At 61.7% G+C, this 53,863-nt stretch carries 59 protein-coding genes, 4 tRNA genes and 1 pseudogene (1 of these 64 cut by a window edge); 47 read left to right on the forward strand and 17 right to left on the reverse strand.

Features of this window, described 5'->3' with window-relative positions; translation table 11 throughout:
* The 4 genes and pseudogenes from AC0L3O_RS28325 to AC0L3O_RS28340 all read right to left on the reverse strand — a co-directional run.
* Window positions 1-362 (reverse strand): annotated as a pseudogene (locus AC0L3O_RS28325) (hypothetical protein); the annotation flags it as partial.
* 731 nt (window positions 363-1,093) lie between these two features.
* Window positions 1,094-1,351 carry a recombinase family protein gene (locus AC0L3O_RS28330; RefSeq protein ID WP_353817448.1) on the reverse strand — a complete coding sequence of 86 codons (258 nt, stop codon included), beginning with the start codon at window positions 1,349-1,351 and terminating at the stop codon, window positions 1,094-1,096.
* A 39-nt stretch (window positions 1,352-1,390) separates the two neighbouring features.
* Window positions 1,391-1,777, reverse strand: coding sequence for a recombinase family protein (locus tag AC0L3O_RS28335; RefSeq protein WP_473536082.1), 387 nt, complete (start codon window positions 1,775-1,777; stop codon window positions 1,391-1,393).
* Window positions 1,778-2,241: 464 nt separating this feature from the next.
* Window positions 2,242-2,349, reverse strand: a complete 108-nt coding sequence (locus tag AC0L3O_RS28340) for a recombinase family protein (RefSeq protein ID WP_473536156.1) — start codon at window positions 2,347-2,349, stop codon at window positions 2,242-2,244.
* Window positions 2,350-3,606: 1,257 nt separating this feature from the next.
* Between AC0L3O_RS28340 and AC0L3O_RS28345 the strand changes: the two genes are divergently transcribed.
* The gene (locus AC0L3O_RS28345) at window positions 3,607-4,092 is read left to right on the forward strand and encodes a hypothetical protein (protein WP_128248476.1); all 486 of its coding nucleotides are present in this window, start codon (window positions 3,607-3,609) and stop codon (window positions 4,090-4,092) included.
* A 404-nt stretch (window positions 4,093-4,496) separates the two neighbouring features.
* Here AC0L3O_RS28345 and AC0L3O_RS28350 read toward each other — a convergent pair whose 3' ends face one another.
* Window positions 4,497-4,724, reverse strand: a complete 228-nt coding sequence (locus AC0L3O_RS28350; RefSeq protein ID WP_128248475.1) for a hypothetical protein — start codon at window positions 4,722-4,724, stop codon at window positions 4,497-4,499.
* 319 nt (window positions 4,725-5,043) lie between these two features.
* Between AC0L3O_RS28350 and AC0L3O_RS28355 the strand changes: the two genes are divergently transcribed.
* From AC0L3O_RS28355 to AC0L3O_RS28380, 6 genes are all read left to right on the forward strand, one after another.
* Window positions 5,044-5,586, forward strand: coding sequence for a hypothetical protein (locus AC0L3O_RS28355; RefSeq protein ID WP_287240907.1), 543 nt, complete (start codon window positions 5,044-5,046; stop codon window positions 5,584-5,586).
* Window positions 5,576-5,971 carry a phage holin family protein gene (locus AC0L3O_RS28360; protein WP_023803797.1) on the forward strand — a complete coding sequence of 132 codons (396 nt, stop codon included), beginning with the start codon at window positions 5,576-5,578 and terminating at the stop codon, window positions 5,969-5,971. The genes AC0L3O_RS28355 and AC0L3O_RS28360 overlap by 11 nt, the downstream gene beginning before the upstream one ends.
* Complete coding sequence (locus AC0L3O_RS28365; RefSeq protein WP_473536084.1) at window positions 5,968-6,882, forward strand: hypothetical protein; 915 nt, start codon at window positions 5,968-5,970, stop codon at window positions 6,880-6,882. Before AC0L3O_RS28360 ends, AC0L3O_RS28365 begins: the two co-directional genes overlap by 4 nt.
* Complete coding sequence (locus AC0L3O_RS28370) at window positions 6,882-7,625, forward strand: hypothetical protein (RefSeq protein ID WP_128248472.1); 744 nt, start codon at window positions 6,882-6,884, stop codon at window positions 7,623-7,625. Before AC0L3O_RS28365 ends, AC0L3O_RS28370 begins: the two co-directional genes overlap by 1 nt.
* Before the next feature lie 99 nt (window positions 7,626-7,724).
* Window positions 7,725-8,432 (forward strand): SGNH/GDSL hydrolase family protein, encoded by a 708-nt coding sequence (locus tag AC0L3O_RS28375; protein ID WP_287240902.1) that lies wholly within the window; start codon window positions 7,725-7,727, stop codon window positions 8,430-8,432.
* 532 nt (window positions 8,433-8,964) lie between these two features.
* A complete protein-coding gene (locus AC0L3O_RS28380) occupies window positions 8,965-9,525 on the forward strand; it encodes a DUF1003 domain-containing protein (protein ID WP_128248471.1) in 561 nt (186 codons plus the stop codon).
* Here AC0L3O_RS28380 and AC0L3O_RS28385 read toward each other — a convergent pair.
* Window positions 9,440-9,997 carry a hypothetical protein gene (locus AC0L3O_RS28385; RefSeq protein WP_473536085.1) on the reverse strand — a complete coding sequence of 186 codons (558 nt, stop codon included), beginning with the start codon at window positions 9,995-9,997 and terminating at the stop codon, window positions 9,440-9,442. The two genes, AC0L3O_RS28380 and AC0L3O_RS28385, sit on opposite strands and share 86 nt — an antisense overlap.
* A 179-nt stretch (window positions 9,998-10,176) precedes the next feature.
* Here AC0L3O_RS28385 and AC0L3O_RS28390 point away from each other — a divergent pair, with 179 nt between their 5' ends.
* Window positions 10,177-10,455: a hypothetical protein gene (locus tag AC0L3O_RS28390; protein ID WP_128248469.1), complete on the forward strand. Its 279-nt coding sequence runs from the start codon at window positions 10,177-10,179 to the stop codon at window positions 10,453-10,455.
* 155 nt (window positions 10,456-10,610) lie between these two features.
* Here the strand turns inward: AC0L3O_RS28390 and AC0L3O_RS28395 are convergent, their stop codons facing one another.
* The 3 genes from AC0L3O_RS28395 to AC0L3O_RS28405 form a co-directional block, all read right to left on the reverse strand.
* Entirely contained in the window at window positions 10,611-11,093 is a 483-nt protein-coding gene (locus AC0L3O_RS28395) for a DUF992 domain-containing protein (RefSeq protein ID WP_128248468.1), read from the reverse strand.
* 514 nt (window positions 11,094-11,607) lie between these two features.
* Window positions 11,608-11,901 (reverse strand): hypothetical protein, encoded by a 294-nt coding sequence (locus AC0L3O_RS28400; RefSeq protein ID WP_128245078.1) that lies wholly within the window; start codon window positions 11,899-11,901, stop codon window positions 11,608-11,610.
* 870 nt (window positions 11,902-12,771) lie between these two features.
* Window positions 12,772-12,847: transfer RNA gene (locus AC0L3O_RS28405), tRNA-Thr, on the reverse strand.
* A gap of 146 nt (window positions 12,848-12,993) precedes the next feature.
* Between AC0L3O_RS28405 and AC0L3O_RS28410 the strand changes: the two genes are divergently transcribed.
* The 3 genes from AC0L3O_RS28410 to AC0L3O_RS28420 all read left to right on the forward strand — a co-directional run bounded on the left by AC0L3O_RS28410 (window position 12,994) and on the right by AC0L3O_RS28420 (window position 14,192).
* Window positions 12,994-13,161: a hypothetical protein gene (locus AC0L3O_RS28410; protein WP_128245079.1), complete on the forward strand. Its 168-nt coding sequence runs from the start codon at window positions 12,994-12,996 to the stop codon at window positions 13,159-13,161.
* 198 nt (window positions 13,162-13,359) lie between these two features.
* The gene (locus tag AC0L3O_RS28415; protein ID WP_287242507.1) at window positions 13,360-13,668 is read left to right on the forward strand and encodes a BA14K family protein; all 309 of its coding nucleotides are present in this window, start codon (window positions 13,360-13,362) and stop codon (window positions 13,666-13,668) included.
* A gap of 167 nt (window positions 13,669-13,835) precedes the next feature.
* A complete protein-coding gene (locus AC0L3O_RS28420; protein WP_095489666.1) occupies window positions 13,836-14,192 on the forward strand; it encodes a hypothetical protein in 357 nt (118 codons plus the stop codon).
* Here AC0L3O_RS28420 and AC0L3O_RS28425 read toward each other — a convergent pair.
* Both AC0L3O_RS28425 and bhcR read right to left on the reverse strand, forming a co-directional pair.
* Window positions 14,160-14,654, reverse strand: a complete 495-nt coding sequence (locus AC0L3O_RS28425) for a YbaK/EbsC family protein (protein WP_128245081.1) — start codon at window positions 14,652-14,654, stop codon at window positions 14,160-14,162. The genes AC0L3O_RS28420 and AC0L3O_RS28425 overlap by 33 nt on opposite strands.
* 61 nt (window positions 14,655-14,715) lie before the next feature.
* Window positions 14,716-15,600, reverse strand: coding sequence for an HTH-type transcriptional regulator BhcR (gene bhcR, locus AC0L3O_RS28430; protein ID WP_473617283.1), 885 nt, complete (start codon window positions 15,598-15,600; stop codon window positions 14,716-14,718).
* Window positions 15,601-15,802: 202 nt separating this feature from the next.
* Here bhcR and gcl point away from each other — a divergent pair, with 202 nt between their 5' ends.
* From gcl to AC0L3O_RS28445, 3 genes are all read left to right on the forward strand, one after another.
* On the forward strand, window positions 15,803-17,584 hold the full coding sequence (gcl, locus tag AC0L3O_RS28435; protein ID WP_287242512.1) for a glyoxylate carboligase: 1,782 nt from the start codon (window positions 15,803-15,805) through the stop codon (window positions 17,582-17,584).
* A gap of 170 nt (window positions 17,585-17,754) precedes the next feature.
* Window positions 17,755-18,546 carry a hydroxypyruvate isomerase gene (gene hyi, locus AC0L3O_RS28440; protein ID WP_128245084.1) on the forward strand — a complete coding sequence of 264 codons (792 nt, stop codon included), beginning with the start codon at window positions 17,755-17,757 and terminating at the stop codon, window positions 18,544-18,546.
* Between the two features lie 102 nt (window positions 18,547-18,648).
* Entirely contained in the window at window positions 18,649-19,665 is a 1,017-nt protein-coding gene (locus AC0L3O_RS28445) for a 2-hydroxy-3-oxopropionate reductase (protein WP_473617304.1), read from the forward strand.
* 126 nt (window positions 19,666-19,791) lie between these two features.
* Here the strand turns inward: AC0L3O_RS28445 and AC0L3O_RS28450 are convergent, their stop codons facing one another.
* The gene (locus AC0L3O_RS28450) at window positions 19,792-20,643 is read right to left on the reverse strand and encodes a TrmH family RNA methyltransferase (RefSeq protein ID WP_473617285.1); all 852 of its coding nucleotides are present in this window, start codon (window positions 20,641-20,643) and stop codon (window positions 19,792-19,794) included.
* A gap of 200 nt (window positions 20,644-20,843) precedes the next feature.
* Between AC0L3O_RS28450 and AC0L3O_RS28455 the strand changes: the two genes are divergently transcribed.
* Both AC0L3O_RS28455 and AC0L3O_RS28460 read left to right on the forward strand, forming a co-directional pair.
* Window positions 20,844-20,928: transfer RNA gene (locus tag AC0L3O_RS28455), tRNA-Tyr, on the forward strand.
* Between the two features lie 70 nt (window positions 20,929-20,998).
* Window positions 20,999-21,072: transfer RNA gene (locus AC0L3O_RS28460), tRNA-Gly, on the forward strand.
* 101 nt (window positions 21,073-21,173) lie between these two features.
* Here the strand turns inward: AC0L3O_RS28460 and AC0L3O_RS28465 are convergent.
* Window positions 21,174-21,578, reverse strand: coding sequence for a GFA family protein (locus AC0L3O_RS28465; protein ID WP_473617306.1), 405 nt, complete (start codon window positions 21,576-21,578; stop codon window positions 21,174-21,176).
* 104 nt (window positions 21,579-21,682) lie between these two features.
* Window positions 21,683-22,570, reverse strand: a complete 888-nt coding sequence (locus AC0L3O_RS28470; protein ID WP_287248050.1) for a DMT family transporter — start codon at window positions 22,568-22,570, stop codon at window positions 21,683-21,685.
* Between the two features lie 306 nt (window positions 22,571-22,876).
* Between AC0L3O_RS28470 and tuf (AC0L3O_RS28475) the strand changes: the two genes are divergently transcribed.
* From tuf (AC0L3O_RS28475) to rpoC, 13 genes are all read left to right on the forward strand, one after another.
* Window positions 22,877-24,052: an elongation factor Tu gene (gene tuf, locus AC0L3O_RS28475; RefSeq protein ID WP_091591201.1), complete on the forward strand. Its 1,176-nt coding sequence runs from the start codon at window positions 22,877-22,879 to the stop codon at window positions 24,050-24,052.
* 239 nt (window positions 24,053-24,291) lie between these two features.
* Window positions 24,292-25,941 carry a COG3904 family protein gene (locus tag AC0L3O_RS28480; RefSeq protein ID WP_473536088.1) on the forward strand — a complete coding sequence of 550 codons (1,650 nt, stop codon included), beginning with the start codon at window positions 24,292-24,294 and terminating at the stop codon, window positions 25,939-25,941.
* Window positions 25,942-26,118: 177 nt separating this feature from the next.
* Window positions 26,119-27,780: a COG3904 family protein gene (locus AC0L3O_RS28485; protein ID WP_473617286.1), complete on the forward strand. Its 1,662-nt coding sequence runs from the start codon at window positions 26,119-26,121 to the stop codon at window positions 27,778-27,780.
* Window positions 27,781-27,892: 112 nt separating this feature from the next.
* Window positions 27,893-28,402, forward strand: coding sequence for a metal-dependent hydrolase (locus AC0L3O_RS28490; RefSeq protein WP_473536158.1), 510 nt, complete (start codon window positions 27,893-27,895; stop codon window positions 28,400-28,402).
* A gap of 35 nt (window positions 28,403-28,437) precedes the next feature.
* Window positions 28,438-28,513, forward strand: a tRNA-Trp gene (locus AC0L3O_RS28495).
* Window positions 28,514-28,886: 373 nt separating this feature from the next.
* Complete coding sequence (gene secE, locus AC0L3O_RS28500) at window positions 28,887-29,090, forward strand: preprotein translocase subunit SecE (protein WP_013531408.1); 204 nt, start codon at window positions 28,887-28,889, stop codon at window positions 29,088-29,090.
* A 27-nt stretch (window positions 29,091-29,117) separates the two neighbouring features.
* Window positions 29,118-29,645 carry a transcription termination/antitermination protein NusG gene (nusG, locus tag AC0L3O_RS28505; RefSeq protein WP_006333333.1) on the forward strand — a complete coding sequence of 176 codons (528 nt, stop codon included), beginning with the start codon at window positions 29,118-29,120 and terminating at the stop codon, window positions 29,643-29,645.
* Between the two features lie 170 nt (window positions 29,646-29,815).
* Window positions 29,816-30,244 (forward strand): 50S ribosomal protein L11, encoded by a 429-nt coding sequence (gene rplK / locus AC0L3O_RS28510; RefSeq protein WP_023798121.1) that lies wholly within the window; start codon window positions 29,816-29,818, stop codon window positions 30,242-30,244.
* 4 nt (window positions 30,245-30,248) lie between these two features.
* Window positions 30,249-30,947, forward strand: coding sequence for a 50S ribosomal protein L1 (gene rplA, locus AC0L3O_RS28515; protein WP_027155818.1), 699 nt, complete (start codon window positions 30,249-30,251; stop codon window positions 30,945-30,947).
* A 413-nt stretch (window positions 30,948-31,360) separates the two neighbouring features.
* Window positions 31,361-31,879, forward strand: a complete 519-nt coding sequence (gene rplJ, locus AC0L3O_RS28520) for a 50S ribosomal protein L10 (protein WP_023798119.1) — start codon at window positions 31,361-31,363, stop codon at window positions 31,877-31,879.
* A 54-nt stretch (window positions 31,880-31,933) separates the two neighbouring features.
* Entirely contained in the window at window positions 31,934-32,311 is a 378-nt protein-coding gene (rplL, locus tag AC0L3O_RS28525; protein WP_023680442.1) for a 50S ribosomal protein L7/L12, read from the forward strand.
* 253 nt (window positions 32,312-32,564) lie between these two features.
* Window positions 32,565-36,701: a DNA-directed RNA polymerase subunit beta gene (rpoB, locus tag AC0L3O_RS28530; RefSeq protein WP_023798118.1), complete on the forward strand. Its 4,137-nt coding sequence runs from the start codon at window positions 32,565-32,567 to the stop codon at window positions 36,699-36,701.
* 135 nt (window positions 36,702-36,836) lie between these two features.
* Window positions 36,837-41,033, forward strand: a complete 4,197-nt coding sequence (rpoC, locus tag AC0L3O_RS28535; protein ID WP_091591775.1) for a DNA-directed RNA polymerase subunit beta' — start codon at window positions 36,837-36,839, stop codon at window positions 41,031-41,033.
* Window positions 41,034-41,167: 134 nt separating this feature from the next.
* On the opposite strand, the gene AC0L3O_RS28540 is transcribed toward rpoC, so the two are convergent.
* From AC0L3O_RS28540 to AC0L3O_RS28550, 3 genes are all read right to left on the reverse strand, one after another.
* Complete coding sequence (locus AC0L3O_RS28540) at window positions 41,168-41,410, reverse strand: hypothetical protein (RefSeq protein WP_473536164.1); 243 nt, start codon at window positions 41,408-41,410, stop codon at window positions 41,168-41,170.
* A complete protein-coding gene (locus AC0L3O_RS28545; RefSeq protein ID WP_473617287.1) occupies window positions 41,385-42,320 on the reverse strand; it encodes a Gfo/Idh/MocA family protein in 936 nt (311 codons plus the stop codon). Before AC0L3O_RS28545 ends, AC0L3O_RS28540 begins: the two co-directional genes overlap by 26 nt.
* 126 nt (window positions 42,321-42,446) lie before the next feature.
* On the reverse strand, window positions 42,447-42,728 hold the full coding sequence (locus AC0L3O_RS28550; RefSeq protein ID WP_023798115.1) for a hypothetical protein: 282 nt from the start codon (window positions 42,726-42,728) through the stop codon (window positions 42,447-42,449).
* A gap of 462 nt (window positions 42,729-43,190) precedes the next feature.
* Here AC0L3O_RS28550 and rpsL point away from each other — a divergent pair, with 462 nt between their 5' ends.
* The 18 genes from rpsL to rplE all read left to right on the forward strand — a co-directional run.
* The gene (gene rpsL / locus AC0L3O_RS28555) at window positions 43,191-43,562 is read left to right on the forward strand and encodes a 30S ribosomal protein S12 (protein WP_006333356.1); all 372 of its coding nucleotides are present in this window, start codon (window positions 43,191-43,193) and stop codon (window positions 43,560-43,562) included.
* Between the two features lie 85 nt (window positions 43,563-43,647).
* Window positions 43,648-44,118 carry a 30S ribosomal protein S7 gene (rpsG, locus tag AC0L3O_RS28560; protein ID WP_008875664.1) on the forward strand — a complete coding sequence of 157 codons (471 nt, stop codon included), beginning with the start codon at window positions 43,648-43,650 and terminating at the stop codon, window positions 44,116-44,118.
* Window positions 44,119-44,148: 30 nt separating this feature from the next.
* The gene (gene fusA, locus AC0L3O_RS28565) at window positions 44,149-46,239 is read left to right on the forward strand and encodes an elongation factor G (protein ID WP_023798114.1); all 2,091 of its coding nucleotides are present in this window, start codon (window positions 44,149-44,151) and stop codon (window positions 46,237-46,239) included.
* A gap of 66 nt (window positions 46,240-46,305) precedes the next feature.
* The gene (tuf, locus tag AC0L3O_RS28570; protein WP_091591201.1) at window positions 46,306-47,481 is read left to right on the forward strand and encodes an elongation factor Tu; all 1,176 of its coding nucleotides are present in this window, start codon (window positions 46,306-46,308) and stop codon (window positions 47,479-47,481) included.
* A gap of 63 nt (window positions 47,482-47,544) precedes the next feature.
* The gene (gene rpsJ / locus AC0L3O_RS28575; protein ID WP_006205468.1) at window positions 47,545-47,853 is read left to right on the forward strand and encodes a 30S ribosomal protein S10; all 309 of its coding nucleotides are present in this window, start codon (window positions 47,545-47,547) and stop codon (window positions 47,851-47,853) included.
* Window positions 47,854-47,993: 140 nt separating this feature from the next.
* The gene (gene rplC, locus AC0L3O_RS28580) at window positions 47,994-48,740 is read left to right on the forward strand and encodes a 50S ribosomal protein L3 (protein ID WP_027154043.1); all 747 of its coding nucleotides are present in this window, start codon (window positions 47,994-47,996) and stop codon (window positions 48,738-48,740) included.
* On the forward strand, window positions 48,740-49,360 hold the full coding sequence (rplD, locus tag AC0L3O_RS28585) for a 50S ribosomal protein L4 (RefSeq protein ID WP_027154042.1): 621 nt from the start codon (window positions 48,740-48,742) through the stop codon (window positions 49,358-49,360). Before rplC ends, rplD begins: the two co-directional genes overlap by 1 nt.
* Window positions 49,357-49,650, forward strand: coding sequence for a 50S ribosomal protein L23 (locus AC0L3O_RS28590; RefSeq protein WP_010909275.1), 294 nt, complete (start codon window positions 49,357-49,359; stop codon window positions 49,648-49,650). Before rplD ends, AC0L3O_RS28590 begins: the two co-directional genes overlap by 4 nt.
* Window positions 49,651-49,673: 23 nt before the next feature.
* Window positions 49,674-50,507, forward strand: a complete 834-nt coding sequence (gene rplB, locus AC0L3O_RS28595; RefSeq protein ID WP_027154041.1) for a 50S ribosomal protein L2 — start codon at window positions 49,674-49,676, stop codon at window positions 50,505-50,507.
* Window positions 50,508-50,523: 16 nt separating this feature from the next.
* Entirely contained in the window at window positions 50,524-50,802 is a 279-nt protein-coding gene (gene rpsS / locus AC0L3O_RS28600; protein WP_006205463.1) for a 30S ribosomal protein S19, read from the forward strand.
* Window positions 50,803-50,804: 2 nt separating this feature from the next.
* Window positions 50,805-51,194, forward strand: a complete 390-nt coding sequence (gene rplV, locus AC0L3O_RS28605; RefSeq protein WP_023799292.1) for a 50S ribosomal protein L22 — start codon at window positions 50,805-50,807, stop codon at window positions 51,192-51,194.
* Window positions 51,194-51,919 carry a 30S ribosomal protein S3 gene (rpsC, locus tag AC0L3O_RS28610; protein ID WP_023799291.1) on the forward strand — a complete coding sequence of 242 codons (726 nt, stop codon included), beginning with the start codon at window positions 51,194-51,196 and terminating at the stop codon, window positions 51,917-51,919. The genes rplV and rpsC overlap by 1 nt, the downstream gene beginning before the upstream one ends.
* Window positions 51,920-51,946: 27 nt before the next feature.
* Window positions 51,947-52,360 (forward strand): 50S ribosomal protein L16, encoded by a 414-nt coding sequence (gene rplP / locus AC0L3O_RS28615; RefSeq protein ID WP_023799290.1) that lies wholly within the window; start codon window positions 51,947-51,949, stop codon window positions 52,358-52,360.
* Window positions 52,361-52,373: 13 nt separating this feature from the next.
* Window positions 52,374-52,574, forward strand: a complete 201-nt coding sequence (rpmC, locus tag AC0L3O_RS28620) for a 50S ribosomal protein L29 (protein WP_023799289.1) — start codon at window positions 52,374-52,376, stop codon at window positions 52,572-52,574.
* Between the two features lie 11 nt (window positions 52,575-52,585).
* Window positions 52,586-52,825: a 30S ribosomal protein S17 gene (gene rpsQ / locus AC0L3O_RS28625; RefSeq protein ID WP_023799288.1), complete on the forward strand. Its 240-nt coding sequence runs from the start codon at window positions 52,586-52,588 to the stop codon at window positions 52,823-52,825.
* A 71-nt stretch (window positions 52,826-52,896) separates the two neighbouring features.
* Window positions 52,897-53,265, forward strand: coding sequence for a 50S ribosomal protein L14 (gene rplN / locus AC0L3O_RS28630; RefSeq protein ID WP_006205457.1), 369 nt, complete (start codon window positions 52,897-52,899; stop codon window positions 53,263-53,265).
* Window positions 53,266-53,277: 12 nt separating this feature from the next.
* Window positions 53,278-53,592 carry a 50S ribosomal protein L24 gene (rplX, locus tag AC0L3O_RS28635; RefSeq protein ID WP_013531428.1) on the forward strand — a complete coding sequence of 105 codons (315 nt, stop codon included), beginning with the start codon at window positions 53,278-53,280 and terminating at the stop codon, window positions 53,590-53,592.
* Window positions 53,585-53,863, forward strand: partial view of a 50S ribosomal protein L5 gene (gene rplE, locus AC0L3O_RS28640; protein WP_023799287.1) — the start only. It continues 300 nt past the right edge of the window; only the first 279 of its 579 coding nucleotides appear in the window; the start codon lies at window positions 53,585-53,587; its stop codon lies off the right edge, out of view. Before rplX ends, rplE begins: the two co-directional genes overlap by 8 nt.

Raw genomic sequence — 53,863 nt, forward strand, 5'->3', positions numbered from 1 at the left:
TCCCAACTTGCCCAGGGAATGCCATGTAGTTCCCGAAGGGCGGTCTTCGAATAGGGCGTCCGAATGCGCAGATCGTCAGCAACCTCGAGATAGGGGCTGGAGATCGGGTCGAACGCATAGGCGTCACGTCCCTTGCTATCGGCGTGAATCGCCAGCAACTCGGCCTCACGCGCCAGCCAACGATCGATCCGTCGGGCTGCCGTCTTGCCTGGTACAAACCAGCTCCTGCGCTCGTCGCTCCACCTCGCTCGAGGAAATGCCTCCCGAAATCGTTCGACAGTCATTCGGTCATAAGGAAAATTCGCCAAGGCACCGGGCGTGTCTTGTTTCTGCAGCGCAGGCTGAATCTTGGATTCCTCCACGGTCGTGCCGTCAATAGTATTGGATTCGCAGAGAAACGCCCCGCCGGGCCTAATGGTTCACTCGCGAGTCACAACGCGAGTGGCCGAGCTGTCGCCCGGCAGCGGGCAAGCATTCATTTACCTTCCTTCGACGGAGTTAAGGCAAAAGTCTCGAAAACTCCCGCACCTGGAAATGTACACGCCTACATTGCTAGACGGTACGCCTTCGTTCCGACAAAACTGCGAATCGCGGGGCCACTGGCAATCCGCAGGTCGGCGGGTTCAGGCAATGCTCATTGAAAGATGAGCCGCCGACTTTCCTTTTGGCTGTAAAGCTCCGCGGGTAGTCGCTCTCAGTTGTCGTCTCAAATTAATCGGCGGGGAGTGGCGACGCGGATGGCTGTAACACACTACCATTTGGACGCACCAACATTGTCGGCGCCTCGCTTTTGTGTCGGAAAAGAAGACTTGCCTTTGGGTGATCACCTGTCATGACCAGGGAAGAAGCAGAACAGGGTGTTCGCTACTTTTGCACAAAATGGAGCTGAAGAGCGCGGGCTTCCTCATCAACCAGAGGACCCAAGATTTTCCAATTTCTTTTCTTGGCTTGAGCAGAAGTCGCCCGGCCACTTGAAATTCCGAAGCAGTACTTCGGAGTTGCCGTAGCCCTGGAACGAGAACCGTGCAGCCACATCCTACGCGGCCGCAGGCCTGCTGCTTCGATGGGGACATGCTGGTCAGCAAATTCCCGCCTATAAAAGCAAGTTCGCAGAAGCTTGCCGCCCCAAAATGTTACGCACGTTAGAGACCTGCCATTGGCCGTTGCGCGCTGTTCGAACGCCGCGGTTGTTCAGGGCGATTGCCAGGCCACGCAGGCTGGTGATGCCCGACCGCTGAATGGAAGCGATGATCGGCAGCACGGTCTGGGCAAACCGGTCGGCTTCTTCGATCGACATCTTCCGACCCTTCGCTGCAGCTTCGGCGGTGTTGGTCGGATTGCCGAGCTTCATTCCAGTGGTCTTGCGGGAGGCGAGGCGGCTTTGGTCCGTTCAGAGATCAGCCGCCGCTCTTTCTCGGCGAGCGCGGCGTAGAGGTGCAACATGAACGGATCGGCATCGGCGCCAAATTCCGCAACTATGAAGGGAATGAACCATCAGGCCAGCAGTAAAGGCGACGTCACGCGAGAGTCGGTCTAGCTTCGCCACAACGACTGGGCATTTGAGCTGCCGGGCAAGGGCGAGGGCAGCAGTCAGATGCGGACGTCGATCAAGAGCATCTGCTCTCTTTCCGGTTTCGACCTCGGTGGGCTCCTGGAGGATGATCATCCGCTCGGCCTCGGCAAAGCGTGCGACCGCGGCACGCTGGGCCTCGATGCCCAAGCCTGAACGTCCTTGCCGCTGTGTGGAAACCCGATAATAGGCGACTGCGGTCGGCATGTTGCTATTCCCCGGGTGTGCAAACTGCAAACCACCGTTTGCAGTGTGCTCACAGGCGAATGAGAAGCAACTTCTAAGTGGTTGATTATGCAATTCTTCCTATCACCGGCGAGCGTAGCATGGCGCACCAGCCGGTTTTCTCCATCAGACGCACTCCCGACTAGGCGACCGGGATGAGAAGCCATCACAAGCGTTCTACGACGCAAATTGACCCAAGTCGGCCATTCCGGGAGGCAAGCTCGAGTGTCTCGAAACTGCGGAAATGGACTTAGGCTAAGGCTAGGCCATGCGCCGCTTCGCCACCCACCGATTCGTTGAGGCTGCGTTCAACGACGGTCCTCACATTGCAAACGACTTGCCGGGGGTACACGAACAATCGGGCTCACATGGGCATCCACACCGAGGGACTGCCTGCGGCGTTCAGTAGAATTGTTGGATGAACGCGGGTTCCCCTGAAGCCCCGCTTATAAAAGAGTAGTGGATTGCCGCGCGAGAACGTTGCGCACGTTCGACACCTGCCATTGGCCATTGCGAGCTGTGCGAACGCCGCGGTTGTTTAGAGCGATTGCCAGTCAACGTAGGCTGGTGCCGCCCACACCCCGTGCCTGGTGAACGACTGAAAGCCCGCCGTGCCGAAAGGTGCGGCGGGTTTTGTCCTCCGTCCGGGAACTCTGGCCAAGCCAACACGTTTGGATCGCGCAGCACTGGTCCCCGTGCTGAGAGATCGGCCTTTCCCGCGCCTATGCGCAGGAGGACCTTAAAGACGAAGACATTTTCCGGGTTGCTCCCTCAATCTGGAATACATGGAGGCCGAATATACCTGCGCGGCTCCACCGGGAAAGGAATCGACGATTCCGATGCCGGTCCGGAGGGATTGTAGGCCGGGTGATCGGCCGAAAGTGTCCTTGCGAGAGGCGAGGGCGGCCTTGGTCCGTTCCAGAGATCAGCCGCCGCTCTTTCTCGGCGAACGTGGAGCCTAAACGGGTCAGCATTTGTGCCAAGTTCGGCTACTTTGAGACGAGCGGGGACGACCATCTGCTTTCGACTGCGGTTAATCGGCGGCGGAAGGACTGGGGCTATGGAACCCTGAACAGGCGCATGTTGTTGATGGTCATTGCCGGCCCCCTATCTGGACCCGCAAAATCCAAACAGAAGGAATAACGAGTGTTGGCCAGTCAACGAGGAAGGCGCGTCCGCGCTGAGATTGCTCTTGCCCAGAACCTGATGCTCGCGCCCTGGGTTGTGGGGTTGCGGTTGCCGATCCTTGCTGCCGAGGCAACCCGTTCGCTGGTTTCAGGTCGGCCGGAAACCGTCAAGGCGGTGAGCGAAAAAGTTTCGGCCCTTGCGCAGGGGATTCTTGCGGCACAGGTGGCTTGGACGCGGGGCGCATTGACATTGCCGCTCGCCATCGCCGACGCGTCATCGCCGCTGGCCGATATCGGGCGATCAATGGCCCTTGCTGCTCTGGAGCCTGCGGGGCGGCAGGTTCGCCTAAATCACCGCCGCCTTTCCAGGCGCCGCAAACGGTGAAGCCGCAAGAGGCGAAAACACCCGCAGCAAGGCTGCAACTGCGGCAGTCCATCGATTTAATGTGCGATGGCAGTGTAAAACTTGGCGGAATTTCAATGAAAACCTCTTCCGGGGCGGCGGCGCAGAAAATTTTCTACCACCGTATACCCTGGCGGTCGCAATCACCTGACAGACGCGAAAAGAACGCGCCGTCGGCGGATTGACACTTCAGTCGGGATACAGCTCTTTGCCGTTAACGGAGGTGTCGGGAACTGAGCTTCGGTTCGGCGGTTAAAAGAGGGAGAGTTACGGAGGTTAAGGTGAACGGCCTGCTGAAGACTGGACTTTCGACAGGCGCGACCGGCACGGTCGCAAGTGTTGTGACGGCGGCGTTCCTCGTCCTTCTGGCCAAAGCCGAAGGAAAGTCGGCGCTGCAGCCGACCAACGCCACCAGCCACTGGCTCCACGGCGACAAGGCTGGTGCGGTTAGGAAGGCCGACCTCGCGCACACGGCGGTCGGCTTCGGCACCCATCATGCTTCGGCCATATTCTGGGCCGCTCCTTTCGAGGCTTGGCTCGCCAGAAATCCTCCGCGGTCGCCGCTACTGATGCTGCGCGATGCCTCCGCGGTAGCCGCGATCGCTGCGGCTGTGGACTATCTCGTTGTGCCGAAGCGGCTGACCCCGGGCTGGGAGACAGTGCTTTCTAAGCGCTCCATCGCAGCTGCGTATGTAGCGCTCGCTCTGGGTTTGGCTGCCGGCGGACTAGTCGCGCAGGAGATGCGAAAAGGCGAGGTACGGCCATAGCGCCGGGCATTTCGTGGCCATTGAACTGCTCGCAAGAACTGTTCGAGGCGCGCGCCAATGCGGACCGAAGTTGCACTGCGACAACTGTGACGGTGACGCCAGCTGCCCATATGGCCCGAGCAGCGCGAGCGTAACCGTGTCTGGGGTAAAGCCGTCGAAGGCTGTGACGCTGATTCACAAACCGGGGCTCGCCGCGCTGGTGGCAGATCCTCGTTGCGACGGCTTTCGCCTTGGCGGTGCAGCGACGACTCGGCGAAGGGAAACGTCCCTCCCGGGCGTGACGGGCGGAGCCGGTCTATACGTGGCCGGCCCAGTGCCGCGGCTATGCGAAGCTGAGGCCGTCTGTGATCTCATTATAGTCCAAAAAGAGGCGGTTGCAGGGGCGCGAAGCGGAGTCCAGAGCCCTACGGCCCGCTTTTCGCGTCATTGACTGCTAGGGCCGCGATGACCAGCGCAAGATCACTTCCTCCGGCCAGGACGGCAACTTGCGCCTCTTCTCCAGTCCTAGCCCGTTTCAGCGCCTTCTCTATGGCGTTCTCGACGTTGCCGATCTCGTCTTCTCGTACCGCGTGGCCGTAGCCTGCCGCTTCGGCATCTTGCTCGAACTGCTGAGCCAAGACGGCAATGCTCACGCCGCTTTCGGCAGGAAGATTGCCGACGTTCTCCTGTAGCCAGTTTAGGGCTCATGCGCATCTCCTTCGGGAGATGAACGCCTCCGGCCCGAGGCGACGGCTTTACTCCCCTTCAGCACGTCCAGGCACCGCTTAATTTGAAGCGCGCTGCTGCACGACCATCTGTCGACGATCGAGGGTGGAGAGAGATTCGCGCCGGCAAAAAGTTGGCCGCCTTACAGGGGGGCTGCCAGGCGCCGAGACCGCTATCTACTTTGTTTGAGCAGTTCCAAGGAACCAACGGGTTTTCCCGCAGTTTTGTCAGTCAATGGAGGAAATTATGAACAACCAAAACATGGAACGGGATTCCGCGCCCAAGACACCAGATGACAGTGCAAAGAAGGACGTTGGGACAACGGTGAGCGGCGCGTTCTCCAAGGCATCCGATTTGGCTCAAGAGGCAGCCGATACGGTCAAGCAGTCGGCCGCGGATGGTGCGTCAACGGTTGCCAGCCAAGTAAAGGAAATGCTGGATCGTCAGGTCGGCAGCGGTGCCGAGGTGATGGGTCAGCTCGCAAGTTCGACAAAACGGGCTGCCGAGGACCTCGACGAAAGCGCACCGCTAGTCGCCGGTGTCGTCCGTACGTTCGCGAACCGAATCGACGGGTACGCAGACGATCTGCGGGACCAGTCGGTCGATCAGCTGGTCCGCGCCGCCTCCGATTTGACAAGGCGTCAGCCGGCATTGGTGTTCGGACTTGCCGCCCTTGCGGGTTTTTTGACATTTCGAACGCTGAAGAGCGCACCTCCGGCGTCGCCGCTTTCGAACGAGCCTATGCACGAACGTAACCGGCAAGGAGCGAACGAATTCCATGGCACATGAGCAGCTCAAGAATTCCACGCTTCCTCGCGCACTGTCCGACGTCGTTGCCGACCTTGCCGATCTTGTTCAGAAGGAGCTGCGACTGGCGCGCGCGGAGTTGTCTGAAAATCTCTTTGCCAAATTTCGGGCGGGTATTTGGATGTCCACGGCTGGCGTGCTGGGGCTGATCGCGGCATTTTTGGCAGTGCAGGCGCTTGTCTTCGGGATAGCCAGCCTTGGGATCGCAGTGCACTGGTCCTGCCTGATTGTTGCCGCCATCACGGCCGGGGCTGGAGCGCTCGCCTATTACAAGGGCCGCATGGACGCACACAAAGAGATAACGCCGACCCGTTCCATCCATCAGATCAAGCAGGACATCTCGACAACCAAGGAGCATCTGTCATGAGCCGCGAATCACGTACGGCCAATCTCGGAACGGCGGAATGGTTCATCGGCGCCGCCAAAAACAACCCGGAAGGTCTTCTCCTCGTTGCGGCCGGCTGCGCATTGTTGATGCGCCGCGGCGGGTCATCGGCCATCAGTAGCTTCGGGCATGCTGAGGAATCCCGCGGAAACAATGGCCACCGAAAGGCTCAGTCAAGGTCTTCGAGCACGCGCCCCGATGGACACGAGGCGGAAACCAGAGAAGGCGGCCCAGCGGCGGTAGAGGCAGCACGTGAATATGTTTCCGAGATCGGCGAGAAGGTGGCGGCAACCGCAAGTTCCTACGCATCCTCGGCATCGACGTATGCGGACGAGGCGCGGCGCAACGTCTCCCAGACATCGGAACAATTCGCCCGGCGGGCCCAATCCACGCTCCAGGATACGATGAACCGTGTGACGCAAGAGCAGCCACTGACGCTGGCGCTGCTCGGTTTTGCCGCCGGGGCGGCTGTTGCAGCTGCCTTCCGGACCACCGAAATTGAGAACCGGACCCTTGGCCCAGCCGCAGAGCAGCTGACGGACACCGCAGAAAGGGCTGGCGAACGGCTAAAGGAATCGACAGAGGAGGCGGGCAAACGTCTCAGGAGGGCAGCCGAGGAGCGCGGCCTTAATGCCGATGGCCTCAAGGAGGTTGCGAGCGACGTGGCTGGTGCGTTCGGCAGCGCCTTGTCGGGCGAGCAGCCAACCGAGTCCGCGCAGGCGCCATCCGCGAGTTCGGGTGGATCGCGCGCTCAATCGGCTCAGCGCGGCATGCCCCAATCGGGCGGCATGGGCCGCTCGCAAGATAAATCGGCCAAATCGGACCAATCGCCACAATCGGATGCCTCTCGGCCGAGCAAATCCGGACGGTCTAGCGGCAAGCGAGGCTCATAATGGGTGAGGCAAGTCTCCGCCAGCTCGAACATGATGTGGAGGCAGCCCGGGCTAGGCTCGCCGAACATCTGTCGACGCTGCGATCGCCAAATACATTGTCCGAGTTTACCGACGAGCTGAAGCAAGAGGCGCTCGAGGCAAAGGACGCGCTGGTCGAAAAAGCAAGATCGACCGCGCAGTCGACGGCGCAGGGGATCGTCGATGATCTCAAGGCAAAGGCGGCAGCCAACCCGAGCGCCGCATTGGTGATTGGGGCTGGTCTCGCTTGGCGTCTCCTGCACCGTCCGCCGATTGCAACTGCTTTGATCGGAGCGGGACTATTTAGCCTGTTGCGGACACCTTCAATACCAGACATGGGCGAGCAAGTTGATCATTTCTCCTACGCCACAGAGCGCTTGAAGGAGCAAGCCGGCGAGCTGGCGGAGAAGGTCGGCGAACTGGGCGCCGAGACGGCGGAAGCAGTGAAGGAGCAAACAACTGAGCTGGCCGGCGCCGTCAAAGAGAGAGTGCGGGATTGGAGCGCCGGGACGCCGAACATGATTGACGATATGCGGCAGACCTCCGGCGAGGCGGCCCAGCGAGTAGCCGCCACAGCCGGCCGGGCATCATCGGCTGTTCAGGGCGTCATGAGCGATCAGGAGACTCGAGACAAACTCCTGCTGGGCGCCGCAGGAGTAGCCATAGCGGCCGCTATGGCTCTTGCGTATCAGCGACGGGAAGAGGAGAGGACGGCGAACGATTAATACGGAAAGCGGAGCGAACTCGAACAGCAGCCACTGAAGGCTCGCGCACGAGCGACAGTCGTGGGAGACGCCGGTCTGGTAAAGATATCGCGCAGGAGCGTGTTGCTGGCCGCCGCCGCGGGACAAGCATTTTCCACGGTGCAAACTGTTTCCGCCGAGGACGTGGGGACGATGAACAAGGTTGTGCTCCTAGGCGATTCGGTGTTCGACAACAGCGCCTATGTCGCCGATGGAGCAGATCTAGTGGCCCACGTTTTGCGTCAGCTCCCGATCGGCTGGTCGGCCAAGCTGCTTGCCGTTGACGGCAGCGTCATGACGGATGTGGGCCGGCAACTGAACCGCCTGCCAGCTGACGCCACTCATCTGGTGGTAAGCGTGGGAGGGAACGACGCGCTCGGCGTCTCCTCCGTTTTGAACGCTCCGTCGCGGTCCGTTGCCGACACTCTGCTGAGGCTCGCCGAAATTAGAGAGCAGTTTTGCTTGGAGTATATGTCGACGCTGGATGCCGTCCTGGCTGTAGGGCTGCCGACCGCGATTTGCTCGATCTATGATGTCCGGTATGCCGACCCCGACCAGAGACGCATTGCGGTAACGGCCCTGTCGATCCTCAACGATTGCATCACACGAGCAGCCGCCGTGCGCGGCATTCCGCTGATCGACCTTCGCATTGTCTGCGGCGAGGACGCCGACTTTGTCAACGCCATCGAGCCTTCAGAACAGGGCGGCAAAAAGATTGCCGCGGCGATCGTGTCGTTCCTTGCCAAGCACGAATTCCGAAGCGGGCGTGCCGAACTGATTGTTCGGTAGCAGCGCTGGCAGTTGCCATTCATGGTCGATCGGGCCTTCCTCAGCGTTGCGGAGGACGAGCAGCCGCTGAGCGGGCGTTTGTGGCCCTCCCAAGCGCGGACTTGTTCTCCCCCATCATCGCATCAGATTTGGTCAATGAGAAGCGGTCCTAGCCAAGTGACCGGCGCGAACAAAACAGTTTTTGATCCAGTTCTCTTGCCCTGGTGACGCGCCTTCGTGTTCGGAGAACGAAATTCGCATGGTGCCTCACCAGGATACGAAGCCAGGCGCCGAGCACTCACCACCTTCAATCCTCGACCGTACGAAAGACGCTCAGCGGCCGGATCGCCCGGCCCTTCCTCAGCGGCCGGATCGCCCCGCCCTTCCTCAGCGGGAAGGCTCTGGCGCCGCCAAGCGTCTAAGACCCCGAAATCGCCTGGATAAATGAGGAGAGCCAATGATTAGACGGCTCCAGTCGGGAACAAAGTCGAATACCCATGATTTTGTATGTTGCCCAGAGTGGCAGGACCGATAGCTATCCAACTGGTGTTCCATGGATTCTCCAACGTTGCCTCCGCCACCTCCGACTGAACTCAGCCAAGCACTGAAACGCAATATCCATGCGATTGAAGAGCGCCGGGCGAAGGAAGCAAGCGAGGCAACTTTGGAAGAGAAAATCGCTGAGGCGATTACTTCTTTTACGGGCAGTATGCGTTTCGTGTACCTTCACTTGGCCGTGTATGGCGGCTGGATCGTCTCGAACTTGGGCTGGATACCGATCACTCCGCCATTTGATCCGACATTCGTGATATTGGCCATGGTAGCTTCCGTCGAGGCCATATTCCTCTCGACCTTTGTACTGATCAGCCAAAACCGGATGTCAGCTGCCGCAGACAAACGGGCGGATCTGGATCTTCAGGTGAGCCTGCTGACGGAGCACGAACTCACAAAGCTTACTGAACTTGTCGATTCGATAACGGATCGGTTGAATGTAAAACCAGCCTTAAACGATGTAGAAGTCGGCGAGATTAAGAAGGACCTTGCGCCAGAAGCAGTGCTGGACGAGATCGAATCGAAGCAGCGGGAGACTGCGGAGAAGCTGGACCAGCGCTGAATCGACACAACGCCCTAGTGCCGTAATTTCTAAGTTCGGTTGTTTTGATTTCGGGCATCGGTCGAAATTCGAAGTCAAAACGGCAGTCGAAATCAAACCGTCGGCAATGCCGCACTACAGGAGCTTCATTATCTTCGTAGGTGGTCACGAAGGTCACTGATGTGTCCAGTTTTCCCTCTAGCTCATGGATGGAGGTTTCCTTCCAGCGCGCCCTGGTCTTCAGCCAGAAGATTGCTGGAGTGACGGCCTCACGTCCTTCGCCGGTCGCCTTGCGGTAGAGGCTTTCGGCGACCCGTGCGTTGGCCTTGATGGCGCCGCTCTCGAGCTCATGGGCGTAGGTCGCCTTGAGGTCCTGCTCGTCTGTGGCGAGCACGCAGGCGATATCGGCCGCGCTAAGCCCGAAGCCGGCAAGCGCCTCCACCCTGGAGCTCAGTGGCCGGTTTTCCAGAGGAGCTTCGATATCGGGGCTCATTTGGCTCGAAGACCGTCCAATCCGAGGCGCGTAGACCAGCTGCCCTAGCGATATCCGCTGATCAAGATGATAGATCGCGTTAGCCTCGCCTGATCAAACTCAAGTACTTCTGCTCGCCCCATCACCGTGAGAGCGCCCTCCAACCGATCATCGCACGCTGGAAGTACGAGGTAGGCTTCGTGGACGGCGAGCCTGCGGAGGCTCGGCTCGTCAAGCTGGAAACCCTGCTACACCCACTCGCCGCCTCGCATGAGCTGGCGCTCATTGCCGAGATGCTCGGCGTGCCGGGTGGCGAGCGGTACCCGCCACTGGCTCTCAGCCCGGAGCGCAAGAAGGAGCAGACCTTCGGGGCAATGCTTGACATCCTCGATGAACGGGCCCGCCGATCGCCCGTGCTGATGCTGTTCGAGGACGTGCATTGGGCCGATCCAAGCGGTCTCAATGATGGCTTTGGCTAGCGCTTCGCCCGGCGGGTTATCGCGGACAGGGACATGTCGGCGAGGCCGGCGCTTCGTCCTTGGTCGTCAACATGCCGTGCCCGCGCCGATTGTCGCCGAACCGCTAGACCACGTAGGTGATGGCTGGCGGTCTGGGCGCGCCGAGGGCTAACATTCTATTTGGCGGCGCGAAGTTGGAAACTGGTCACGCCGGCTGCAACGTTCAGGCCAGTCTGCACCTGGACACTGAGTGGCTGCAACGTATAGGTCCTGTTGGATCCTCCAACCAGAAGATTGGCACCGGCACCCACGACGACCGTCGCTTCTGCGCCGACGCCGTTGTAGTTGCCGGCCAGCACGCCGGGCGCATAGACGTTACCGGTTGGCGCAAGCACCCGCCACCGCAGCACTGCCCTCGGCGTCGGACCGACGTCCAGCCCCAACTTCCTAATGACCCCTATGTATGTTTCGGGTGCGACCTTCGGGTTGGCCGACGTGAAGGTGCAACTCAGAGCTTTTTTCGAGCCGATGATGTAGCGAGTGCCAGCTGCGACAACGCAGTCGAGCACACCGAACGTCGTGTTGGCCTCTTGAGCCGCGTTGGGCACAATGGACGCGGCGATCGCGACAAGAGTGATGGCTGCGAGACATTTACGCATTGTGGTTGCTCCTTGTGAGGTGGTCGAGACTTCACTGGAGGCGTGTGCGCTACCTTCAGCATACTACACAAAAGAAGATTACCCGGCACTTTGTTCCGGAACCTGTTGGCCTCTGGCAATTGGGGCAGGTGGCGTCTCGCCCGAGGGCATCACCGCATGGATCTCGGCCAATGGCGCCGGCCAGCTGATTGAGTTTACTTTATGTGGCGTCAGGAAGGTGACTACGGTATCATGATACCACCATGTCCAACGCCAAACTGAACATAAGGCACGAGCGTTTCTGCCTTGGCCTCGCCGAGGGCCTCCCCCAATCTCGAGCCTATATCGAGGCTGGCTAGCGGGCGCGCGTGAGTGTGCGAGCAACTCTGGCAGCGAAGGTCCGGAATGGGGCCGGCTCAAGACCTTGGCGACGCCATCCGGGAAAGTCCGCAAGTCGCGCTACTTGCTCGTTCTGGTCTGCCGTGAAGAGCGGGGCAGAGACGTCGCGCGAACAGACATTGGATCAGAAGCCGGCTCACGGGAAATCGAAATGCTGCCATTCCACGCATCGATGGACCCGACATTGACCCTCAAGCGTCTGGACATAGGAGGCGACGGGCACGGCGGGCCGGTTGCACTCATTGCCGAACCGGCGGACATAGCGGTCATAGGTGTTGCGGCCGGTGGTCAGCACCACCGCGCGCCGGCTCTGGATCAGCTGCTGCGTCTGTTCGCAAGTCATGGTGCGCGCATCCGGCCGGGCGTAAGCCATGCTTGTGGCGGCGAACAGGATCGCCGCGGCTGTGGATACGATTGGGCGAGCTGGCATGGCACATCCTCACAAGGGTCGTTCTAACGCGCACCGTCGCCCGTGGTTCCGCACCTTCACTCGAAGCCGCATCTCAAGCAAGGGGCTGTTACTGCAACGGCAAAGTGGTTGAAGCGTTCCAGAGGAGCAGCGTGTGCTTTTGGGAGTCTATGCAGCCCGCCTTACCGATGTACGGCGGGCTTTTTTGTTGTCTGGGGGGAACACGATCTGGCGACAATGGTTCGGTGCGGCAACAAAGCGCCGTACCGTCAGATCGAGGACAGGGAATGCGGGAAAGGCAAGGCTCAACCGATAAAGAAAGACACGACCGACAGGAGCGCACGTCGGATGCTGCGCGGGCATTAATAGACATTGAGCGCGTCGCACGAGATGCAAAGACGGCTCGGCTGCGGGAGCAACGACTTAAAGCCGAGACTGCTCTCCCCGCTGCATCGGCACCGAAACCGAAGCGGAATTGGAAGACCAAGAAGTCGTAGTAGGCACGCTGCACCTGGCGCCCAAGTATCAGCCGCGGTCCTTGGCGATGAGTTGCGCCAAGCGGTTCTGGTGGCAACGCCGGAAACGCCGTTTTGTTGCTGCAGCCCTGCGGAATCACGTTCTAGAGAGCCGGCGCATTCTCGCTCGATCCCAATATCTTTTGCGCCTCATACATCAAAGGGAAAGTTCCGCCGCAGATGCCGGCGACGAGGCTGAGGCCATCGCCGCAACCTCGGCGATGGCGCAAGCTTCGGTATCAACAAGCAGTAGCCCGCACACCCAGCATGCCCGCTGCCTCACGGTGGCTGGCTTTTTGTTACCCTAATTGTTACCCAGTGGTTTTCTGTCGCTAAGGATTCGAAGAATTAATTGACGTTAACTTATTGATGTTGTTGGTGCCCCCGGACGGAATCGAACCGCCGACCTTCGGTTTACAAAACCGCTGCTCTACCAGCTGAGCTACAAGGGCACGGCGCTCCGGTTAGCATATTTGGTGCGCCAGTAAAGACAAAACTCCGTTTTGAGTGCGCTGGGGCAGCCGCGCGGGCATCCTGAAAACGGCCAATTGGCTTCCTATATCGTTCTAAGGTGCAATCGCATGGGCGAGGGTGTCGCATGATCAGACTTGTCGTCATTGCCCTGATCGTCGTCGTGGCCTGGTTTCTCCTGGTGAAGCTCATCAAGGTTTTGAAGAGAGCCAATGTCGACTGGACCGGCGTCACCACCATCATCGGCTTCATCGCGCTCGCCTTCTGGCTGCGTCATATCACCGGCATGGGCTGAGGCCTCCCGCCGCCGGACTGTCGATCGGCGCTCTCGCCGGTCGTAATTTGCGCGCCTGGCGCAAACCTGTTCAGTTCGGCCGCTTTTGCGCTTTTGAAAAAATCCAAAAAAACCGTCGAACCTTTTTCCTTGCTGCAACGACTGATGGTCAAGAGGCGGGATGGATCGCCTCTCAGACAACGCAGCAAGGAGATCGTCATGTTGAAGCGCGCCATCGTTTCCGGCCTCATCGCCACCACTGTCGCCGCCGCCATGCTGGCCGGCACCGTTCAGCCTTCGGCCGCCCATCACAAGCACCATCACAACAAGCACCTTGGCATCGGTATCGCCGCCGGCGTCGGTGGCTTCCTGCTCGGCACCGCGCTCGCCCAGCCGCGCACCGTCTACATCCAGGAAAATGGCGGCTCATGGCACGTCCGGCGCTGCCTTAACCGCTATCAGAGCTACGATCCGTACTCCGACACCTATGTCGGCTACGACGGCTATCGTCACCGCTGCCGGCTTTGAGGGGAGGTGAACCGTTTCAGGCAAGGGAAAAGGGGCACCCACTGCCCTTTTTCAGCTGTCTGGGTTGCAAAATTGAACCCGGCACCGCGACCGGTTCCAGCGAGGGATGTACAGGGATTTTTCGACAGCTTAGTCTGGCGGTGAAGGCACCAGAGGGAGAGGGACGCTTGGACGAGCACGAACCCAAGGAAGAGCAGATTGAGACGGATTTCCGCAACGGCACGATCACCACCGTCGGCATTCTACTGGCTTTCTCGCTGGGCTTCATCACGCATTGGGCCGCCAACCCGCTCCCTTGGGAAATCTATCACCTGGCAGCCGTCGTGCCGATTTTGATAGGCATTGCCTTGCAGATACGAGCGCTGCGGTTGCTGCTCGACACAACGTCTCTACAGCGACGCGTCTATGAACGCGCCACCCGCATCTTCATCGCCGGCCTGATCTTCACCGCCTGCGGAGTTGGGCTGGCGATGCTGCTTGATTTCTACGACCTATCGACCAAGAGCGCGGTGCCCGGGGCCTAGCTCATCCTGACAGATGTCGCACCATTCGGCGCCGGTCAGCGCTGCCATGCGCTCGACGCCTATTTTCACCGCTGCATTGGTTGCGCCGGCCGCTGGCACGACCTGATCGTAGGCGCGCAGCGATACGTCGCAATAGACCGGCAACGGCGAGGCGAGGCCGAAGGGGCAGACGCCGCCAATCGGATGGCCAGTGATTTCGGCCACCTGCTCGGCATCGAGCATGCGCGGCTTGCCGCCGAATGCATCGCGCGATTTGCGATTGTCGATGCGCGCGTCGCCGCGGGCGACGACCAGCATGGCCCGGTCACCGACGCGCAGGCAGATGGTCTTGGCGATCTGCCCCGGCTCGACGCCGTGCGCCTCGGCCGCGAGCGCGACAGTCGCCGAGCTTGTCGGCGTTTCGATCACCTCGATGTCGCGGGCATACTCGGCGAAGAAGGCTTTGACGGATTGGAGGCTCATGCGTCTTTCGGGCGTCGGCTGGCGGAAGGTGGACGCAAACTTGGCCGTAGCCGGGCGGCTGTCAAGGTGAGCGCGCAGCGCCAATCTCGAAGAGTGGACCCGGTTCGGCGGCGCGGCTTGGTGAAGAAGGGGGCGGCAGACCACCAATCATCCTGGTTATTTCCGCTGCCGCATCGCGCACCAGCGGGCCGATCTCGGCCAGCCGCTGCGGCGTGACCCGCACTGTCGGTCCCGAAACCGACACGCCGCCGATCGGCTCGCCGAACTCGTTGAAGATGGCGGCGGCAACGCAGCGCATGCCGGGGTGCCGTTCCTCGTCGTCGACCGACCAGCCGCGCAGCTTGATCGTCACCAGATCATGGGCCAGCGCCGAGATGTCGGAAAGCGTCTTTTCGGTGAAGCGCTCCAGCCCGGTCCGGCGCAGGACGGCGCCGACGCGCTGCGGCTCGAGATGCGCCAGCACCGCCTTGCCGATGCCCGACGCATGGAAGGAGCTGCACGTGCCCGGCCGGCAGAAGGCGCGGATCGCCTGATGCGTCTCGACCTGGCTGACGAAGACGACGCAGTCGTCCTCGGCGACGCCGAGATTGGCGGTCTCGCCGGTCTTCTCCATCAATTCCTGCATGACGATGCGGGCGCGGTCGACCAGCTTGCGGCGGCGCAGGAACGCCGCGCCCATGCGATAGGTTTCGACGCCGATCGACCACAGCTGGTCGCTGCTGTCGAACTCGACCATACCGTGGTTTTCCAGCGTCGTCAGCATGCGGTAGGCGGTGGAGGCGGGGAGGCCGCTCTGCGCGGCGATCTCGCTCAGCGACAGGCCGCTGCCTTCGGCGACGATGGCCAGGATGCGCAGCGCCCGGTCGAGCGACTGCACCGAAGCCGCCTCGGCCGGACCGTGGAAGGCGCGCGGCCGTCCGCGCTGGCGTTTTTCGGCGGTCTCCATAGTGGCATTCTTGCCGATTTCGCCAAATGCGCAATGAAAAAGTTTTTCACTCTTTTGCCATGGGAACTTCGTGGAAAACAGAAAATCCAATGAAATTAGTACATAGCAGTCGTTTCTTATAAATGAAAAAATATTCTGAAAAAATTGAAAAATAACAGGCGCGCTGGCATTCTCGGCCATCAACAATTCCGTGGAGGCTGACATGGCCAGGATGCGCGCAGTCGACGCAGCGGTTCTCGTTTTGGAAAAAGAAGGCACCTCCTGCGCCTTTGGCGTGCCGGGTGCTGCCATCAACCCGTTCTATTCGGCGCTGAAGGCGAGGGGTACGATCCGCCATATCCTGGCGCGCCATGTCGAGGCGGCCTCGCACATGGCCGAAGGTTATACCCGCGCCAGATCAGGCAATATCGGCCTGTGCATCGGCACTTCGGGTCCGGCCGGCACCGACATGATCACCGGCCTCTATTCGGCCGCGGCCGATTCCATCCCGATCCTCTGCATCACCGGCCAGGCGCCGCGGGCGCGTCTCAACAAGGAGGATTTCCAGGCCGTCGACATCGCCGCCATCGCAGCACCCGTCGCCAAATGGGCGGTCACCGTGATGGAACCCTACCTGGTGCCGATGGCGCTGCAGAAGGCGTTTCACCTGATGCGCTCGTCGCGGCCGGGGCCGGTCCTCATCGATCTGCCGGTCGACGTGCAACTGGCCGAGATCGAGTTCGACATCGATGCCTATGAGCCGCTGGTGCCGTTCAAACCGGCAATGTCGCGCGGCCAGGCCGAAAAGGCCTTGGCGATGCTCAACGCGGCCGAAAGACCGTTGATCGTCGCCGGCGGCGGCATCATCAACGCCGATGCCTCGGATCTGCTGATCGAGTTCGCCGAAGTCACCGGCGTGCCGGTGATCCCGACGCTGATGGGCTGGGGCGCGATTCCCGACGACCACCGGCTGATGGCCGGCATGTGCGGGCTGCAGACATCGCATCGCTACGGCAACGCAACGATGCTCGAAGCTGATTTCGTCTTCGGCATCGGCAACCGCTGGGCCAACCGCCACACCGGCTCCGTCGATGTCTACACCAAGGGCAAAAAATTCATCCATGTCGACATCGAGCCGACGCAGATCGGCCGTGTCTTCGCGCCGGACCTCGGTGTCGTCTCGGACGCCGGTGCAGCGCTCAAAATGCTGCTCGACGTCGCCACCGAGTGGAGAACGGCGGGAAAACTGCGCGACTGGTCGGGTTGGGCCAGGGAATGCCAGGGCCGCAAGAAGACGCTGAAGCGCAAGACGCATTTCGACCAGGTGCCGCTGAAGCCGCAGCGCGTCTACGAGGAGATGAACAAGGCATTCGGCCGCGACACCACCTATGTCACCACGATCGGGCTTTCGCAGATCGCCGGCGCTCAGTTCCTGCATGTCTACAAGCCGCGCAACTGGATCAATTGCGGCCAGGCCGGCCCGCTCGGCTGGACGCTGCCGGCCGCACTTGGCGTTCGCGCCGCCGATCCGCAGCGCAACATCGTGGCGCTGTCCGGCGACTATGATTTCCAGTTCATGATTGAGGAACTGGCGGTCGGCGCGCAGCACAGATTGCCCTACATTCACGTCGTCGTGAACAATGCCTATCTCGGCCTGATCCGCCAGGCGCAGCGCGGCTTTTCGATGGATTTCGAGGTCAGCCTTGCCTTCGAGAACGTCAACCGGAAGGATGATCCCGAGGCTGGCTATGGCGTCGACCACGTCGCGGTTGCCGAGGCCATGGGCTGCAAGGCGGTACGGGTGCGCCGGCCGGAGGAATTCGCCGGCGCCTTCAAACAGGCGCAACAACTGATGAAGGAGCACCAGGTTCCGGTGGTGCTCGAATTCATCCTTGAGCGCGTCACCAATGTTTCGATGGGCACCGAGATCGACAAGATCACCGAATTCGAGGAGCTTGCCGAACATCACGAAGACGCGCCGACGGCGATCGTCATGCTGGATTAAGCTGTGCTGATATTCAGGTGATGCCGGCCTGCAAACGGCGGTTTCCTGCGCTTCCGGTGCTCACGTACCAAAAGTACGCTCCGCTCCGGTTCTCGGAACCCACCATTTTCGGCTCGGCCTGACCTGAATCTCACCACAGCTTGGGCCGGGCGAAAACAAGGAGAAAAAGAATGCCACGGTTTTCAGCCAATCTTTCGATGCTCTTTGGCGAGCACGATTTCCTCGACCGCTTCGAAGCCGCCGCCCGCGCCGGCTTTAGGGGTGTCGAATATATCGGCCCTTATGACCATGCGCCCGATGTCGTTGCGGCGAGGCTGAAGAAAAACGGTTTGACGCAGGTGCTGTTCAACCTGCCGGCCGGCGACTGGGGCAAGGGCGAGCGCGGCATTGCGGTGCTGCCGGATCGTGTACCCGAGTTCCGACAAGGCATCGCCAAGGCGATCACCTATGCGCATGCGCTGGGTTGCGAACAGGTCAACTGCCTCGCCGGCATCGCACCGCAAGGCGTCGAGCGTTCGGTGCTGGAAGATGTCTTCGCCGAAAACCTGGCTTTCGCGGCCGAGAAGCTGGAGCAGGCCGGAATCAGGCTGCTGATCGAGCCGATCAACTCCCGCGACATTCCCGGCTTCTTCCTCAGCTATTCGGACCAGGCCCTGGCGGTCATCGACCGCGTCGGCTCAAAAAACCTATTCCTGCAATACGACATCTATCACATGCAGATCATGGAGGGCGATCTCGCCCGCACCATCGAGGCAAACCTCGACCGCATTGCGCATATCCAGCTGGCGGACAATCCCGGCCGGCATGAGCCGGGGACGGGCGAGATCAATTTTCCTTTTCTGTACAGTCACATCGACCGCATCGGCTATTCCGGCTGGGTCGGGGCGGAATACAAGCCGAAGGGCGGGACGGAAGCCGGGCTGGGCTGGTTCCGGGAGTTTGCCGGGCAGGCGGCGGCGTAGGGGACGTTTACAATTGACGTCGAGTTCCTTCGCGCCCCCCTCTGGCCTGCCGGCCATCTCCCCCACGGGTGGGGAGATTGGACGTCACCGCCGCATTCGCCAATTTTCGAGGTTGGAAAAGTAAAAGCCGGCGTCGGAACTGCCGATCTCCCCACCTGTGGGGGAGATGGCCGGCAGGCCAGAGGGGGCGCGACGGAACGCGGCCTAGGAAAATACCAGGGAGAAACATCAATGGACACCATCGGCTTCATCGGCCTCGGCATCATGGGCGCGCCGATGGCGGGGCATCTGCTCGACGCCGGCTACACTGTCGTCGCCAGCGACCATCGCTCGAAACCGCCGGCCGATCTCGTCGCCGAGGGTCTAAAAACCGTCTCCGGCCATCACGCCGTGGCACGTGCCGCCGACATCATCATCACCATGGTTCCCGACACGCCTGAGGTGGCCGACGTGCTGTTCGGCGACAGCGGCGTCGCCTCGGGTTTGACCGCGGGCAAGCTGGTCATCGACATGAGCTCGATCTCGCCGATCGAGACCAAGGAATTCGCCACGAAAATCAATGCGCTGGGCTGCGACTATCTCGATGCGCCGGTGTCGGGCGGCGAGGTCGGCGCCAGGGCCGCGTCGCTGACCATCATGGTCGGCGGCGAGGAAAAGGCCTTCGAGCGCGCCAGGCCGGTGTTCGAAAAAATGGGCAAGAACATCACGCTGGTCGGTCCGAACGGCGTCGGCCAGACCACCAAAGTCGCCAACCAGATCGTCGTTGCGCTGACCATTGAAGCAGTCGCGGAAGCGCTTGTTTTTGCATCGAAAGCCGGCGCCGATCCGGCCAAGGTGCGGCAGGCGCTGATGGGCGGGCTGGCCGCCTCGCGCATCCTAGAAGTGCACGGCGAGCGCATGATCAAGCGCAGCTTCGCCCCGGGCTTTCGCATCGAACTGCACCAGAAGGATCTTAATCTCGCGCTGGAAGGGGCAAAAGCGCTCGGCGTCGCGCTGCCCAACACCTCGACGACGCAGCAATTGTTCAACTCCTGCGCGGCCAATGGCGGCGCCAAGGAGGACCATTCGGCGCTGGTCAGGGCGCTGGAGCGAATGGCGGGATATGAGATTGGTGAATAGTGAATGGTGAATGGTGAATGGTGAATGGTAGTAGAGATGCGGCGGTCAGTGGCAGTGAACTGGTCACGACTTGCGTGCAGTCTCACCATTCACCATTCACCATTCACTATTCTCCGTTTTTACCATTCACCCGTTTAAAAACTTCCTCGCCGCATAAAGGCTCACCGCCGCCGCATTCGACACGTTGAGCGAGCGGATGGCGCCGGGCATGTCGAGCCGGGCGAGCGTCGTCACCGTTTCACGCGTCTTCTGACGCAAGCCCTTGCCCTCGGCGCCCAGCACCAGCGCGATCCTTTCCCCGGCAAAACTTTTCTCGAGTTCCGCCGGTCCGTCTGAATCGAGGCCGATGGTCTGGAAGCCGGACTCGTGCAACTGGCCGAGCGCGTCGGCGAGGTTTTTTACCTCGATCTGGTCGATATGCTCCAGCGCGCCGGAGGCCGATTTTGCCAGCACGCCGGATTCATGCGGGCTGTGGCGCGCCGTGGTGATCAGCGCGCCGGCGCCGAAGGCGACCGCCGAGCGCAGGATCGCGCCGACATTGTGCGGATCGGTGACCTGGTCGAGGACCAGCACCAGCGTGGTATCGCCGAGCGCATCGAGGCGCTTGGGTTTTAGCGGCTCGGCTTCGATCAGCACGCCCTGATGCACGGCGTCAGAGCCGGTGACCTTGTCGATGTCTTTCGGCTCGACCATCTCTGTCTCAAAGGGCAGGGCGGTGAGGTCGGCGATAGCCAGCCGCTCGGCGGCGTTGCGCGTCACCAGCATCTTCTTGATCCGCCGGCGCGGATTGTCGAGTGCTGCTCGCACCGTGTGCAGGCCGTACAGCCGCACCAGCCCATCCGCGACGGTCTCTCCTGGTGGTACCGGCTGGCGCGGCCTGAACGCCGGCGCGCCGCCGCTCTTCTCGTCGCGATGCGCGCGGCGCAGCTTGGCGTAGTGGGTGTCTTTCGGGGTCTTGGGCTTGTTGTCGTTGCTCATGGCCGGTTCTATAGCCGTGTCGTTCGCCTATGGATACAGCCGCAAAACCCTGCTCGTCGGGTCGTCAACAAATTCAGCGCGTTTTGCCGGGATGTTGCGGTTGACAGTTTTGGGCGCTGCCGCCATAAGGCGCTTCGCGACGGGCTGCTCCTGCGGCCGCGACGCGTCGATGCCTCGTTGCATGGCTCCGGCGGCAGACTGGAGAGGTGCCCGAGTGGTTAAAGGGGACGGACTGTAAATCCGTTGGCTATGCCTACGTTGGTTCAAATCCAACCCTCTCCACCACTGCCGGCCCGGAAGCCCTGAAACGCAAGCCTCGGACCGAAAAGTGCATAGCGGTTTTCGGGTGAAATGCGCGGGTATAGCTCAGTGGTAGAGCAGCAGCCTTCCAAGCTGAATATGCGGGTTCGATTCCCGCTACCCGCTCCAAGCATGCTGTTGAAGTCATTATCGAAAATAATTTCCTTGAAAATGCGCCGTGTCACTGCGTGTGCCTGAGCGGCAATGCCGTCAGCCACATCGCCAGGTCTTCAGTCGGCGCCCCCGGCGGCATGCTCTTCATATTGAGGCAGGTTGTCGGCGATCGTGAACCACTTCGCCTTAGAGCCGACAAAGATGTGCTGCGTTGGACGGATGGCCGGCTCGTCGACGAGGGTTCCCATGGTGACGTGGACGAAGGCGCCGTCGCGGACGACCGAGTAGAGCAATGAGCCGCAGGTCTTGCAGTGCACGTTGTGGCCGGTCTCCTCGCCAAAGATCAGGAGGTTGTCCTCGCCCTTGGTCAGGCTCAGTCTCTCACGCTCGATGCCGGCAAACGGCTTGAAGGCCGAACCGGTGGTGCGCCGGCAGTCCGAGCAGTGGCAGTTGGCGGCGTAGATGAACTCGTCGGCCACCGCGTATTGTACGGCGCCGCACAGGCATTTTCCGGCAAGCATGCGGTTGCCGACGTTCTCCTGGCTTGTCACAGGTTTCTCCATTTTTTGCGGGCAGCGGCCAAGTTGAAATCTGTGGTCCGTTGTTTTGGTCACCACTGCCCAAATTATGCGACGACGGTCAGTCGGCGCCGCCGCTCGTCGAGCGACACGATGGTCAGCCCGCTGGCCACCACCAGCAGGATACCGCCGATCGCCAGTGCGTTCGGCAATTGCTGGAACACCACCAGGCCGGAAATGACCGCCCAGACGGTGAAGCAGTAGTAAAACGGCGCCACGACGCCGGTTGGCCCGGCGCGATAGGCCATGAAGATGAAGAAATGGCCAAAAATCAGGAACAATCCGGCCCCGGCCATCAGAAGTAAATGATGCGTCTCGGGCGCCACCCAACGCTCCGACATCAGATGCGCGACGCCTGATCCGACCAGCACCACCACCACCGCGGAAATTGCGACGATCATTCCGGGCACGTCGGCGGCGACCCGCCGCCCGGCGAGATCGCGCGCGGCGGCGAACGCCGCATTGCCGAGCGCCAGCAAGGCGTAGACCGAGATTCCCTGCATCGTCGGCTGCGCCACCATCACCGCGCCGATGAAGCCGAGCCCGATCAGCGCCATGCGCAAGCCGCCGATCCGTTCGCCGAACAGGACAGAGGAGCCAATCAGCATGAGCAGCGGCGTGATCTGTCCCAGGGCGGTCGAATCGGCGATCTGCATGTTGGCGAGCGCCACCACGTAGCAAAGGATTGCCGCCAACTCGAGCAGGTTTCTTTGCAACACTCTCCTGTCGAGGATCAGCGGGATCTGCCTGGCGTAGCCCAGCGCAAACAGCAACGGGATTCCCCACAGCGTTGCCGCCGTCCCGCGCAGAAACAGCACTTCATAGGGCGGCAGCCCAACCGTCGCGAGCTTCAACATGGTGTCGTTGGCGACATAGGACCCGGTCGACAGGATCATGAACAGCGGGCCGCGGATGGCGATCGGAATGAAATGCATCGGATCAGGAAATCAGACCGGCGTCACACCGGCAATGGGCCAGATCCGGCAGTAAATCCGGCAAGGCGGACAGGCGGAAGCGGCAATATCCGTCGGCTGAATGCCGGCAGCCGCGGAACCTATGTCAGGCCATTCCATTTCTTCTTGTTCGTTCCTATATCCGCGCCACATCCCCGAAAACCGGATCATGGGTTCAGACCGGGTGAGAAAGCCCCGGCCACAAGACACTTGTGTTTTTCGGCCGCAGTCGCTAATCGCCCCGCATTCGACTGAACTGAAGGTCCCGGCCGTCCAAGGAAAGAGACTATGGCAAAAGGTAAATTCGAGCGTACAAAGCCTCATGTGAACATCGGCACGATTGGCCATGTCGATCATGGCAAGACGTCGCTGACGGCGGCGATCACCAAGTATTTTGGCGAATACAAGCGCTACGACCAGATCGATGCGGCGCCCGAGGAGAAGGCGCGCGGCATCACCATCTCGACGGCGCATGTCGAATACGAGACGGCCAACCGCCACTACGCCCATGTCGACTGCCCCGGCCACGCCGACTACGTCAAGAACATGATCACCGGTGCTGCGCAGATGGACGGCGCGATCCTGGTTGTGTCGGCCGCCGACGGCCCGATGCCGCAGACCCGCGAGCACATCCTGCTGGCCCGCCAGGTCGGCGTGCCGTCGATCGTGGTGTTCTTGAACAAGGTCGACCAGGTCGACGACGCCGAGCTGCTCGAACTGGTCGAGCTCGAGGTGCGCGAGCTCCTGACCAAGAACGAGTTCCCCGGCGACGACATTCCGATCGTCAAGGGTTCGGCACTTGCGGCACTCGAAGATTCCGACAAGAAGATCGGCGAGGATTCGATCCGCGAACTGATGGCTGCGGTCGACGACTACATCCCGACGCCGGTTCGCCCGCTCGACAAGCCGTTCCTGATGCCGATCGAGGACGTGTTCTCGATCTCCGGCCGCGGCACGGTTGTGACCGGCCGCGTCGAGCGCGGCGTGGTCAAGGTCGGCGAGGAGCTTGAGATCGTCGGCATCCGTCCGACCACCAAGACGACCTGCACCGGCGTCGAGATGTTCCGCAAGCTGCTCGACCAGGGCCAGGCCGGCGACAACATCGGCGCGCTGCTGCGCGGTGTCGACCGTGAAGGTGTCGAGCGCGGCCAGGTTCTGGCCAAGCCGGGCACGGTCAAGCCGCACAAGAAGTTCGTCGCCGAAGCCTACATCCTGACCAAGGACGAGGGCGGCCGTCACACGCCGTTCTTCACCAACTACCGGCCGCAGTTCTACTTCCGCACGACCGACGTGACCGGCATCGTGTCGCTGCCGGAAGGCACCGAGATGGTGATGCCGGGCGACAACATCACCGTCGATGTCGAGCTGATCGTGCCGATCGCCATGGAAGAGAAGCTGCGCTTCGCCATCCGTGAAGGCGGCCGCACCGTCGGTGCCGGCATCGTCGTCACCATCAAAGAGTAATCGATACCGGCATCCGCCGGATCGACAGGGAAGGGCGGTCTTCGGGCCGCCCTTTCTTCGTTTACTGGCTCCACGCAGAACAATCTTGCGCGGTCGTTTCAAAGCTATTGCAAGCACCACCGCCGCCACTATTATAGGTTGCATCAAGGGGGCTTTTGCCAAGCGTGGTTCGGGGACGCCGTCTGAACAGTAGGGCAGGGTGGTGGCGCGGGTTGGTTCGCCTGGCGCAGGTGGTTGCGATGGCGATAGCGGCCTTCGCCGCGAACGCCGAGGATGTGTCCGATCCTAGGACATGGGATCCGAAGTCATGGTACCTTCCGGGCAGTTCGTCCGATGGTTTTTCGGAGATGCGGTTCATCATTGCCCGCAGCAGTGCAGTCGGCTGTAAGCCCAACTGTCCGGAATGGATTTCAGCAGAAGGCGCCATCGCAGCCGGCACGCCGGCTCTACTAAAGCGGGTACTGAAAAAGCTCGGCACTCGCAAACTGCCGATTATCGTCAATTCCCCTGGCGGTGATGTCGACGCTGCGCTCCAGCTCGGTCGCATAATACGCAAGAACAGGCTCGACATCGCCATCGGTAAGACCGAGTTTTCCGATTGCTGGCCGGGGATGGAGGGTTGCGGGGCCAGCTACGGCAAAGGCGTAGCCTATTTCGGCGTCGCGTCCGACGGTGGGGCCATGTGCAATTCCGCCTGTCCGCTGATGTTTGCCGGAGGCGTCCGCCGCGTGGCGGGCAGCTGGGCCTATCTGGGTGTTCATCAGATCACCACCACTTATTTCCCCTCAACACGGCATTTTCGAACCACCCATCAAACCATCCGTGGCAAAAAATATCGGGTCACCACGGAGACCGTCACTCAAGGCGAGAGCTACAAGACCTATAAAATGAGCAAGGCGTTTTCGAGAAAGATCTCGGCCTATCTCAGGGAGATGGGGGTCGGGCGGGGAGTGCTCGACACAATGAAGGCCACGCCTGCCAGCGACATCCGCCAGATCGCTCTCGACGACATGCTGACGATGAAGCTGGTCACCAGCAGGGACTCCCTCGACATACTTACGCTGGCGGGCATATGCCGGCGGAGCCCGGCGCCGCCGAACTGCAGGGAGGTCCCTGCGAATGCCAAGCCGGCCAAGACGGCAGTGGTGGCCGTCCGAGGGGCCGTTGTTCCAGCCACTCCTTCGGCCCGTCCAGCGCCGGTCGACAATTCGATGCGTTTCGTCTTGGTCCGGAGCAGCGATCCGAAATGCGGTCTCGATTGTCCCGAATGGATTGCAGCGCAAGGCACGATCACGCCCGATTCGCAGAAGATATTTCGCCAATTGCTCGATACGGTCGGCGGCCGGCGTCTGCCGTTGATCGTGAGTTCGCCGGGAGGCGATTTGCTCAGCGCCTTGGCAATGGGAAGGTTGATCCGCGACCGCAAACTTGACGTCGCGATTGCGCGCACCGATTTTACCGGGTGCAAGCCGCAGGACAAAGGGTGCGCGCCACCGGATGGGTTCTATCCTGGTGTCGCGACCGATTTAGGTGCGGGGTGCGATGCCGCCTGTCCGATCATGCTTGCTGGGGGCGTCAGACGTTTCGTGGGCCCCAAGGTGCCAGTCAGCGTTCAATCACTGGCATTTGCGGAGCGGATACGCTCTTATCTAGCGGAAATGTCGGTCAGGCAGCATCTGTTTCCGCCGATGCCGCTCGACCGCTTTGATTATAAGCGTAACCGGCTCCCGCTCGAACCCGGCACAATGTTGACGATGGGACTGACGACGGGACCTGAATCGGCGAACCATTTGGTGGGGCCGACTGTCTGTAAAACCGAACCGAGGCCGCAAAATTGTCCGGCGGCATCGGCGCTCAAGGTTGACGCACAATTCCCACTAAAGCCGTAGCCGTTGAAATACCCAAAGCCCTACCTCGAAGGGCGGTCTTCGGGCCGCCCGTCTCGCTTTTGGATACGGCCGGCATACTTTTCTGGGTACGGCCGGCGCTTGCGCCATCGTCGCAAAACGCTGTTGCAAGCCGGCAAAGCTGAACTACTATAGGTCGCATTGCGGGGGGCTTCCCGAATGGTTTCGTGGCACCGTCTGAATGGCCAGGCATGGTGGATGGTGATCTGCCTGGCGTCGTTCCTGGTCATGGAACACGCTGCCTTGGCGGCGAACACCAAAAAATCCGGGCCGGATCTTAGTCCGACGATGCGGTTTGTCGTCGTCCGCAGCAGCGCGCCTGGTTGCGAACCGACCTGCCCGGAATGGATATCGGCTGAAGGCTCGATAGAGGCCGGCACGCCGACCCTGTTCAAGCGCACGCTCAAGGGGCTTGGTGGCCGAAAACTGCCCGTTGTCGTGGATTCTCCCGGCGGCAACGTCGAAGCGGCGCTGGCGCTTGGCCGGCTGCTGCGCAAGAACAAGCTCGATATCGCGGTTGGCAAAACCCGGTTCACCGGTTGCCAGCCCGATGCCAAGGACTGCAAGGAGAACGACGGCAAGGGCGCTCGCTATTTCGGCAATGCCTATGCCAGCGGCGCCATCTGCAATTCCGCCTGTCCACTGATGTTTGCCGGCGGCATCAGGCGCGTCGTCGGGCAATGGGCCTTTCTCGGCGTGCATCAGATCACCACGACCTTCATCCGCACAAAATTGCAGTACCGGACCACCTATCGCGTGGTCGGAGGCAAGAAGAAGATCCTCAGCAAGAAGATCGTCGGCCGCAAGAACGCCGGCAGCTACAAGACCTACGAGATGAGCAGGTCGGTGGAGAAAAGACTGGCTGCCTATCTGAACGAAATGGGCGTCGGCCAGGCCGTGCTCGAGACGATGAAGAACACGCCGGCCAGCAGCATCCAGCAGCTGGCTCCCTACGACATGCTGCAGGCGAAGCTGGTGACCAGCCTGGATGCCGTCGACCTGCTGACCGCGCCAACCCTGTGCAACACCGATCCGGTGGCCGCGAACTGCAGGGAAATACCGGCGCCGGCCGGCGACGTGGTGGCGTACGCCAAGCCCACTCCTGCCGCGCCGGTCGAACCTGAAACCGGGCAGCGGGCCGATGTTGGCGATATGCGCTTCGTCCTGGTTCGCGGCAGAAGTTTTCTCTGCGATCCCAACTGTCCCGAATGGATCTCGGCGGAAGGCACGATCAGCGCTCGAACGCCGGAACGGCTGCGCCAACTGCTGGACACGATCGGTGACCGGCGACTGCCCGTGGTGATCAACTCGCCGGGAGGCGACGTGCTCGGCGCTCTGGCCGCCGGAAGGTTGATCCGAGAACGCAAGCTCGACGTGGCGGTTGCGCGGACGGACTTCATTGGATGCGAGCCGGACAAGGCGGATTGCGCCGCCAGGGATGGCGTCCATGTCGGGCTGACGATCGATGCGAGCGGCGCGTGTGGCGCGGCCTGCCCGATCATGCTTGCCGGCGGTGTCAGGCGCCTTGTCGGTCCTCGCGCGCAGTTGACCGTGCACTCGATGGGGTTGGAGCAGCGGGTCAAAACCTATCTCAGGGATATGGCGGTCGGATCCGGTCTGCTGGTGGCGATGCGCTCGGTGCCGGCCTCGCGCCATCGGCAGCTCGAACCCGGGATGATGCTGAAAGTCGGGCTGACGACCGGGCTTGGTTCGGCCGATGAATTTACCGGCCCGACCATCTGCAAGTCGCAGCCAATGCCGGAGAATTGCCGCGTCGTGTCGACGTCCGAGGTTCAGGCCGAGGCGGCCGTCAAGCTGTAAGACGCAGTCACGCCCCAGCCAAGCGCGATAGGGCGAGGCGGGGTAGTCCTTCCTGAATGCGCCACAATCCGCCGCGACGTTCGACCGATTCGGCAATGAACAAGGTTTGACGATGCTGATCGCTCATCTTCCGGCTGGCTACATACTCGGTACTTTCGCACGAAACCGTTGGCCCGGCAGATCGGGGATCATGGCGGCGGCAATGCTCGGCAGCGTCGTCCCGGACCTCGACATGGTCTATTTCCATTTTGTCGATGGCGGACGAACCCATCACCACGCCTACGTCACGCACTGGCCGCTCTTCTGGGCAGCGGTTGGCCTTGTGGCACTGTCGGTCGCGAAATGGCGGGATCCGCGATATCTGGCCCCGGTCGGCGCCTTCTTTGCCGCCGCAATGATACACATGATCCTGGACAGCGTGGCGTCGCCTATCATGTGGCTAATGCCGTTCGACCGGCGCGCGCTCGAACTCGTCACGGTTCCGGCGATGTATCGCAACTGGGTCATGAGCTTCATGTTGCATTGGACTTTTGCCGTGGAACTTCTGATATGCGCCTGGGCGCTGGCCCTTGGATTTCGACGATTGCAGCCCGGCGCGGCCACGCATGAAAACTCGACTTGAGTTCTTGTCCGCTTTATGAAATAGCAGCGCGCGATACGGGCATAGCTCAGTTGGTAGAGCGGCGGTCTCCAAAACCGCAGGTCGTAGGTTCGAGCCCTGCTGCCCGTGCCATTTTTCGAAATGGCCAATTCATGAAAAAATTTCTGGTCTTCCGCGCATCGACCTTTTGAAAATCGCGCGGTGGCTTGCCATATAGGCTGTCTTGAGGCATAAGAGCGCCATAGCCGGAACGGGACGACTGGATGGTTCCGAGGCGGCGTTTGGCATAAAGCGGACACTTGCCACTTGCGTGGATCAAGAATCGGTTTTATGTAGACGAAACAGACACGCGACGCGTGGAGCTGGGAAGCCGGCTTTACGCGTCCGATTTGCATGGGCGAAATGATTGCGCTGATTCGGCGCAAACACAGGCTCAGGCGGCACATCCCGGCCAGCGGGATCATCCAGGAGATCCGGTCAACGGGTCTTGCAGACAGAGCGGCACATGGCTTCGAAAACCACAAATCCATTCGTCTTTCTCCAGCAGGTTCGCGCGGAGACCGCCAAGGTGACTTGGCCGTCGCGTCGCGAAACGATGATCTCGACGGTGATGGTTCTGGCGTTCGCTGTGATCGCGATGATCTTTTTCTTTACTGCCGATCAGCTCATGGGCCTCGCGGTCGAGCAGATTCTGGGCATTGGACGCTGAGTCCGGCGATTACGGAGAAGCCTTGAAATGACTGCGCGGTGGTACATCGTCCACGCCTATTCGAACTTTGAAAAAAAGGTCGCTGAGGACATCGAGAACAAGGCCAAGCAGAAAGGCCTGTCCGCTGACATCGAGCAGATCGTGGTGCCTACCGAGAAGGTCGTCGAGATACGCCGCGGCCGCAAGGTCGATGCCGAGCGCAAGTTCTTCCCGGGCTACGTGCTGCTGAAGGCCAACCTGACCGACGCAGTGTTCTCGCTCGTGAAGAACACGCCGAAGGTCACCGGCTTCCTGGGTGATTCGAAGCCGGTGCCGATCACCGAGGCCGAGGCCCAGCGCATCCTGAACCAGGTGCAGGAAGGCGTCGAGCGGCCGAAGCCGTCGGTCACTTTCGAGATCGGCGAGGCGATCCGCGTCTCGGACGGTCCGTTCGCCTCGTTCAACGGTTTCGTCCAGGAAGTGGACGAGGAGCGGGCGCGGCTCAAGGTGGAAGTTTCGATCTTCGGGCGCGCCGTGCCGGTCGATCTCGAATTCGGACAGGTCGAAAAGGGCTGATCCGAAATCCTTGTCGCCAATTCGGCGGTGAGGGAGGCGGCGTGGAAATCGCCGCCAAAACGGGGTGGGAGGCGAATGCGGCTTTAGCCCGCTGCAGGAACCGCACCACCAGACTGCAACCGCCGGTGTTGCCCAGATTTGGGGCCGGCATGAGATGAAGGCAGGAAGAGATGGCTAAGAAAATTGCAGGCCAGCTCAAGCTCCAGGTTTCCGCGGGCTCGGCGACGCCGTCGCCCCCGATCGGACCGGCGCTTGGTCAGCGCGGCATCAACATCATGGAGTTCTGCAAGGCGTTCAACGCGCAGACCCAGGAAATGGAAAAGGGATCGCCGGTTCCGGTCGTGATCACCTACTACCAGGACAAGTCGTTCACCTTCGTCATGAAGACGCCGCCGGTGAGCTACTTCCTGAAGAAGGCCGCAAACCTGAAGTCGGGCTCGAAGGAGCCGGGCAAGGTCAAGGCCGGCACGATCGGCCGCGACAAGGTGCGCGCCATCGCCGAGCAGAAGATGAAGGATCTGAACGCGACCGATATCGAGGGGGCCATGCGCATGGTCGAGGGCTCCGCCCGCTCGATGGGTCTGGAAGTGGTGGGCTGAGATCATGGCAAAGATTGCAAAGCGTGTATCGAAGACCCGCGAAGGCATCGATCCCAACAAGGCCTATGCCTTGGGTGATGCGCTGAAGCTGCTCAAGGACCGGTCCTCGGTGAAATTCGACGAGACCGTTGAAATCGCGATGAACCTGGGTGTCGACCCGCGCCATGCCGACCAGATGGTCCGTGGCGTGGTCAACCTGCCGAACGGCACCGGCCGTACCGTCCGCGTCGCGGTTTTCGCGCGTGGCGACAAGGCCGAGGAAGCCAAGGCGGCCGGCGCCGATATCGTTGGCGCCGAGGATCTGGTCGACATCGTCCAGAAGGGCACGATCGACTTCGATCGCTGCATCGCCACGCCGGACATGATGCCGCTGGTCGGCCGTCTGGGCAAGGTGCTCGGCCCGCGTGGCATGATGCCGAACCCGAAGGTCGGCACTGTCACCACCGACGTTACCGCCGCCGTCAAGGCGTCGAAGGGTGGCGCGGTCGAGTTCCGCGTCGAGAAGGCCGGCATCGTTCATGGCGGCGTCGGCAAGATCTCGTTCGACGTCAAGGCGCTGGAAGAGAATGTTCGCGCCTTCGCTGACGCGGTCACCAAGGCGAAGCCGGCTGGCGCCAAGGGCAACTACGTCAAGAAGGTGTCGGTCACCTCGACGATGGGCCCTGGCCTCAAGCTCGACGTCTCGACGCTGGCAGCGTCCTGATACGAACCATTTGGATCTGCCGCTAAAGGGCTGATCCGCAAACAGAATTCCGGGCCTCCGATTTATCTTGGCGGCCCGGTACCGGAAGTCGGAAGGCTTCCGGACATCCTGTCCGAGATTGCGGGCGGCCCCAGGCCTTGGTTCAAGGGGGGCCTTAATTCATGTGGGCCTGCATGAGACGGGTGAAGACCGGACAACGGAGCGACTGCTCCAATGAAAGGTTCGAACCGTGTTTGCCTTTTGTCTGCGCACCATTCGGCTTGCCGGCTGGTGTGGCGAAAGGGGGCAGGATCCTCGAGCGTCGTTCGGGAGATCCGTTACTGGATGGCCCGGCCGGCAAAAGGCAACCCGACACCTGTCCTCGTAATGGGAATGTTCCCGTTAACAGGATTGGGGTCAACTGGAGATAGGCAGTGGACAGAGCGGAAAAACGCGAACTCGTCACGGGCCTGAATGAAGCGTTTTCGGGCGCTGGTTCAGTCGTCGTGGCCCACTACGCCGGTATTACCGTCGCGCAAATGAACGACCTTCGGTCGAAAATGCGTGTCGCCGGTGGCACCGTCAAAGTCGCGAAGAACCGTCTCGCCAAAATCGCTCTTCAGGGCACGGACTCCGCATCGATCATCGACCTGTTCAAGGGACAGACGCTGATCGCCTATTCGGAGGATCCGATTGCGGCGCCGAAGGTCGCGTCCGATTTCGCCAAGGGAAATGACAAGCTCGTCATTCTCGGCGGCGCAATGGGCACCACCTCGCTCAACGCCGACGGTGTGAAGGCACTTGCCACACTTCCGTCGCTCGATGAGCTGCGCGCCAGGCTGGTTGGCATGATCGCCACGCCGGCAACCCGGATCGCCCAGATCGTCAATGCGCCTGCGGCTTCGGTCGCGCGCGTCATCGGCGCTTACGCCCGGAAGGACGAGGCGGCATGAGGCCGTTCCTCGCTATCACAAACACACGTTCGAACCTTATGAAGGAATATTGCAATGGCTGATCTGGCAAAGATCGTAGACGACCTTTCGAAGCTGACCGTCCTCGAGGCGGCCGAGCTGTCGAAGCTTCTGGAAGAAAAGTGGGGCGTTTCCGCTGCTGCTCCGGTGGCGGTTGCTGCCGCCGGCGGTGCTGCGGCTGCTGCTGCTCCGGTCGAGGAAAAGACGGAATTCGACGTCGTCCTCACCGAGGCGGGCGCTCAGAAGATCAACGTCATCAAGGAAGTTCGCGCCATCACCGGTCTTGGCCTCAAGGAAGCCAAGGACCTGGTCGAGGCGGCTCCGAAGCCGGTCAAGGAAGCTGTTTCCAAGGCCGACGCGGACAAGTTCAAGGCCCAGCTGGAAGCAGCCGGCGCCAAGGTCGAACTGAAGTAAGCGTTTGATATCGGCGGGCGGCTTCGCGCCGTCCGCCGCTCCCTTGGCGCGAAGGGAGGCTGCGTAACGCGAAGAGTACGAAAACCTCTTTCCTGAGGGCCGTAAGCCGGCCTTCAGGAAACGGGTTTTCTCCCGTTTTGGCCGGCCACCGACAGGTGGCGGGTGAACAAATAAAGGCCGCCGCCGAAGGTGGCCGAGAATGCAAGGCGAGCCGCGGCGAGGCTCGCCCCGAGAATCGAGCTAAGGAGCGACGATGGCCCAGACACAAACTTTCAATGGCCGCAGACGCGTACGCAAATTCTTCGGAAAGATTCCGGAAGTTGCGGAGATGCCGAACCTGATCGAGGTTCAGAAGGCATCCTATGACCAGTTCCTGATGGTCGAGGAGCCCAAGGGCGGGCGTCCTGACGAGGGGCTGCAGGCGGTTTTCAAATCGGTGTTCCCGATCTCCGACTTTTCCGGCTCCTCGATGCTGGAATTCGTGAAGTACGAGTTCGAAGCACCGAAATTCGACGTTGACGAATGCCGTCAGCGCGACCTGACCTATGCCGCGCCACTCAAGGTGACGCTGCGCCTCATCGTGTTCGATATCGACGAGGATACCGGCGCCAAGTCGATCAAGGACATCAAGGAGCAGGACGTCTATATGGGCGACATGCCGCTCATGACCTTGAACGGCACCTTCATCGTCAATGGCACCGAGCGCGTCATCGTCTCGCAGATGCACCGTTCGCCGGGCGTCTTCTTCGACCATGACAAGGGCAAGTCGCACTCGTCGGGCAAGCTGCTGTTTGCCGCGCGCGTCATCCCCTATCGCGGATCGTGGCTCGACATCGAGTTCGACTCGAAGGACGTCGTGCACGCCCGCATCGACCGCCGCCGCAAGATTCCGGTGACATCGCTGCTGATGGCGCTCGGCATGGATGCCGAGGAGATCTTGTCGACCTTCTACAACAAGATCACCTACAAGCGCGCCGGCGACCACTGGCGCATCCCGTTCAACGTCGAGCGTTTCCGCGGCCTCAAGGCTGTCGGCGACCTGATCGATGCAGACACCAACGAGGTCGTCGTCGAGGCCGGCAAGAAGATCACCGCACGCCAGGCCCGTCAGCTCGGCGAAAAGGGTCTCAAGGCGATCAAGGCGACCGACGAGGATCTGCTCGGCAACTACCTTGCCGAGGACATCGTCAACTATGCGACCGGCGAGATTTTCCTCGAGGCCGGCGACGAGATCGACGAAAAGACGCTAAAAGTGCTTCTCGCCGCCGGCGACGACGAGATCAAGGTTCTCGACATCGACCACGTCAATGTCGGCGCCTATATCCGCAACACGCTCAACGTCGACAAGAACGAGAGCCGCCAGGACGCGCTGTTCGACATCTACCGTGTCATGCGCCCCGGCGAGCCGCCGACGCTGGAAACCGCCGAAGCCATGTTCAACTCGCTGTTCTTCGACAGCGAGCGTTATGACCTGTCGGCCGTCGGCCGCGTCAAGATGAACATGCGCCTCGAGCTCAAGGCCGAGGACACCGTGCGCGTGCTGCGCAAGGACGACATCCTGGCCGTGGTCAAGACGCTGGTCGAACTGCGCGATGGCAAGGGCGAGATCGACGACATCGACAATCTCGGCAATCGCCGCGTGCGCTCGGTCGGCGAACTGATGGAGAACCAGTACCGCGTCGGCCTCTTGCGCATGGAGCGCGCGATCAAGGAACGCATGTCCTCGATCGAGATCGATACGGTGATGCCGCAGGACCTGATCAACGCCAAGCCGGCGGCTGCCGCCGTGCGCGAGTTCTTCGGTTCCTCGCAGTTGTCGCAGTTCATGGACCAGACCAACCCGCTGTCGGAGATCACCCACAAGCGCCGTCTCTCGGCGCTTGGACCCGGTGGCCTGACCCGCGAGCGCGCCGGCTTCGAGGTGCGCGACGTGCACCCGACGCATTACGGCCGCATCTGCCCGATCGAGACGCCGGAAGGCCCGAACATCGGTCTGATCAACTCGCTGGCCACCTTTGCGCGCGTCAACAAGTATGGCTTCATCGAGAGCCCGTACCGCAAGATCGTCAACGGCAAGTTGACCAATGAGGTCGTCTATCTCTCCGCGATGGAAGAGGCCAAGCACCACGTCGCGCAGGCCAATGCCGAGCTCGACAAGAATGGTGGTTTCGTCGACGAATTCGTCATTTGCCGCAATGCCGGCGAAGTGATGATGGCGCCGCGCGAAAACGTCGATCTGATGGACGTGTCGCCGAAGCAGATGGTGTCGGTGGCCGCGGCCCTGATCCCGTTCCTCGAGAACGACGACGCCAACCGCGCGCTGATGGGCTCGAACATGCAGCGTCAGGCCGTGCCGCTGGTGCGCGCCGAAGCGCCGTTCGTCGGCACCGGCATGGAGCCGATCGTCGCCCGTGACTCCGGCGCCGCCATCGGCGCCCGCCGCGGCGGCATCGTCGACCAGGTCGACGCGACGCGTATCGTCATCCGCGCCACCGAAGATCTCGATCCCGGCAAGTCGGGCGTCGACATCTACCGGCTGATGAAGTTCCAGCGTTCGAACCAGAACACCTGCATCAACCAGCGTCCGCTGGTGCGCATGGGCGACCTGGTCAACAAGGGCGACATCATCGCCGACGGTCCGTCGACCGAGCTCGGCGATCTGGCGCTCGGCCGCAACGTGCTGGTCGCGTTCATGCCGTGGAACGGTTACAACTACGAGGACTCGATCCTCTTGTCCGAGCGCATCGTCGCCGATGACGTCTTCACCTCGATCCACATCGAGGAGTTCGAGGTCATGGCGCGCGATACCAAGCTCGGGCCGGAGGAAATCACCCGCGACATCCCCAACGTCTCGGAAGAAGCGCTGAAGAACCTCGACGAGGCCGGCATCGTCTATATCGGTGCCGAAGTGCAGCCGGGCGACATCCTGGTCGGCAAGATCACGCCGAAGGGTGAAAGCCCGATGACGCCGGAAGAAAAGCTTCTGCGCGCCATTTTTGGCGAAAAGGCATCGGACGTGCGTGACACCTCCATGCGCATGCCGCCCGGAACCTTCGGCACCGTCGTCGAAGTGCGCGTCTTCAACCGCCACGGCGTGGAGAAGGACGAGCGCGCCATGGCGATCGAACGCGAGGAGATCGAACGCCTCGCCAAGGACCGCGACGACGAGCAGGCGATCCTCGACCGCAACGTCTATTCGCGCCTGTCCGACGTTCTCGTCGGCAAGGATGCGATTGCCGGGCCGAAGGGTTTCAAGAAGGGCTCGAAGCTGTCGAAGGACACGCTCGACGAGTATCCGCGTTCGCAGTGGTGGCAGTTTGCGGTGGAGAACGAAAAGCTCCAGAGCGAACTGGAAGCCCTGCGCGGCCAGTACGACGATTCCAAGAAGGCGCTCGAACAGCGCTTCATGGACAAGGTCGAGAAGGTGCAGCGCGGCGACGAGATGCCTCCCGGCGTCATGAAGATGGTCAAGGTCTTCGTGGCCGTGAAGCGCAAGATGCAGCCCGGCGACAAGATGGCCGGCCGGCACGGCAACAAGGGTGTCGTGTCGCGGATCGTTCCGGTCGAGGACATGCCGTTCCTCGAGGACGGCACGCATGCCGATATCGTGCTCAACCCGCTGGGTGTGCCGAGCCGCATGAATGTCGGCCAGATTCTGGAGACGCATCTGGGCTGGGCTTGCGCCGGAATGGGCAGGAAGATCGGCGAGCTGATCGACGCGTACAAGACAGGCGGCGACATCAAGCCGCTGCGCAAGACCCTCGAGAGCTTCATGCCGGCCAACGACCGCAACGAGCCGGTCCGCGACTATGACGACGAGAGCGTCGTTCGCCTCAGCGAGCAGATGCGCCGCGGCGTCTCCATCGCGACACCGGTGTTCGACGGCGCGCACGAGGCCGACATCAACATCATGCTGGAGCAGGCGGGCCTGCACACCAGCGGTCAGTCGCAGCTCTATGACGGACGCACCGGCGAGCCGTTCGATCGCAAAGTGACGATGGGCTACATATATATGCTCAAGCTTCACCATCTTGTGGACGACAAGATCCACGCGCGTTCGATTGGGCCGTACTCGCTCGTTACCCAGCAGCCGCTGGGCGGCAAGGCGCAGTTCGGTGGCCAGCGCTTCGGCGAGATGGAGGTCTGGGCTCTCGAAGCGTACGGCGCCGCCTACACGCTGCAGGAGATGCTGACGGTGAAGTCGGACGACGTCGCCGGCCGCACCAAGGTCTATGAGGCTATCGTCAGAGGCGACGACACCTTCGAGGCCGGCATCCCCGAGAGCTTCAACGTTCTCGTCAAGGAAATGCGGTCTCTGGGCCTCAATGTCGAGCTGGAGAACACCAAGCTCGACGACAACCCGATCCGGCTGCCCGACGCGGCCGAATAAGCAAGACGCTTGGTCGCGGGAGAGGGCTCCCGCGACCGAGCGCACCAAATTTTCGACCGATGGTCGACCAAGTCGGCGGGCGTTTGGCCCGCGCTAGATGCAAGGGGTTTCGATGACCCCGAAAAGGAGAACGGCATGAACCAAGAGGTCATGAATCTCTTCAATCCCCAGGCGCCTGCGCAGGTGTTCGATTCCATCCGGATCTCGCTCGCCAGCCCTGAGAAGATTCTGTCCTGGTCGTTCGGCGAGATCAAGAAGCCGGAGACCATCAACTACCGCACCTTCAAGCCGGAGCGCGACGGCCTGTTCTGCGCGCGTATTTTCGGTCCGATCAAGGACTACGAATGCCTGTGCGGCAAGTACAAGCGCATGAAGTACAAGGGCGTCATCTGCGAGAAGTGCGGCGTCGAAGTCACGCTGTCGCGCGTCCGTCGCGAGCGCATGGGCCATATCGAGCTGGCCGCGCCCGTCGCCCATATCTGGTTCCTGAAGTCGCTGCCGTCGCGTATCGGCACGCTGCTCGACATGACGCTGAAGGACATCGAGCGCGTTCTCTACTTCGAGAACTACATCGTCACCGAGCCCGGCCTGACCGCGCTGAAGGAGCACCAGCTCCTTAGCGAGGAAGAGTACATGATGGCCGTCGACGAATATGGCGAGGATTCGTTCACCGCCATGATCGGCGCCGAGGCCATCCACGACCTTCTGGCCGGCATGGACCTGGAGAAGATCGCCGGCGACCTGCGTTCGGAGCTGGCTTCGACTACATCCGAGCTCAAGCAGAAGAAGTATCTGAAGCGGCTCAAGGTCGTCGAGAACTTCATGGAGTCCGGCAACCGTCCGGAATGGATGATCATGAAGGTGGTGCCGGTGATCCCGCCGGACCTGCGCCCGCTGGTTCCCCTGGACGGCGGCCGCTTCGCCACGTCCGATCTCAACGATCTCTATCGCCGCGTCATCAACCGCAACAACCGTCTGAAGCGGCTGATCGAGCTGCGCGCGCCCGGCATCATCGTGCGCAATGAAAAGCGCATGCTGCAGGAAGCCGTCGACGCGCTGTTCGACAACGGCCGTCGCGGCCGCGTCATCACCGGCGCCAACAAGCGTCCGCTGAAGTCGCTGTCCGACATGCTGAAGGGCAAGCAGGGCCGGTTCCGCCAGAACCTGCTCGGCAAGCGCGTCGACTATTCCGGCCGCTCGGTCATCGTGACCGGTCCGGAGCTCAAGCTGCACCAGTGCGGCCTGCCGAAGAAGATGGCGCTCGAACTGTTCAAGCCCTTCATCTATGCCCGTCTCGACGCCAAGGGTTATTCCTCGACCGTCAAGCAGGCGAAGAAGCTGGTCGAGAAGGAGCGTCCGGAGGTCTGGGATATCCTCGACGAGGTTATTCGCGAGCATCCGGTGCTTCTGAACCGTGCGCCGACGCTGCACCGCCTCGGCATCCAGGCGTTCGAGCCGATTCTGATCGAAGGCAAGGCGATCCAGCTTCACCCGCTGGTCTGCACGGCCTTCAACGCCGACTTCGACGGCGACCAGATGGCGGTTCACGTGCCGCTGTCGCTGGAAGCACAGCTTGAAGCCCGCGTGCTGATGATGTCGACCAACAACATCCTGCACCCGGCTTCCGGCGCGCCGATCATCGTGCCGTCGCAGGACATGGTCCTGGGTCTCTACTATCTCTCGATCGTCAACCAGAACGAGCCGGGCGAGGGCATGGTGTTTGCCGACATGGGCGAACTCCAGCACGCGCTCGAGACCAAGGCGGTGACGCTGCACTCCAAGATCAAGGGCCGCTTCCGCTCGGTCGATGCGGACGGCAAGGTCGTGTCGAAGATCTACGACACCACGCCCGGCCGCATGATCATCGGCGAGCTTCTGCCGAAGAACGTCAATGTGCCGTACGAGACCGCCAACCAGGAGATGACCAAGAAGAACATCTCCAAGATGATCGACACCGTCTACCGCCATTGCGGTCAGAAGGAGACGGTCATTTTCTGCGATCGCATCATGGCCCTCGGCTTCAGCCACGCCTGCCGCGCCGGCATTTCGTTCGGCAAGGACGACATGCTGATCCCGGATGCCAAGATCAAGCTGGTTTCCGACACCGAGGCCTTGGCCAAGGAATACGAGCAGCAGTACAATGACGGCCTGATCACCCAGGGCGAGAAGTACAACAAGGTCGTCGACGCTTGGGCCAAGTGCTCGGAAAAGGTCGCCGACGAGATGATGGCTCGCATCAAGGCGGTCGAGTTCGAGGACAATGGCCGTCAAAAGCCGATGAACTCGATCTACATGATGTCGCACTCCGGTGCGCGCGGCTCGCCCACCCAGATGCGCCAGCTTGCTGGTATGCGCGGCCTGATGGCCAAGCCGAGCGGCGAGATCATCGAAACGCCGATCATCTCGAACTTCAAGGAAGGCCTGACCGTGCTCGAGTACTTCAACTCGACCCACGGCGCCCGCAAGGGTCTGGCCGACACCGCCTTGAAGACGGCGAACTCGGGTTACCTCACCCGTCGTCTGGTCGACGTGGCGCAGGACTGCATCGTCAACTCCGTCGACTGCGGCACCGACAAGGGCCTCACCATGCAGCCGATCGTCGATGCCGGCCAGGTCGTCGCTTCCGTCGGCCAGCGGGTTCTCGGCCGCACGGCGCTCGACGACATCACGCATCCGGTCACCGGTGAGGTTCTGGTCAAGGCCGGAACCCTGATGGACGAACGCGACGTCGAGCAGATCGAAAAGGCCGGCGTCCAGTCGGTCCGCATCCGCTCGGCGCTGACCTGCGACGTCAGGGTCGGTGTCTGCGCGGTCTGCTACGGACGCGATCTGGCCCGCGGCACCCCGGTCAACCAGGGCGAGGCTGTCGGCGTCATCGCGGCGCAGTCGATCGGCGAGCCGGGCACCCAGCTCACCATGCGTACCTTCCACATGGGCGGCACGGCGCAGGTGGTGGACTCGTCGTTCCTTGAAGCCTCGTATGAGGGCAAGGTCGAGATCCGCAACCGCAACGTGGTGCGCAACTCCGACGGCCAGCAGATGGTCATGGGCCGCAATATGGCCGTGCTGATCCTCGACGAGGCCGGCAAGGAGCGCGCCACGCACCGCCTCACCTATGGTTCGCGCATCTTCGTGGACGATGGCGACAAGGTGAAGCGCGGCCAGCGCATCGCCGAGTGGGATCCCTATACCCGCCCGGTCCTCACCGAAATCGAGGGCAAGGTGGCGTTCGAGGATCTGGTCGACGGCATTTCCGTCCAGGAAACGGCCGACGAATCGACCGGCATCACCAAGCGCGAGGTCATCGACTGGCGTTCGACGCCGCGCGGCAACGACCTCAAGCCGGCGATCGTAGTCCAGGACGCCAAGGGCAAGGTCGGCAAACTGTCGAAGGGCGGCGACGCTCGCTTCCTGCTCTCGGTCGAGGCCATTCTGTCGGTCGAGCCGGGTGCACAGGTTCGCCCCGGCGACGTGCTGGCGCGTATCCCGATGGAAAGCGCCAAGACCAAAGACATCACCGGCGGTCTGCCGCGTGTTGCCGAACTGTTCGAGGCACGCCGTCCGAAGGATCACGCCATCATCGCCGAGATCGATGGCACGATCCGCTTCGGCCGCGACTACAAGAACAAGCGTCGCATCATCATCGAGCCACATGACTCGACGCTTGAGCCGGTCGAATACCTGATCCCGAAAGGCAAGCCGTTCCATCTCCAGGACGGCGACGTCATCGAGAAGGGCGACTACATCCTCGACGGCAATCCGGCGCCGCACGACATCCTGGCGATCAAGGGCGTTGAGGCGCTTGCCTCCTACCTCGTCAACGAGATCCAGGAGGTCTACCGTCTGCAGGGCGTGTCGATCAACGACAAGCACATCGAGGTGATCGTTCGCCAGATGCTGCAGAAGGTCGAGATCACTGCGCAGGGCGACTCGACCTACATTCCGGGCGACCACGTCGACGTGATCGAGCTGGAAGAGGTCAACGAGCGCCTGGTCGAGGACGGCAAGAAGCCGGCCGAAGGCCAGCCGGTGCTGTTGGGCATCACCAAGGCCTCGCTGCAGACGCCGTCCTTCATCTCGGCCGCCTCCTTCCAGGAGACGACCAGGGTGCTGACCGAAGCGGCGGTTGCCGGCAAGACGGACATGCTGCAGGGGCTGAAGGAAAACGTCATCGTCGGCCGTCTGATCCCGGCCGGCACCGGCGGCACGATGAGCCAGATCCGGCGCATCGCCACCTCGCGTGACGAGCTGATCATCGACGAGCGCCGCAAGGCGTCGGGCGTCGAGGTCGCCGACCCGATGCTGACCGACATGGCTTCCGCCGCGCAGTAAGCGCGGCGGGTACAGATCTCAGGCAACGAAGCCGTCGGGGCAACCCGGCGGCTTTTTTGCATGTTGAGTTGGCGACGAACTGGAGGAGGCGTCGTCGAGTGTTGCGACTTGTTTCGATCGTCCGGCGCCGCCCCTCATTGCCCTGCCGGGCATTTCTCCCCGTAAACGGGGAGAAAGAAGCTGGCCGCAACCTTGGCGCTCTTTCTGCGACGGTGGAGATTGGCGAAATCTTTGATGACGGCGTCCTTCTCCCCGTTCACGGGGAGAAGATGGCGGCAGCCAGATGAGGGGCGGCGCGGCGATTGCAGAATGTCAGGACCGGAGAAGGCCACTCCTTGCAGCGCCGCGGCGTCAATCGAAAAACGCTTCCACCACATTGCGCTTGCCGAGCATAAAAGCGTCGGCGACATGTTGCAACGGAGCGAGATCGACGTCGGGAACGCCGGCGCGCACGATCTCGGCGAAGCGCTTGTAGAGCATCGGATATTCGGCTTCCGGCTCGTCGTGAACGATGCGGCCGTCGACCGCGAGTTTTGCGCCGCCGCCCGAAAGCACCATCGCGCCCTTGTCCGTCTCGGCCAGGATGTCCCAGCTTTGCGGGCCGGTCTGGCGCCAGTCGAGTTCCATCGCCACCGGCAAGCCGTTCGAGGTGCGGAAGGCGATGTGCGCGGCGATCGGGGCTGCACGGTTTTCGGGAAAATCGAGGATTGCCGAGCTGATGAACATCGCCGGCAATATGTGGGTCGCGATCGACAGCGCGTTGATGCCGGGATCGAAGACGCCGAAGCCGCCCGGCGCCCAGATCCAGTCCTGGTTCGGGTGCCAGCGGCGCACGTCCTCCTTCCAGTTGATGGCGGCCGACCTGATCTGGGTCGAGCCTAAAAATGCGCGCGCCGCTTCCACCGCCGGCGCATAGCGCGAATGCCAGCTGGCGAACAGCGAGACGCCGTTTGCCGCGGCCAGTGCTTTCAGGTCTTCGACCTCGCTGACCGTGGCGCCGGGTGGCTTTTCCAGAAAAACATGCTTTTTTGCTTCCAGCGCCGTCCGCGCGGCGTCGTAGCGGAACTGCGGCGGCATGCAGAGCGATACGGCCTCGAGCTCCGGCACGGCGTCGAGCATCGCCTCGATATCAGGAAAATTCGCGATGCCGTCCACCTTGCCGTGCCGGCTGGCGGCGGCGGTGAGCAGGTAGTCACGGTCCTTGGCCAGGGCCGGCAGGTGCTGGTCGCGAACAATCTTTCCCACGCCGACGATGCCGAGCTTGATGGGACCGCTATTCAGGGACATGGGAACTCCGCAGGTTGATATTGCGCTTGGTTCTTAACAGAGAACCGATGCCGGGCAAGCAGTGCCAGACCGCGACGGCCCCAGACCGCGACGGCCCCAAACCGCGACGGCCAGGGGCATGGCTGGTCACAGCGGCACGTCGAAGGTGACGATCGACACTTCGCCTTCGAGCGCGCCCTGATAGGCCGACAAATGCGGCTCTTCGTCGGGCACGCCGTCCAAGTCGCCGATCTGGTCGAGCTCCGCCTCGGCGTAGCCTTCGGCCGCGAGTGATTCGAGCGCCCGGCGCACCGCCGAATCGTCGTCGGGCGCGACCAGCATGAGGTGGACGCCTTCCGGCTTGCCGCCCTTTCTTTTCCACGCCCGGCCGGTGATGATGGTGACCGGGCGCTCATCATTGTCGTTCACGGGCCGATTCCTCCGGGCGAGGGGATTTGCGCTGTTCATGTCGCTTTTTCGCATGAAGCGTGGCTATGCAACAGCCGAGGGCCGGTCACTTTCTTCCTTGCTCTTGCAAAATGGCGAAAGAAAATTACATGCGCTTTTCGCATGGCTGCCAAGCCTCGGTTTCAGCGTAATATTTGGTGCTCCGGGGTTGACGGGCAACAGGCTTGCGAGTAGAAGCCGCCCAGTCAGAACCGATGTGAGGCTCTCCCTTCCGAAGCGACACGCTTTGGAGTTTGCCTCAAACAGGGTTCGTTTTACGAGCGAAAAGACATTTCCGGCGTGCATGAAGCGGTTTCCGCTTCCTCTGCCATTTGTTCGGGCAAGACCGCGAGGCGCGGTTTGTGGCCCGACTTTGCGTATGGAAATGACGCTTTGAGCGGCCCTGACCGGGCAAGACACGGAATTGAGAGACAAGAGGGTTTAATGCCTACCGTCAACCAGCTGATCCGCAAGCCGCGCATTGCGCCGGTGAAGCGCAACAAGGTCCCGGCCATGCAGCAGAACCCGCAGAAGCGGGGCGTCTGCACGCGCGTCTACACAACGACGCCGAAGAAGCCGAACTCGGCGCTGCGCAAGGTGGCCAAGATCCGCCTGACCAATGGTTTTGAAGTGATCGGCTACATCCCCGGCGAAGGCCACAACCTTCAGGAGCACTCGGTGGTGATGATCCGCGGCGGCCGCGTCAAGGATCTTCCGGGCGTCCGCTACCATATCATCCGCGGCGTGCTCGACACGCAGGGTGTGAAGAACCGCAAGCAGCGCCGTTCGAAATACGGCGCCAAGCGTCCGAAGTGACCGAAGCGTAGCCAAGGTCATCCCGGACGGCGCCAGGCGACGATCCGGGATCCAGGCCACCACGCAGAATTGAGGCAGAGAAAAAATGTCCCGTCGTCACAGTGCAGAAAAGCGTGAGATCAATCCGGACCCGAAGTTCGGCGATCTGATCGTCACCAAATTCATGAACGCCGTCATGTATGACGGCAAGAAGTCGGTTGCCGAGACCATCGTCTACGGCGCGCTCGACCAGGTCCAGTCCAAGACCAAGCAGGAGCCGGTCACCGTCTTCCATCAGGCGCTCGACAATGTCGCGCCGCATGTGGAAGTGCGTTCGCGCCGCGTCGGCGGCGCCACCTACCAGGTTCCGGTCGACGTGCGCCCCGAGCGTCGTCAGGCGCTGGCCATCCGCTGGCTGATCGCCGCCGCCCGCAACCGCAACGAGACCACGATGGTCGACCGCCTCTCCGGCGAGCTGATGGACGCGGCCAACAACCGCGGCACCGCCGTCAAGAAGCGTGAAGACACCCACAAGATGGCAGAAGCCAACCGCGCCTTCGCGCACTACCGCTGGTAAAGCGCGAACGAGACTGAAGAGGCACCTCCCATGGCCCGTGAATATAAAATCGAAGACTACCGCAATTTCGGTATCATGGCGCATATCGACGCCGGCAAGACGACGACCACCGAGCGCGTCCTCTACTACACGGGCAAGTCGCACAAGATCGGCGAAGTCCATGACGGCGCTGCGACCATGGACTGGATGGAGCAGGAGCAGGAACGCGGCATCACCATCACGTCCGCCGCGACCACGACCTTCTGGAAGGCTCGTGACGGCAAGATGCACCGCTTCAACATCATCGACACTCCCGGCCACGTCGACTTCACCATCGAGGTCGAGCGTTCGCTGCGCGTGCTCGACGGCGCCATTGCGCTGCTCGACGCCAACGCCGGTGTCGAGCCGCAGACGGAGACCGTCTGGCGCCAGGCCGACAAGTACCGCGTGCCGCGCATGATCTTCTGCAACAAGATGGACAAGATCGGCGCGGATTTCTATCGCTCGGTCGAAATGATCGGCTCGCGCCTCGGTGCGCAGGCTGTCGTCATGCAGCTGCCGATCGGCGCCGAGACCGAGTTCAAGGGTGTCGTCGATCTCGTCGAGATGAACGCGCTGGTCTGGCGCGACGAGACGCTCGGCGCCGCCTGGGACGTCGTCGAGATCCCGGACGACCTCAAGGCACGTGCCGAAGAATATCGCGAGAAGATGATCGAGGCCGCCGTCGAAATGGACGAGACGGCGCTCGAGAATTACCTCGAAGGCAAGATGCCCAGCAATGACGAGATCCGCGCCCTGATCCGCAAGGGCACCATCGCGGTGAAGTTCTACCCGATGTTCTGCGGCTCGGCCTTCAAGAACAAGGGCGTGCAGCCGCTGCTCGACGCAGTCGTCGAATATCTGCCGTCGCCGGCCGACGTTCCGGCCATCAAGGGCGTCGACGCAAAGACCGACGCCGAGATCGAGCGTCACGCCGACGACAGCGAGCCGCTGTCGATGCTCGCCTTCAAGATCATGAACGACCCGTTCGTCGGATCGCTCACCTTTGCCCGCATCTATTCGGGCAAGCTCACCAAGGGCATCTCGGTCGACAATACGGTGAAGGGCAAGAAGGAGCGCATCGGCCGCATGCTGCAGATGCATGCGAATTCGCGCGCTGACGTCGAAGAGGCTTTCGCCGGCGACATCGTCGCTTTGGCCGGCCTCAAGGACACGACGACTGGCGACACGCTCTGCGATCCGCTGCATCCGGTCATCCTCGAGCGCATGGAATTCCCCGATCCGGTCATCCAGATCGCGATCGAGCCGAAGACCAAGAACGACCAGGAAAAGATGGGCCTTGCGCTGCATCGCCTGGCCGCCGAGGACCCGTCCTTCCGCGTCAAGACCGACGAGGAAAGCGGCCAGACGATCATCTCCGGCATGGGCGAACTCCACCTCGACATCATCGTCGACCGCATGCGTCGCGAGTTCAAGGTCGAGGCCAATGTTGGCGCGCCGCAGGTGGCCTATCGCGAGACGATCACCCGCAGGCACGAGCAGGACTACACCCACAAGAAGCAGACCGGCGGCACCGGCCAGTTCGCCCGTGTCAAGATCCTGTTCGAACCGAATCCGGAAAGCAGTGAATTCCTGTTCGAATCCAAGATCGTCGGCGGCGCAGTGCCGAAGGAATACATCCCCGGTGTCGAAAAGGGCATCAACAGCGTCATGACCTCTGGCCCGTTCGCCGGCTTCCCGATGATCGGCGTCAAGGCGACGCTGATCGACGGCGCCTACCATGATGTCGACTCCTCGGTGCTCGCCTTCGAAATCGCCGGCCGTGCCTGCTTCCGTGAAGCGGCGCCCAAGCTTGGCGTGCAGCTGCTCGAGCCGATCATGAAGGTCGAAGTGGTGACGCCGGAAGATTATGTCGGCAGCGTCATCGGTGATCTGAACGGCCGTCGCGGCCAGATTCAGGGCCAGGAATCGCGCGGCGTGGCGGTGGTTGTGAACGCCATGGTGCCGCTCGCCAACATGTTCAAATACGTCGACAATTTGCGCTCGATGAGCCAGGGCCGCGCGGCCTATACGATGCAGTTCGATCACTACGAGCCGGTCCCCACCGCGGTCGCTCAGGAAGTCCAGAAGAAATACGCGTAACCCCAACGGGTTGCAGCGCTAACTTAATTCAAAGCCCGCACGGGCGAGCAGGAATGGAGAGATCACATGGCAAAAGGTAAATTCGAGCGTACAAAGCCTCATGTGAACATCGGCACGATTGGCCATGTCGATCATGGCAAGACGTCGCTGACGGCGGCGATCACCAAGTATTTTGGCGAATACAAGCGCTACGACCAGATCGATGCGGCGCCCGAGGAGAAGGCGCGCGGCATCACCATCTCGACGGCGCATGTCGAATACGAGACGGCCAACCGCCACTACGCCCATGTCGACTGCCCCGGCCACGCCGACTACGTCAAGAACATGATCACCGGTGCTGCGCAGATGGACGGCGCGATCCTGGTTGTGTCGGCCGCCGACGGCCCGATGCCGCAGACCCGCGAGCACATCCTGCTGGCCCGCCAGGTCGGCGTGCCGTCGATCGTGGTGTTCTTGAACAAGGTCGACCAGGTCGACGACGCCGAGCTGCTCGAACTGGTCGAGCTCGAGGTGCGCGAGCTCCTGACCAAGAACGAGTTCCCCGGCGACGACATTCCGATCGTCAAGGGTTCGGCACTTGCGGCACTCGAAGATTCCGACAAGAAGATCGGCGAGGATTCGATCCGCGAACTGATGGCTGCGGTCGACGACTACATCCCGACGCCGGTTCGCCCGCTCGACAAGCCGTTCCTGATGCCGATCGAGGACGTGTTCTCGATCTCCGGCCGCGGCACGGTTGTGACCGGCCGCGTCGAGCGCGGCGTGGTCAAGGTCGGCGAGGAGCTTGAGATCGTCGGCATCCGTCCGACCACCAAGACGACCTGCACCGGCGTCGAGATGTTCCGCAAGCTGCTCGACCAGGGCCAGGCCGGCGACAACATCGGCGCGCTGCTGCGCGGTGTCGACCGTGAAGGTGTCGAGCGCGGCCAGGTTCTGGCCAAGCCGGGCACGGTCAAGCCGCACAAGAAGTTCGTCGCCGAAGCCTACATCCTGACCAAGGACGAGGGCGGCCGTCACACGCCGTTCTTCACCAACTACCGGCCGCAGTTCTACTTCCGCACGACCGACGTGACCGGCATCGTGTCGCTGCCGGAAGGCACCGAGATGGTGATGCCGGGCGACAACATCACCGTCGATGTCGAGCTGATCGTGCCGATCGCCATGGAAGAGAAGCTGCGCTTCGCCATCCGTGAAGGCGGCCGCACCGTCGGTGCCGGCATCGTCGTCACCATCAAAGAGTAATTTGGACTTAAACCGATCTGTCGCGGGCGCTGCCCGCGCCGCGCCAGAACAAGGAAGTGACGCATGAACGGACAGAATATCCGCATCCGCCTGAAGGCGTTTGATCACCGGGTGCTTGACGCCTCGACGCGGGAAATCGTGTCGACGGCCAAGCGCACCGGCGCCAACGTCCGCGGCCCCATTCCGCTGCCGACGCGGATCGAAAAGTTCACGGTCAACCGGTCGCCTCACGTCGACAAGAAGAGCCGCGAGCAGTTCGAGATGCGCACGCACAAGCGTCTGCTCGACATCGTCGATCCGACCCCGCAGACGGTCGACGCTTTGATGAAGCTCGATCTTGCTGCCGGTGTCGACGTCGAGATCAAGCTCTAAGGAACCAGAGCGGCGGGGCGACCCGGAACTCTGAAGGAACAAGAGGCGTGGAGGGGCGACAGCCCCGACAGGGAACTCTGAAGGAACAAGAGGCGTGGAGGGGCGACAGCCCCGACAGGGAACTCTAAAGGAATGAACCGATGCGTTCAGGTGTGATTGCAAAGAAGGTGGGAATGACCCGCATCTACAACGATGCCGGGGAACATGTTCCCGTCACCGTTCTCCAGATGGAGAACTGCCAGGTCGTGGCGCAGCGCACGCAGGAGAAGAACGGCTATACCGCCGTCCAGCTCGGCGTTGGCCTTGCCAAGGTGAAGAACACGTCGAAGGCGATGCGCGGCCATTTCGCGACCGCTTCCGTCGAGCCGAAGGCCAAGGTTGCCGAGTTCCGCGTCTCCGCCGACAACATGATCGATGTCGGCGCCGAGATCACCGTCGATCATTTCGTCGTCGGCCAGAAGGTCGATGTGACGGGAACCACGATCGGCAAGGGTTTCCAGGGCGTCATCAAGCGGCACCACATGGGCGGCGGCCGCGCGACCCACGGCAACTCGGTCTCGCACCGTACGCACGGCTCGACCGGCCAGCGCCAGGACCCGGGCAAGGTGTTCAAGGGCAAGCATATGGCCGGCCACATGGGTGACACCCGCGTCACCACGCAGAATGTCGAGGTCGTCTCGACCGATGCCGATCGCGGTCTGATCCTGATCCGCGGCGCGGTTCCCGGTTCGAAGGGCGCCTGGATCCTTGTCCGTGACGCAGCCAAGGTTGCGCTGCCGGCCAATGCGCCGAAGCCCGCCGCAATCCGCGCCATTGCAACCAATGGTGGCGCCAAGAACGATGCCCCGGCCACAGTAGATGCCCCGGCCACAGAGGGAGCGGAATAATGGACCTCAAGATCACAACGCTTGGCGGCAAGGACGCCGGCAAGGTGAAACTCTCCGAGGAGATTTTCGGCCTTGATCCGCGCGAGGACATCCTGCAGCGCGTCGTGCGCTGGCAGCTTGCCAAGAAGCAGCAGGGCACGCACAAGACCAAGGGTCGCGCCGAGATCGCCCGCACCGGCGCCAAGATGTACAAGCAGAAGGGTACGGGCCGCGCCCGTCACCATTCGGCACGCGCTCCGCAGTTCCGCGGCGGCGGCAAGGCCCACGGCCCGGTCGTCCGCAGCCATGAGCACGATTTGCCGAAGAAGGTGCGTGCGCTGGGCCTCAAGCATGCTCTCTCGGCCAAGGCCAAGAGCGCCTCGCTCATCATCATCGATGAGCTGATGCTGACCGAGGCCAAGACCAAGGCGCTGATCGCGAATTTCGCGACGCTGGGCCTGTCCAACGCCCTGCTGATCGGCGGCGCCGAGCTCGACAAGAATTTCAAGCTGGCGGCGACGAACATCCCGAACATCGACGTGCTGCCCATCCAGGGCATCAACGTCTACGACATTCTGCGCCGCGGCACGCTGGTCCTTTCGAAGGCCGCCGTCGAGGCTCTCGAGGAGCGCTTCAAATGACCGACCTTCGTCACTACGACGTGATCGTCTCGCCGGCGATCACCGAAAAGTCGACCATGGCTTCCGAGCAGAACCAGGTCGTCTTCAACGTCGCCAAGAAGGCGTCGAAGCCGGAAATCAAGGCTGCCGTCGAAGCGCTGTTCGGCGTCAAGGTGATGGCCGTGAACACGCTTGTCCGCAAGGGCAAGATCAAGCGCTTCCGCGGCACGATCGGCCGCCAGAGCGACGTCAAGAAGGCGATTGTGACGCTGGCCGACGGCCAGTCGATCGACGTCGCGACGGGTCTCTGAGCAAGACCGCGAGGACAACAGACATGGCACTGAAAAAATTCAACCCGATAACGCCGAGCACCCGTCAGCTGGTCATCGTCGACCGCTCGGGCCTCTACAAAGGCAAGCCCGTCAAGGGCCTGACCCAGGGCCTGACCAAATCGGGCGGCCGCAACAATTACGGCCGCATCACGGCCCGCTTCATCGGCGGCGGTCACAAGCGTACGTACCGCATCATAGACTTCAAGCGCCGCAAGTTCGACATTGTCGGCACGGTCGAGCGTATCGAATACGATCCGAACCGCAGCGCCTTCATCGCGCTGATCAAGTATGACGATGGCGAGCTGTCCTACATCATCGCTCCGCAGCGCCTTGCTGCCGGCGACAAGATCGTGGCCGGCGAAGCGGTCGACGTGAAGCCGGGCAATGCGATGCCGCTGGCCTCGATGCCGGTCGGCACGATCGTCCACAACATCGAGCTGAAGCCGGGCAAAGGTGCCCAGGTTGCCCGTTCGGCTGGCGGTTATGCCCAGCTCGTCGGCCGTGACCAGGGCATGGCGATCCTGCGCCTCAACTCAGGCGAGCAGCGTGTCGTCCACGGCTCGTGCATGGCCACTGTCGGCGCCGTGTCCAACCCGGACCACGGCAACATCAATGACGGCAAGGCAGGCCGCACGGTGTGGCGGGGAAAACGTCCGCACAACCGCGGCGTGACCATGAACCCGGTCGACCATCCGCACGGCGGCGGCGAAGGCCGCACCTCGGGTGGCCGCCATCCGGTTTCGCCTTGGGGCAAGCCGACCAAGGGCAAGAAGACGCGGTCCAATAAGGCGACCGACAAGTTCATCCTGCGCTCGCGCCATCAGCGCAAGAGCTAAGAAGAGGTAACGCCAAGTGACTCGTTCGATTTGGAAAGGCCCCTTCATCGACGGCTACCTTCTCAAGAAGGTAGACAAGGTTCGTGAAGGTGGTCGCAATGAGGTGATCAAGATGTGGAGCCGTCGCTCCACCATCCTGCCGCAGTTCGTCGGCTTCACCTTCGGTGTTTACAACGGCCAGAAGCACGTTCCCGTTTCGGTGAACGAGGACATGGTCGGCCACAAGTTCGGTGAATTCGCTCCGACCCGGACCTATTACGGTCACGGCGCGGATAAGAAGGCGAAGAGGAAATAATCATGGGCAAGGCCAAAGCTCCGCGCAGGCTTGCTGACAACGAAGCGCGCGCCGTGTTGCGCACGATCCGTATCAGCCCGCAGAAGCTGAACCTGGTTGCCGCGCTGATCCGCGGCAAGAAGGTCGCGACAGCGCTTTCCGATCTCGAATTCTCGGCCAAGCGGATTTCCGGCACGGTCAAGAAGACGCTGGAATCGGCGATCGCCAACGCGGAAAACAACCACGACCTCGACGTCGATGCGCTGATCGTGGCGGAAGCCTATGTCGGCAAGTCGATCGTCATGAAGCGGTTCCATGCCCGTGGCCGTGGCCGCGCCAGCCGTATCGAGAAGCCGTTCTCGCACCTCACGATCGTCGTTCGTGAAGTCGAAGAAAAAGTGGAGGCCGCATAATGGGCCAGAAAATCAATCCGATCGGTCTGCGTCTCGGCATCAACCGCACCTGGGATTCGCGCTGGTTCGCCAACACCGGCGAATACGGCAAGCTGCTGCACGAGGACATCAAGATCCGCAAGTATCTTGAGAAGGAACTCAAGCAGGCTGCGATTTCTAAGGTCGTGATCGAGCGTCCGCACAAGAAGTGCCGCGTCACCATCCATGCGGCGCGTCCGGGCCTGATCATCGGCAAGAAGGGCGCCGACATCGAGAAGCTTCGTAGGAAGCTGATGGAGATGACGAAGTCCGAGACGCATTTGAACATCGTCGAAGTGCGTAAGCCGGAGATCGACGCGACGCTGGTCGCCCAGTCGATCGCCCAGCAGCTCGAGCGCCGTATCGCGTTCCGCCGCGCCATGAAGCGCGCCGTGCAGTCGGCGATGCGCCTCGGTGCCGAAGGCATCCGCATCAACTGCGCCGGCCGTCTCGGCGGCGCCGAGATCGCGCGCATGGAATGGTATCGCGAAGGTCGCGTGCCGCTGCATACGCTGCGCGCCGACGTCGACTACGGCACGGCCGAAGCACACACCGCCTACGGCATCTGCGGTGTCAAGGTCTGGGTGTTCAAGGGCGAAATCCTCGAGCACGACCCGATGGCTTCGGAGCGCCGCGCCACCGAGGGCGATCATGCGCATGGCGGTGGTGGTGAGCGCGAACGCGGTCGCCGTCGCGAAAACGCCTGAGACAGTTGAGAATTTGGAGTTAGAACGATGCTGCAGCCAAAGCGCACAAAGTTCCGCAAGCAGTTCAAGGGTCGTATCCACGGTGCCGCCAAGGGTGGCACCAATCTGGATTTCGGTGGTTTCGGGCTGAAGGCGCTTGAGCCGAACCGCGTCACTGCGCGTGAGATCGAGGCGGCCCGCCGCGCGATCACCCGCGAGATGAAGCGCGCCGGCCGCGTCTGGATCCGTATCTTCCCGGACGTGCCGGTGACGTCGAAGCCGACCGAAGTCCGCATGGGCAAGGGCAAGGGCGCGGTCGATTACTGGGCGGCGCGCGTCAAGCCTGGCCGGATCATGTTCGAGATCGACGGCGTCAATGAGGAAACCGCCCGTGAGGCGCTGCGTCTCGGCGCGGCCAAGCTCTCGGTCAGGACGCGCTTCGTACAGCGCATCGCAGAATAAGGACGGGTTGATCATGAAAGCCGAAGACATCCGGACCAAGACCCAGGACCAGCTGACCGACGAGTTGGCCAGCCTGAAGAAGGAGCAGTTCAACCTGCGCTTCCAGAAGGCCACCGGCCAGCTCGAGAAGACCGCGCGCGTGAGGCAGGTCCGCAAGGACATTGCGCGTATCAAGACCATCGCTGCGGAAAAATCCGCGGCTAAGAAGGCTTAAGGACGAAAACCATGCCAAAGCGCATTCTGCAGGGCACCGTCGTCAGCGACAAAAACGAGAAGACGGTTGTCGTCAAGGTCGAACGGCGCTTCACGCATCCCGTGATGAAGAAGACCGTGCGCATGACCAAGAAGTACAAGGCGCACGACGAGAACAACGCCCACAAGGTCGGCGATCAGGTGTTCATCCAGGAATCGAAGCCGATTTCCAAGGACAAGCGCTGGACCGTCGTGTCTTCGGACCAGGCGTAAACAACGAATTTTGGACAGACCGGGGAGGGGCTTTGCGCCCGTCCCGTTAGAAGAGAAGAAGGCGGCCAGTCATGATTCAGATGCAAACAAACCTCGACGTCGCGGATAATTCCGGCGCCCGTCGTGTCATGTGCATCAAGGTGCTGGGCGGCTCGAAGCGGAAATACGCTTCCGTCGGCGACATCATCGTGGTGTCGATCAAGGAAGCCATCCCGCGCGGCCGCGTCAAGAAGGGCGATGTGATGAAGGCGGTCGTGGTTCGCACGGCCAAGGACATCCGCCGCCCGGACGGCAGCGTGATCCGTTTCGACAAGAACGCGGCCGTTCTCGTCGACAACAAGAAAGAGCCGATCGGCACGCGTATCTTTGGACCGGTTCCGCGCGAACTCCGCGCCAAGAACCACATGAAGATCATCTCGCTCGCGCCTGAAGTGCTGTAAGGAGCCGGACCAATGCAGAAGATTAGAAAAGGCGACAAGGTCGTCGTGCTGGCCGGCAAGGACAAGGGCCGTTCGGGCGAAGTCCTCTCGGTACAGCCGAAGGAAGACACCGCGCTGGTGCGCGGCGTCAACATGATCCGTCGTCACCAGAAGCAGTCCCAGTCCCAAGAGGGCGGGATCATCACCAAGGAAGCGCCGATCCAGCTGTCGAACATCGCGCTGGCCGACCCCAAGGATGGCAAGCCGACCCGTGTCGGCTTCATCTTCCAGAAGGACGGCAAGAAGGTGCGCGTCGCCAAGCGCTCGGGAGAAGTCATCAATGGCTAAGGCTCAAACCAAGCAGGCGACTGCCCAGAACACGCCGCGCCTCAAGCAGGTCTACAACGAGACCATCCGCAAGGCGCTGCAGGAGCAGTTCGGCTACGAGAACGAGATGCAGGTTCCGCGCATCGACAAGATCGTGCTGAACATGGGCGTCGGCGAAGCGACCGGCGATTCGAAGAAGCCTTCGATCGCGGCGGAAGATCTTGCGCTGATCGCCGGCCAGAAGGCCGTCGTCACGCACGCGCGCAACTCGATCGCCGGCTTCAAGGTCCGC

It is taken from the genome of Mesorhizobium sp. WSM4810, from assembly GCF_055811235.1.

What these genes read in the sequence shown, in the direction of transcription:
- AC0L3O_RS28330 (WP_353817448.1), bottom strand. Translation starts at nt 1,351, where the DNA reads ATGAAGCTCGGCAATCCGACCAACACCGCCGAAGCTGCAGCGAAGGGT.
- AC0L3O_RS28335 (WP_473536082.1), bottom strand. Translation starts at nt 1,777, where the DNA reads ATGCCGACCGCAGTCGCCTATTATCGGGTTTCCACACAGCGGCAAGGA.
- AC0L3O_RS28355 (WP_287240907.1), top strand. Translation starts at nt 5,044, where the DNA reads ATGAACAACCAAAACATGGAACGGGATTCCGCGCCCAAGACACCAGAT.
- AC0L3O_RS28360 (WP_023803797.1), top strand. Translation starts at nt 5,576, where the DNA reads ATGGCACATGAGCAGCTCAAGAATTCCACGCTTCCTCGCGCACTGTCC.
- AC0L3O_RS28365 (WP_473536084.1), top strand. Translation starts at nt 5,968, where the DNA reads ATGAGCCGCGAATCACGTACGGCCAATCTCGGAACGGCGGAATGGTTC.
- AC0L3O_RS28370 (WP_128248472.1), top strand. Translation starts at nt 6,882, where the DNA reads ATGGGTGAGGCAAGTCTCCGCCAGCTCGAACATGATGTGGAGGCAGCC.
- AC0L3O_RS28380 (WP_128248471.1), top strand. Translation starts at nt 8,965, where the DNA reads ATGGATTCTCCAACGTTGCCTCCGCCACCTCCGACTGAACTCAGCCAA.
- AC0L3O_RS28385 (WP_473536085.1), bottom strand. Translation starts at nt 9,997, where the DNA reads ATGAGCCCCGATATCGAAGCTCCTCTGGAAAACCGGCCACTGAGCTCC.
- AC0L3O_RS28395 (WP_128248468.1), bottom strand. Translation starts at nt 11,093, where the DNA reads ATGCGTAAATGTCTCGCAGCCATCACTCTTGTCGCGATCGCCGCGTCC.
- AC0L3O_RS28400 (WP_128245078.1), bottom strand. Translation starts at nt 11,901, where the DNA reads ATGCCAGCTCGCCCAATCGTATCCACAGCCGCGGCGATCCTGTTCGCC.
- AC0L3O_RS28410 (WP_128245079.1), top strand. Translation starts at nt 12,994, where the DNA reads ATGATCAGACTTGTCGTCATTGCCCTGATCGTCGTCGTGGCCTGGTTT.
- AC0L3O_RS28415 (WP_287242507.1), top strand. Translation starts at nt 13,360, where the DNA reads ATGTTGAAGCGCGCCATCGTTTCCGGCCTCATCGCCACCACTGTCGCC.
- AC0L3O_RS28425 (WP_128245081.1), bottom strand. Translation starts at nt 14,654, where the DNA reads ATGAGCCTCCAATCCGTCAAAGCCTTCTTCGCCGAGTATGCCCGCGAC.
- bhcR (WP_473617283.1), bottom strand. Translation starts at nt 15,600, where the DNA reads ATGGAGACCGCCGAAAAACGCCAGCGCGGACGGCCGCGCGCCTTCCAC.
- gcl (WP_287242512.1), top strand. Translation starts at nt 15,803, where the DNA reads ATGGCCAGGATGCGCGCAGTCGACGCAGCGGTTCTCGTTTTGGAAAAA.
- hyi (WP_128245084.1), top strand. Translation starts at nt 17,755, where the DNA reads ATGCCACGGTTTTCAGCCAATCTTTCGATGCTCTTTGGCGAGCACGAT.
- AC0L3O_RS28450 (WP_473617285.1), bottom strand. Translation starts at nt 20,643, where the DNA reads ATGAGCAACGACAACAAGCCCAAGACCCCGAAAGACACCCACTACGCC.
- AC0L3O_RS28465 (WP_473617306.1), bottom strand. Translation starts at nt 21,578, where the DNA reads ATGCTTGCCGGAAAATGCCTGTGCGGCGCCGTACAATACGCGGTGGCC.
- AC0L3O_RS28470 (WP_287248050.1), bottom strand. Translation starts at nt 22,570, where the DNA reads ATGCATTTCATTCCGATCGCCATCCGCGGCCCGCTGTTCATGATCCTG.
- tuf (WP_091591201.1), top strand. Translation starts at nt 22,877, where the DNA reads ATGGCAAAAGGTAAATTCGAGCGTACAAAGCCTCATGTGAACATCGGC.
- AC0L3O_RS28480 (WP_473536088.1), top strand. Translation starts at nt 24,292, where the DNA reads ATGGCGATAGCGGCCTTCGCCGCGAACGCCGAGGATGTGTCCGATCCT.
- AC0L3O_RS28485 (WP_473617286.1), top strand. Translation starts at nt 26,119, where the DNA reads ATGGTTTCGTGGCACCGTCTGAATGGCCAGGCATGGTGGATGGTGATC.
- AC0L3O_RS28490 (WP_473536158.1), top strand. Translation starts at nt 27,893, where the DNA reads ATGCTGATCGCTCATCTTCCGGCTGGCTACATACTCGGTACTTTCGCA.
- secE (WP_013531408.1), top strand. Translation starts at nt 28,887, where the DNA reads ATGGCTTCGAAAACCACAAATCCATTCGTCTTTCTCCAGCAGGTTCGC.
- nusG (WP_006333333.1), top strand. Translation starts at nt 29,118, where the DNA reads ATGACTGCGCGGTGGTACATCGTCCACGCCTATTCGAACTTTGAAAAA.
- rplK (WP_023798121.1), top strand. Translation starts at nt 29,816, where the DNA reads ATGGCTAAGAAAATTGCAGGCCAGCTCAAGCTCCAGGTTTCCGCGGGC.
- rplA (WP_027155818.1), top strand. Translation starts at nt 30,249, where the DNA reads ATGGCAAAGATTGCAAAGCGTGTATCGAAGACCCGCGAAGGCATCGAT.
- rplL (WP_023680442.1), top strand. Translation starts at nt 31,934, where the DNA reads ATGGCTGATCTGGCAAAGATCGTAGACGACCTTTCGAAGCTGACCGTC.
- rpoB (WP_023798118.1), top strand. Translation starts at nt 32,565, where the DNA reads ATGGCCCAGACACAAACTTTCAATGGCCGCAGACGCGTACGCAAATTC.
- rpoC (WP_091591775.1), top strand. Translation starts at nt 36,837, where the DNA reads ATGAACCAAGAGGTCATGAATCTCTTCAATCCCCAGGCGCCTGCGCAG.
- AC0L3O_RS28540 (WP_473536164.1), bottom strand. Translation starts at nt 41,410, where the DNA reads ATGTGGTGGAAGCGTTTTTCGATTGACGCCGCGGCGCTGCAAGGAGTG.
- AC0L3O_RS28545 (WP_473617287.1), bottom strand. Translation starts at nt 42,320, where the DNA reads ATGTCCCTGAATAGCGGTCCCATCAAGCTCGGCATCGTCGGCGTGGGA.
- rpsL (WP_006333356.1), top strand. Translation starts at nt 43,191, where the DNA reads ATGCCTACCGTCAACCAGCTGATCCGCAAGCCGCGCATTGCGCCGGTG.
- rpsG (WP_008875664.1), top strand. Translation starts at nt 43,648, where the DNA reads ATGTCCCGTCGTCACAGTGCAGAAAAGCGTGAGATCAATCCGGACCCG.
- fusA (WP_023798114.1), top strand. Translation starts at nt 44,149, where the DNA reads ATGGCCCGTGAATATAAAATCGAAGACTACCGCAATTTCGGTATCATG.
- tuf (WP_091591201.1), top strand. Translation starts at nt 46,306, where the DNA reads ATGGCAAAAGGTAAATTCGAGCGTACAAAGCCTCATGTGAACATCGGC.
- rpsJ (WP_006205468.1), top strand. Translation starts at nt 47,545, where the DNA reads ATGAACGGACAGAATATCCGCATCCGCCTGAAGGCGTTTGATCACCGG.
- rplC (WP_027154043.1), top strand. Translation starts at nt 47,994, where the DNA reads ATGCGTTCAGGTGTGATTGCAAAGAAGGTGGGAATGACCCGCATCTAC.
- rplD (WP_027154042.1), top strand. Translation starts at nt 48,740, where the DNA reads ATGGACCTCAAGATCACAACGCTTGGCGGCAAGGACGCCGGCAAGGTG.
- AC0L3O_RS28590 (WP_010909275.1), top strand. Translation starts at nt 49,357, where the DNA reads ATGACCGACCTTCGTCACTACGACGTGATCGTCTCGCCGGCGATCACC.
- rplB (WP_027154041.1), top strand. Translation starts at nt 49,674, where the DNA reads ATGGCACTGAAAAAATTCAACCCGATAACGCCGAGCACCCGTCAGCTG.
- rplV (WP_023799292.1), top strand. Translation starts at nt 50,805, where the DNA reads ATGGGCAAGGCCAAAGCTCCGCGCAGGCTTGCTGACAACGAAGCGCGC.
- rpsC (WP_023799291.1), top strand. Translation starts at nt 51,194, where the DNA reads ATGGGCCAGAAAATCAATCCGATCGGTCTGCGTCTCGGCATCAACCGC.
- rplP (WP_023799290.1), top strand. Translation starts at nt 51,947, where the DNA reads ATGCTGCAGCCAAAGCGCACAAAGTTCCGCAAGCAGTTCAAGGGTCGT.
- rpmC (WP_023799289.1), top strand. Translation starts at nt 52,374, where the DNA reads ATGAAAGCCGAAGACATCCGGACCAAGACCCAGGACCAGCTGACCGAC.
- rpsQ (WP_023799288.1), top strand. Translation starts at nt 52,586, where the DNA reads ATGCCAAAGCGCATTCTGCAGGGCACCGTCGTCAGCGACAAAAACGAG.
- rplN (WP_006205457.1), top strand. Translation starts at nt 52,897, where the DNA reads ATGATTCAGATGCAAACAAACCTCGACGTCGCGGATAATTCCGGCGCC.
- rplX (WP_013531428.1), top strand. Translation starts at nt 53,278, where the DNA reads ATGCAGAAGATTAGAAAAGGCGACAAGGTCGTCGTGCTGGCCGGCAAG.